We start from the raw sequence: 57,671 nt of genomic DNA, 5'->3' as shown, positions 1-57,671 counted from the left end.
ATGTCGCAATTGCTGATAGTAAAATAAATCCACTTCCTATGACATTTCCTGTAGTAGTATTTGCTCCATTCATCATTAACAGATAGATGACACCAAGTACGGACAAACTTACTGATACAAGTTGACCCCGAGTAGCTTTTTCCTTTAACAATAAACCTGCCAATGCTAATGTAAAAATAGGAATTGTCGCTTGAATAATTCCCGCCTCTGATGAGGAAATTTTAGCAAGTCCAAGCACTTGAAACGTAAAAAAAGCAATTGGATACAAGATGGCTAACGGTAATATTTTTAGTAGGTCCTGCATGTTCATTATTAGCTTATTTTTTGTCATTACCATGATTATAACAATACCGATGAATGCAAAAGTAAAACGATGTGCAAGTATATCAATAGGACTTGCTACAGTCAACGTAACTTTCACAAACATAAATGAGAGCCCAATGACAAATGCATAAATTATTGCTGCTATATAGGCATTTCTATTTTCTGACATAGGATCGTACTCCTTCTTTAAACATTCCGGCCGGTATAGTTATCGTATTAAATAGAGAACTTATTGACGATATAAAAAAAACACATCTGTACCGATACAGATGTGCTGGAGGTTATGTATGCTTAAATACGAATGGATTTATTCTCAGCTCCTGACTCAGATCCAAACAGGCTCACTTCAAGCAGGGGCAAAACTCCCCTCGATTCGCCAGTTATCACAGCAATTTTCCTGTAGTAAGAGTACGATTTTAGCATCTTTAAAAAAACTGGAGGATCAGCATCTTATCTATTCAATGCTTAAAAGTGGCTACTATGTTGTTGATCATCAACTGCCCATACAACCAAAAATGAAAAATTACATAGATTTTGCTACATCTTCGCCCAATTGGCATGCATTCCCTTATCAAGATTTTCAGCATTGTATTAATAAGGCCATCGACACATACCAAGCAGATTTATTTAGATATGGGACACCAAAAGGCCTACCGTCATTAATAGCGGAAGCAAAAAAACTATTAACAAGCTATCAACTGTTTACAAAGGAAGAAAATATTTTCATTACTTCAGGTGTCCAACAATCTCTATCCTTGCTAAGTATAATGCCCTTTCCAAATGGTCGCTCAACGATCTTAGTGGAACAACCTAGCTATCATTTGTATATGGATTATTTAAAAACCTATGAACTTCCGGCAATGGGCATCAAAAGAACAACGGATGGCATTGATTTAGATGAACTAGAAAACATTTTTAGTAAACACGACATAAAGTTTTTTTATACGATGCCACGTCTGCACAACCCTCTAGGAACTTCCTATAGTAAAAAAGAAAAGGATTCAATACGAAAACTTGCCTATAAATATAATGTGTATATAGTTGAAGATGATTATTTAGCGGATTTTGAGCAAAATACAAAAATAGATCCCCTATTTACGGAGGATACACAGGATCGGGTTATTTATTTAAAAAGCTTTTCTAAAATTATGTTTCCTGGCTTACGTATCGGACTTGCCGTATTACCAAATGTTTTGATTAATACCTTTCAACAGTATAAAAATACCACTGATATTGATAGCTCCATGATCTCCCAAGCTGCATTAGAGCTCTACTTGAAAAGTGGTATGTTTGAACGTTATCAGAAGAAAGTCAGTGAAGCTTATGCAAGCCGAGCAAATCAACTTCAACAATCTATAGCAACTCATCTGGCAGACTATCAATCCTCTAAGGAAATCTGTATGCATAGCCATATCATTCTACCGAGACAGGTGAATACTTCTAAGATTATTGATCATTTGGCACAACAAAATATTTTGTTAGATCCTATTAAACGCAATTATTTAGATGCATTTTATCGGGAACGTATTATCAAACTAAATGTATCGAATATAGACGAATCCAAGATTGATGTTGGCATAAGGGAAATTGCGCTAGCCCTTCATAACACAAGCAATTATTTCTAAAGCACATTATTCATGAAACCTTATTGTAGCTCATATAATTAGACATCATAAATTGGTTCAACAAGGAGGATTCAATGCAATCTGAGAAATTGCGACTAAGGAAGATTCAACGTCTTGCATATGAAATTATGGATGAGATGCACAAAGAAAAGCATCGCACAGAGATGCACAAATTAATTCCGATTATTGATAACTTGTCGCGGGCAATTGGGGATTTAACAGATTCTGTTGGTAAATACTCACTGGATTATGTAGAAGAAAAAGTAAAAAATGCCCATGCTCTTTTATTTAACAAAGAAAAGGTAGATATTTATTAATAAAGACAGGGAAAAAGGGTAACCATATACATGGCTACCCTTTTGGCATTAATGCGTTTCAGGTTCGAATGTTTTACAGTCTGTTTCCTCGCTGTTGGAAGCATGTTGTCCCTTTTGGCTGACAACATAAATTTTTTCAGCTGTGCATTTGTTACCAGAATCCCAAAATGTGCAGTTATTGACTTCACAAAGAATTTCTTGTGCCATCGTCTCACACCTCCTCCTTGTTATCTTTAACAAATTAGAGGTAATCAATACGTTATTCAAAAAAGTCATCTCGCACTTTTGTCAGTGCTGTCTGATTCACTCCATACTGAAGTCTAGATTAGTAGGATGATTTGATAAATGTTCCTGCGTAAGCATATTTGTTGAGGGTACCTTGTTGTCAACTTCTTCAAAACGGAAGCCATCTGCCCAGACTTTACCCGAACCAATTAGTAACACACCAAAATAAATGGAATTACCTTCTTCAGGTACGTCTAAGACAATAGAATAATGATTCCATTCAGTAGAACCTGTCACAGGGCGTTGATCCATATTATCAAATTGAATCGTATCTCCTGTACCATTGTCAATACTCATCCATGCACCACACTTTGTTGCATCTGCCGTCTTTAAGTAGCATGACATTTTCAAGCGTTTCCCTTTATAGTCAGCTGCCTGAAAACCCTGCATCATTGTAGCAAATTGACCATGATTTGCTGAGGCAGTTGTGGAATACAATACTCCTGAACGCTTCCCTGAATGAAATACCTTGTCATCTGTATGAAATTTATACAATTCAGGATTAGCACCACTCAACACCCAACCTTTAACCTGTTCAACTGTTTCCATGTAATGTTCCTCCTCCATCATATTTAATGATTGCATTACTTTTCGATACTTCCCTGGTGGTAAAGCATAAACTTCTTTAAAGGCTCTTGTAAAAGCCTCTTGTGATTGAAACTGAAGTGTAACAGCAATCGTTAATATCGATACATTAGAGTACATCAAATAACTCGCTGCCATAGCTAGCCGACGTATACGAATATATTCACCAATCGTAATTCCCGTTTCTTGCTTAAAAATTCGGCTTAGATGGTACTTCGAATAGCCAGCAGTATTAGGAAGACATTCAAAAGAAATTTCCTCCATCAATTGCTCCTCGATATAGGCAATAGTTCTTTGTGTCGCTTGACTATACTCCATGTTACTCACCTCATCTTTATCATAATGGAGAAGGAAACAGATTTTTTGATGGAGGTTGCTAAATTTAGCTTAATCAATTATTTTTGTTGGTGTTGCTTCTTGCACAACGATGAGACCATCATAAGCTTCCTTAGGTGTCATTTTAATGGTGTACAGCATTTGTGTCAGCTTATACCACGGACGAAAATCATCGCCGATATTGCCCATTCTTTGCTTTTTGGAAAGAATATTCGCCAGCTCCTTCGATTGTTTGGCAGCTTCAAAATCCACATAAAAGATGTTATTATCAATGTCACTAAAGGCATCCACTAAAGCATTGTGATGCTTAATCGTATATTCCTTTCGTGCTCCAGACCCATTTTGTGCCTGGAATGTATTTTTCACAAAGTCTGTGCCAATCGCAAAATATTGATCTTTATATATCTCACTTAAATAATGCCCCATCGATTGATAGCCTGCCATCGTAGCAGAAGTTTTCTCAATATGACCATTATGAGCAGACATTAATACTTTATCATGACCTTGTGTTGCTTCATATTCAACAATCCATTGTAAATTTTCAGCTAAATATTCGTCCCGTAAATTCATATAATTACCATCATTTAAAAATAATTGCGTACGCTGCTTCATAATTTGCGCATATTGAACAGCAAATGCGAATTCATCCTTTGAAGATTTTTGCTCATACATCGCTTTGTTTGATTGTAAATCGTTGATTATTGTATCAATCGTTTTATCAAGCTCAAGTAGCTGACTATCCGATAAATCTCTCATCGTTTTGTTGGAAACATGCTCTAGCTTAGTCGTGAATTTTCGTGCATTGTCAGCATGTACCTTGGCGTAAAAATCAAGTAACCCCTTTTTGCTGTAATCATAGCGTTGCATATCATTTCCATAAAAATAAATTTTCTCTTGATCATCAACTGTCTGATTATAGTCATGCATCCACTGCACAAACTCTACCATTTGTTCAGTTTTGTAGATGCCATAGTCTAACGCTTTTATAGCTTCCTCCGCCGTTCCGACACCGTTTTCGATAAATTGATTTATCTGTTGGGCCCCACCAAAATCTCCTTCTAAAACGAAAACATGGACATTTTCATTTTTTATCATCGCTTCAAATACATCTTTTTTTAATGTTTGAAATTCGATATTGCCATGTGTTGCTTCCCCAAAACCAATAATTTTTACATCATCAGGAATGTTGATATCTTTAATTTCATTCGTATATTGTGCGGCATCTTTTACGGCCTCTCTCTGTCCACATCCTACTAAAGCTACTAATAGCATCGATGCAGTTAAAAAACGTAAGCTACGTTTCAGCATTCTCATTCTCCTTTTAGCTTAAATAGATTTTCGCTGGAAATAGTAATATCCTCCGAGGAAAAATACGATGAATCCGCCACCTACTACGGTTAACAATTGCTCCCACGGTACAAAGAATACATCGTCTGTATTGCCCCCTATATACATCATCGAAAAGGGTTGTGCCCAAGGATAATACGGACCAATTCTTTCAGAATTCACTGCTAAAATTGATGGTAAAGTAAATATGACATTAACAGCAAATGGAGCAGCAAAGCTTTTAAACATAATGGACATCCACAATTGCAAGGCTACTAATGGCAGTGTCGCTACCCAGCCTCCTACTATGCTTTTCCAAACAATCTCCATAGGAAAAGAATCTGTATAGCCTTTTACCATCCCAACAGCAAAGACCGAGCCTAAATACATATCTGCATTGCTAAAACAAGCAGCATAATCAATATGTATTTAGCTACAAATACTTTCCCTCTTGTTACTGGTAATGCTAAAAGTTGCTTCCATCCACCAGACTGATGTTCATACCTACAAATAAGACTGGTAAAAACACCAGAAATAAGAGGTAAAAATAATAGAGCATATGTTAAATTCATCGAAAATAACGATATATACCACTCATTGATTTCAATCCCCTGCATGTTGTCCTCTAAATTAGCGGATAGTCCTATAAAAAGTCCAATAATGGGTCCTGCTAAAATAATTGGTACCATTTTTGATTTACGTAACTTAAACCACTCAGCTTGAAGTAAAGTAATCATTATTTCACGTCCCTTCTTGCAAAATCAACCATGCCGATAATATAGAGTAAGATACCAATTCCTACGCCTAATAAGACATTGATCACCGGCTCATTCCATTGGTTCATCAATGATGGCCATTTCCATATCATCCAATCTGGAAGAACATAGGAAGAATAGGAAAAAATCACCCCAAAAATGCCTACAGTTATAGGAATCCCTTGATTATGACTTACACTCGCTATCCACAATTGAAGTGCCAAGATAGGTAATGCTGCAAAAGCAGGGAAATAACTATATTTGGCTAGCTCCATGTAAGGTACCGTGTCACCTAATTCTAAAAACAGCCCGTAGCTCAGCGTAAAAAACATTAATAACGTTGAGGCGAAGAATAGTAAGATAGCTAACAACGTAAATTTAGACAAATACACGGTTAATTTCGAAACAGGTAATGCAATGAGCTGCTTCCAAGCATTGGTCTCATTTTCAATGCTTGCTATGAATGACGTAAGAATGGCAATACCCAAGACTATGGCAAGCGGTGTAAATGAATGCACATTTAATAAGAAATAGCCCCAATCATCCTCACTTTGCTGTAAGAGATAATCCTTTCTTACTCCATAATTGACCATTTGCAGAGCAACCACCCCTAAAGGGCCAATAAGCGTTAGAAGCCATAATCCTTTACGTTTGATTTTTAAGAAGTCAGCAGTTAATAGCTTTCCCATCATATCTCCTGTTCTCCCATCGTCATTTGGAGGAATATATCCTCCAATGAACGTTTCTCTTCCTCGACTCGGAATACCGATATACCTTCCTGAACAAGAACTTGGACAATATGAGCAACCTTTTCATCCGAGCACTCTTCTAAGAAAATCACACCACCCTGATAATCTGCCTTAATACCATTTGCTAATAAGAAGCGCCATCCTTTTTCACCATTGTTTACTTTAAAGGTAACCTTTGGTTGGGCAAATCGACGCATAGCCTCAATAGAATCTTGGAAAATTAATTTCCCTTTCGAAACAATCCCAACTTGTGTTGCCATTTGATCAATCTCTGATAATAAATGGCTGGAGATTATAATGGTCATGCCATATTCCTCTGGTAATCTTTTAATTAAATTACGAATCTCTATAATGCCTGAAGGATCTAGGCCATTCGTTGGTTCATCTAAAATAAGTAATTCAGGACTATGTAGTAAAGAAGCAGCAATACCAAGACGTTGCTTCATTCCTAAAGAGAAACCTTTGACCTTTTTATGGGCAGCTTCCTTCAAACGGACAATTTCCAAAACTTCATCGATTCGAGTTTTCGGTACACCTAGTATTTTTCTTAGTGCCTCTAGATTCTCATATGCTGTTAAATGTGGATAATAAGAAGGGTTTTCCACCAACGAACCAATCTTAGCTAAAATTTGGATACGTTCCTTCGTAATATTCTTTTCAAAGACTTTAATTGTTCCAGAAGATGGCTTCATTAAACCTAGAAGCATTCGAATTGTAGTCGTTTTACCTGCCCCATTCGGACCTAAAAATCCATATATTTCACCTTTGCGTATTTGCAAGTTCAAATTTGATACAGCTTGCTCTTTTCCAAAGCGTTTTGATAAGTTTTGTGTTTGTACGATATATTCCAATGTCCTCACCTCTTTAACTATCTTAAAAAGGGAAGTTTAAAAAAAGGTATGGGCTAAGTTTAAATTTTGTTTAAAAAATCATTTCTATCATAAAAAAAATCTGCGAAGCATTTATTTCTCAAGCTTCGCAGATTTTTTTATGATAATTTTAGTACCAGAGTGATCGGAATGGATATCCCATTCAAGATGCATGCCCTTTATCATGACATCAACAATTGACAAGCCGATTCCGGCTCCCTTTGCATTCGACTCATTTTTCATCCCTTGACCATGATCCTCAACAATAAATGCTGTATAACACGCCGTCGATTCGGTTTTCACACTTATATATTTACCACTATTCGCGTGGCGCAGTACGTTTTGGAAAATATTATCAAATACTCTCCCTAACCATAATGGATCAACACGCCATTCAACAGGTTCAAATGACTGTAGCTCAATATCGATTGTAAAACCTTCTCGCTCGAAAACTGGATACCATGTCGTTAGATGTTCCCTTACAAATCGGATAACATTGATGTCTTTCGGTTCAAACTTATATTTACTTGCCATAAGCAATGTGTAGGACATCAAATTTTCAATTAAAGCATCAATATTCACTATGGATGTGTCCATAGCCTTTAATGCTTGCTTCCCTTCCTCAGATAACGCTTCTTTGCTAATTGTATAGGATTGAGCTCTTACCTTCGTTAAAGGTGTCCGTAAATCATGTGATAAATTAGCAATCAGTTCACGTCTTAGCTGTTCTTCCTTCTGTTGACGTTGTTTACTGTCTCGCAGTTCACAAACCATTCTGTTAAAACTATGCTCCAATTGCCCAATCTCATCTCGTTTTTTCACCTGAATTTCAATAGGTAGACCATCTACATCACGTATTTCCATCGCCTCTTGCAGATGTAATAGTCTTTTTCGAATTCCCTTGAAAAATAGAAGCGAAACTACAATAAAAAATAAAATAACTGCAATAACACCAAAAAATAAAAAGTTACCATAGTTATCATAGACCTTTATAAGTGGAGGATTAAATGCTACCCTTGGAATCTCTAATACAATAAAGCCATTTGATATATCATCACCTAAGAAGGCAATAACAGTAAATGGATCATCTCCATAACGTTCTTTTATAAATTGAGTTGTATAGGCTGGTGTCCACTTTGCTGGTAACTGATCCTTCACATTCCATGTAGTCAGTAAGTTCCCCTCTTCACTTACCCAAAACATAGAAGCCGTAGGAAATTGCTCTTGCCACTTTTGAAATAACTGCGTAATCGCATCATCTGTTGCATTGGTCATATTTTTAGCCTGTGCATGCCATTGCTCTTCAATATCACTTTCTACAAGTACTCCACTTGAAAAATCTCCTGTCCCTGTCTTTGTAATGCCTAATACGAAAATAGCAACACCCAGATAGGAGATTTGCACAATAGATATGGCTAATATAATAATGAGCATATATTTCGCTAATAATGATCGAAAAAATTTCATTGTTTCACCCTATAGCCAATGCCTCTGATTGTTTCAATAATCATAGGCTTTGCAGGATTGATTTCTATTTTTTCTCTTAAGTAACGAATATGCACCATGAGTGTTTTATCACCTTCTATATAGCTCTCACCCCAAACACCCTCATAGAGTTGTTCCTTCGTTAAAATTTGATTTAAATGACGAATAAAATACTGTAATAAATAAAATTGTTTTCCTGTCAAAAGAATTTCTTCTTCATCAATCGTATTGATTATTTGCATATCTTTCGTATCAATTTTAAGGTGCTGCAATGTCAGTACATCATCACTTTTTTGATATCTTCTTAATAATACTTCCAGTCTTGCTACGAGCTCATCAGGGTGAAATGGCTTTGTTAGGTAATCATCAGCAAAATGCAGCCCTTCAATTTTATCTTCAACAGCTGTTCGTGCTGATAACATTAGAATTGGCAGGTCTTTATTTTCCCGTTTAATTCTTTTACCTAAGGAGAAACCGTCCAATCCAGGTAGCATCACATCCAATATAGCAATATCTTTTGAGTTAATATGTTGCTCAAGCCCCTCCCCTGATTCCAGCCATGTCACGTCATAACCTCGTTCAGTTAATTCCTTGCTTACCCATTGTCCGATTTCTTTTTCATCTTCTATGTACAATATACGAATCAATGTTCAACCTCCTTGATACATTTAACTAAAATTAGAAATTTATAATTTCCATACATGGTTATTATAGGGGAACTGTTATTTATTTTCTTAGGAAATTCAAAAACGTTGATTTATTGAAAAAAGCAACTAATAAAAGTTGCTCTTTTATAGTATACGTTGCTACTTTATCAACTGCTTCAAATTCATTTAGAAAGGTGTAGGGAATCGGTATTACAAGGCAAGCCCCAAAGCATGCAAGAATCATATACTCCTAAGTTGAATTATTTTTTCATCGACGTTGCTCGCTTCACATTTAGGTGCTTGAAAAAAGAAACTTTACTTCTTTTTTCTTTGATAAATATGCTAACATGGCCCTAACTATATTAAAAATATTAGAGAAATATAATTTACTTAGGTTTTACCTATAATAGAGGGGTGTTTATGTTTGGATATAAGACAACTACGCTATTTTATAGCAATTGTGGAGGAAAAAAAGATTTCTGCTGCGGCTGAAAGGTTACATATTTCTCAACCACCGTTAAGTCAGCATTTAAAAACGATGGAGGAAGAACTCGGTTCAAAGTTGGTAGAAAGGAGCGGCAAGTATTTTGAAGTAACTGAAGCGGGAAAGACATTATACAAATATGCGTTGCAGGTTGCACAATTAATGGAAGAGGCAGAAGCAGAGGTTAAGGATATTGGATTAGGCCTTCATGGTCGATTGACATTGGGCATTAATACATTTTCAGTAATTGAGCTACCTCAATTACTACAACAATTTCAACAATATTATCCAAAGGTGACTTATAAAATTCAACAAAACGAATCTTCTTATCTATGTAAATTAGTAAGAGACCGTATTGTAGAACTTGCCATCATTCGCTTACCTTTAGAATTAGATGATTTCTCTGTTCTTCATATGTACACTGAACCATTTTACTTTATACAATCCAAAAAATTCGACTTCTTAGAACACGATGTATCTTTAGTTGACATACAAAATTGGCCAATCCTTTTACCAAGCACTGAAGGCTTAGGCGTACATTATTCGATATTAGAAGCATTTTCTCGCTTCCAGTTGCAGTCCCACATTGTTGGAGAATGCTCAGATACGGCACTGTTAATGAACTTGATTGCTGCTGGCTTTAGCTCCTCTATCGTACCTGAAACTATTTTAAAGCAATATGGAGATTTACCACTTCATACATACAAAATTCCATCAGCAGAATTATCCACCTCAGTCGGACTCGTATGGCTGAAGAATCATTATTTATCTAAAGCCGCTCAAAACTTTGTGGATTTAATGAGGAAGTATTATTGTTAACGATTAATAAAAAAGAGAACAAATTAGAAACGTTAGTTTGCTCTCTTTTTGAACAGTTATTGAATAATCAGCATATCATTCTCATCAAACTGCCACATGTCGCCATAGGCAACTTCCCAATAGTAGCCATTTGGATCTTGAAAATATCCACTATAGCCACCCCAAAATACAGTTACGGGCTCCTTAATAATTTCTGCACCCGCCTTTTTTGCTAATGCAAAGACTCGATCTACTTCTTCTTTTGATTTACCATTATAGGCAAGCGTGATTCCACCAAAGCCTTGGCTAATTTCTGGTGGATTAGATTCATTAATATCTTTGACTAAACGTTCAATTGGAAATAACGATATTTTTGTTCCTCCATTATTAAAGAACATGACATCGGGATTCGTCTCCTCTCCGTATACCACCACTTCAAAACCCAGTCCCTCTCGATAAAAATTTAGAGATTCCACCATATCTTTAACACCTAATGTAATTAAATTTAAACGATTCATCTTCAAAATCCCCTTTTTAAAGTATTACTACTTTAATTCTCTACCGAACGTATATTTCCTTTTATTACCGCAAGAAAAATATTTGTTTAATTGTCTCCAAAGCCTTTTGTAGACTACTCGATATTTTTTACTAGTAGTTAAGACCCATCAGGTGTGACTTTTTTATTTAATCGTTCATCATCAGTAAATATTTTTATTCCTCTAATCATTGCCAGCTCACAAAAGTTACCTCTACGTTTCTATGACACAAAAAAGTACGTACTTTTTTTGAGAGTTTATTAGCAGCATAATGAGTAAGCAATCCAATAATCACAAAACATGGAGGACTAAAAATGATTACTCATTTACAAGATACAATCACTTTAAATAATGGCCTACAAATGCCTGGTATGGGTTTAGGGGTTTTTCAAGTAGAAAATGACGCTACTGCAGAAATGGTTAAAAATGCTATCGAGGTTGGCTATCGAAGCATCGATACTGCTGCTATTTATGGCAATGAAGCAGGTGTAGGAGAAGGTATTAAACAAGCTCTAGCATCTACTGGCTTACGTCGTGAAGATTTATTTATCACATCTAAAGTATGGAACGATGGTTTAAGCTATGATGAAACAATTGCAGCTTATGAAGAGAGCCTAAAAAATTTAGGATTAGATTATTTAGACCTTTATCTAATTCATTGGCCTGGTAAAGATAAATATGCTGAATCGTGGAAAGCACTTGAAGACTTATATGAACAAGGCAAGATCAAAGCAATCGGTGTATGTAACTTTACTGTGGCACACTTGGATAACTTATTATCATTTGCTCATATTAAACCTGTTGTGAACCAAGTGGAATTCCACCCACGCTTACAACAAGTGGAGCTTCGTTCATTCTGTGACAAGCACCAAATTCAACTTGAAGCATGGGCACCTTTAATGCAAGGTGGACTTCTTGAAGATGAAACAATTTCAAAAATCGCAACAAAATACGGAAAATCAAATGCTCAGGTTATTTTACGCTGGGATGTACAAAATGGAGTGATTACAATTCCAAAATCAGTACGTAGAGAGCGTATGATGCAAAACGCTGATATCTTTGACTTTACTTTAACAGACGAAGAAATGGCATTAATCAATGAGATGAATCGTGAACAACGTGTTGGACCAAATCCAGATGAATTTGACTTTGCTCTATAAGCATTAAAAAGAGGAAAGAGACTGTCTTGTATATGACAGTCTCTTTCTCCCCTCATTATGATGTTTGCTGCATGGCAATATCATCATCACGTTGTTTTAACAGTACATCTTCACCTTTATCCTGTAATAATTCAACATGTTTTTCACCCCACGTACAAAGCATGTTCAGAATTGGTTCCATTCCTTGTCCATAGGCTGTTAATGAATATTCAACTTTTGGTGGTACTTGATTGAAGACCTTTCGATTGATTAACCCAGCCTGCTCCAGTTCCCTTAATTGGTTTGTGAGCATTTTTTGTGAAATACCTGGGATCAATCGTCGAAATTCGTTTGTTCGAATTTTACCATGGTGGTTTAAATGACAAAGAATAACTGGTTTCCATTTACCACCAATAACTTCTAGTGTAGCTTCAACACCAATATTATAAACTTTTTGCATCGTAAACCTCCTGTAATATCCAAAAGTAACTAAAAGTACTCTACATATCTTTTTGGTATGTATGAATATTACTACACATAATAAAAAAAATCAAAGGAGATAGTAGTAAAATGTCAAAATCAAAAAAGCCAAATGCTAAACTTACCTTACTAGCACTTGCTATCAGTGCATTTGGTATAGGGTCCACTGAATTTATCAGTGTGGGACTTTTACCATTAATTACAGATGACTTTGGTATTTCTCTTAGCACAGCTGGCTTAACCGTTTCTATATATGCACTAGGGGTAACTGTTGGGGCTCCCTTACTAACAGCTTTAACATCCCGCCTTAGTCGAAAAACCGTATTATTGCTTGTCATGTCCATTTTTATAGTGGGTAACCTAGCAGTCGCTTTAGCTCCTAATTTCGCATTACTATTAATCGGACGTATTATTTCAGCATTAGCACATGGTGTGTTTATGTCCATCGCTTCTGTTATAGCAGCAGATGTAGTGGAACCAAATAAACGAGCAAGTGCTATCGCCTTTATGTTTACTGGCTTAACATTAGCTACTGTAACAGGTGTCCCACTCGGTACATTTATTGGACAAGTAACAGATTGGCGTATGTCATTCATTTTTATTGTTGTCATTGGAATTGTCGGTTTAATTAGTAATGCATTTTTAGTACCTAGCCAATTATCGAAAGGCAATCCCATCTCTATTCGTGATATTGGCAAAGTATTAGGCAATATTCGAATGATCTTAATACTATTCATTACCGCAATTGGATACGGCGGTGCTTTTGTTGTCTACACATATGTTTCACCTATTTTAGAGCAATATATGGGGTATTCCCCACATACAGTCGTCATTATTCTAGTTGTCTATGGTATTTGTGTAGCTATCGGTAATACTCTTGGAGGTCATTTTGCTAATCATAATCCGCTACGTTCCATCTTTATTATTTTTGTTGGACTTGCATTGGCATTGCTTGGCATTGGCTTTACTCTTGAATCACCTATTATGGGATTAATAATGGTGCTGACAATGGGATTGTTCATGTTTATGAATGTCCCAGGATTGCAGCTATATGCTGTTCTACTATCTGAAAAATATATACCATCAGCAATTTCAATGGCCTCAGCATTGAATATTTCTGCTTTCAATATTGGCATATTTTTAGGCTCATATATCGGAGGCTTTATTATTCGCCACCAATCGTTGGCGCATACGCCTATATACGGATTCCTGATGGTTATGCTAGCTGCAATTGTTACACTTTTATGGTTACTTTTCGATAACAAAAAACAATAACTCTCTGAATTTCATTTTGTATAAAAAAGTAGTAGAGAATGTGTATTGTTTGTTGATATGTAGTATCCTATAATTTACTTGAACCAAACGAGAATGATTATCATTCTAATTTAAGGGAATACCCTTACTGTTTTAGTAAATCTATAGGAGTGAATAAAATGCGTAGAGGTCGATATTTTTCATTTGTAGTTTTCTTTGCACTTATATTCGTATTAGGTGCCTGTGGCTCAAATGAAGTAAAAGAGGATACAGCTACAGAAGAACAATCATCTAAAGATACAAGAATTGTAGAAGACGAGTTTGGAAAAGTAGAAATTCCTACAAATCCACAGCGTGTAGCTGCTATCTATTTGGAAGACTATTTAACTGCTTTGGATGTAAAACCCGTTGTGCAATGGTATCACCCATCTTGGGGAAAACAGGACTATTTAGGATTAGATGTTCCTGAGTTCGACATTACTGGTAGCATGGAAACATTATTACAAGCCAAGCCTGATTTAATCATTGTAGATGGTGCCGCGGACAAGGCAAAGTATGATGAATACTCAAAGGTAGCGCCTACTTACCGCTTGAAAGAAGATATTCTACAAGATCCACGTGAAATTGCGAAAACAATAGCTGATGTTTTAAATATTTCCGATAAAGCAAAAGAAATGGTTGATCAATATGAGCAACGTGTTTCCGATTTAAAAGCAAAACTAGATGAATCAATCGAAGACGAAACAGTTGCTGTTGTACGACTAAATGTAGCAGATAATACATTAGCGTTATTTGGTATTAAAAATCGCTACTCTGGCTATATTTACACAGAGACAGGCTTAACACCACATCCATTAGCCCGTGATATGACAGAGTTTCACGAGGTTTTATCAGAAGAGGCTATCACGGAATTAGATGCGGATCATATCATCCTTTTCCCTTCAAACGGAACATGGGAGTCTAAAGAAAACCAAGAAGCCATTAAATGGTTAGATAGTACACTATGGAAAACACTCCCTGCTGTAAAAAATGGGCATGTTTATATTGCTGATCGCACATATTGGCAATCTGGCGCAATCACAGCCAACTTGCTAAAGTATGATGATTTAGAGAAATGGTTCGTCAAATAATTTTCCAAAGAAAGCTCTTAATGAGGGCTTTCTTTGTGTTGTTCTGCCAATTCAAAAAAAGGGGTGAATTATTAATGGGTAACTTAACACATGTTTATACGTTACAAAATATCTCTTATTCAATTCAACCGTCAAAAAAGTTATTGATTAGTAGTGATTTCTATACACTTTTTATCGTAATGAATGGTAGCGGAAAGCTAGCCATAGATCATGACACCATTCATTTTAGTGAAGAAAAGTGCATATTGATTCCGCCAAATAACACGGTTAGTATCCACATTCAAAGTGAACACCTTTGTTTTTATCAGTTACAATTCAACATTGTCAATCTCAGCAATAGTCAAAATTCATATAGTCATTTTACAAGTATCAGCGAACGACATCTTCTCCCCTTTTCACAATGTCATAGACTGCTAGAAGTCATCTATCAAAACCGGTTAGCGGAGGATGAACACACGATTTTTGAACAGCATGTGCACTTTCAAGAGCTGATGTTATTACTCTTACATCAAACCATACCCAAGCAGATGAAAAAAAATGATCGCCAATCTGTTGAGCAGTCCGTTAACCATTTACAAAAACATTTTGAAAAAGAGTGGACGGTTGAGCAGCTAGCACAGCTAGCTGACGTACCAAGATGGAATTACACGCGCATTTTTAAAGATATTACGGGACAAATTCCTCTTCACTATTTAACTAAACTTCGTATTGAAAAAGCTAAGCATTTATTAATGACAACAAATGATCGAGTATTTGAAATTAGCCAGTCTGTCGGATTTAATAATGAGTATTATTTCAATCGTCGCTTTAAGGAACATGTCGGCATCTCTCCAGGACAATATCGAAGAAATCAAAGCAGCCATATACGTGTATTTGCACCATTCTTAGAAGATTTCTTTGTTGCGCTTGGGATTACGCCAATTGCTCAATTCAGTCATTCAAAATGGGGGAAACAAGACTATTTAGGTCTACAGAAAGTGCCAGATATCGATGTACAAAATAGAGAAATGGATCGACTCTTTTACTATAAGCCAACTTTAATTATGTTAGATTCTGGTGTAGAGCGTTGGGAATCCTTTCAGCACTTAGATGAAGTAGCCCCCGTCTGCCATCTTTCACACCCTGGAGAGAATTGGCAATCTACTTTATTTAAAATTGCAGATCTAACAGGAAAAACCTCCTTGATGCAAGACGTAATCCTACAATATGAAGATAAAGTACAACAAGCAAAAGGAATTCTTAGCAAATCTGTTTATGGGCAAAGTGTAGCATTTCTCCGTATTTCAGCCATTGGCATTACTCTATATGCGGGTCCTGAATGTGGCTATACGGGCCCCATTTTATATCGTGACTTAGGTTTAATGCCACATTCACTAGTATGGAGTATTCCGCACAATCAACGTAAAGCACAACTGACATTTGCTCAATTGTTGCAATTAGATGCTGATCATTTATTTATTACCTTTGATAAACAACATTCCATTTATGAAAATGAGGAACGTGCTATTTTAAAAACTCCTACTTGGAAAAACCTAGCTGCCGTTAAAAGCAACTGTGTCTATGAAGTAGACTTTTTAACATGGATGAATTATGGCATTTTATCACATAGTAAAAAAATTGATGATGTCTTAAATGTACTTGGCTAAAAGGAAGCTTACTTTAGCTTCCTTTTTCAATGATTAGGACAAACATTGCACTGCTAATAACACCGAAAGCCGTTTTGCTACATAAGATAGGATATCAGTTATAGGATAGGAGGAATGACCTTGTATTACAATCCTTATCCGTATTTTGTGCATCCCTATCATTATCCAACATCGCCTATCGCTAATCATTTTGCCATTAGACCCTTTTCGCAACATCTAGCAATGCCGACCAATAATCCTTTTCCACCTGTCGATACACACAAATTAAAAGCTTCAGCATCACGGATAAAGGCAATGATGCAGCAAGCCCAATTACTTACGGATAAAATAGATAGCTCCCAACAATTCGCACATGATTTAATGAATGCTGCTCAACTTTCAAATAAAACAGAGGTTGAAAAATTAATCACATCAACAGGCATTACGATGAAATTTGAAACAAACTATACACCAGACAGTTTTAGAATACGTCTTATTGATAATGATTGTTGTGGAGTCACCTTAAATTTGAATTGGTGAAAATTCCTAGTGAACTTGTAAACTATAAAAAACTATGCTAAAGTGTTTGTATTGTTATTTCTGAAAATTCTTATATTACTTTTCTTATCAAGAGAGACGGAGGGATTGGCCCGATGAAGTCTCAGCAACCAGCTAACAGTATGGTGCTAATTCCAATTGGCAAAATGATCAGCCTTGAAGATGAGAAGAAGAACTACCGTTGTTGCAGCAGGAGTCCTCTTCTATTAGGGGACTCCTTTTTATTTACAACTATTTTTACAGAAAGCAGGGAAATCGATGTCTAATGAACTTTTACAAGCATTGCAATTATTAAAATCGAAACAGTGGGTTGACTTAACACATACATTCGGCCCTAATTCACCACATTTTTTTATGTTTGAGGACGCTAAATTTGAAACGTTATTTTCTCATAAGGACGGTTTCTTCGCTCAACAATTCACGTTCCCTGGTCAATATGGCACACATATCGACCCACCCATTCATTTTGTGCGAGATACTCGCTACTTAGAAGAATTAGAACTAAAAGAGCTTGTTCTTCCCCTTGTTGTTATTGATAAATCACAAGAGGCTGCGAGCAACCATGATTTTTCATTAAGTGTTGAAGATATTCTTGATTTTGAGGACAAGCATGGAGAAATTGAAGCAGGAACATTTGTAGCATTACGCACAGATTGGAGTAAGCGCTGGCCAGATAAAGAGGCTTTCAGTAATAAGGATGCAGATGGACATAACCATATCCCTGGCTGGGGTTTAGAAGCTTTACAGTTTTTACTAAAAGAACGCAAGGTAAGCGCAATTGGTCATGAAACTTTCGATACGGACTCTGCTGCTGATTTTCGTAAAAATGGCAAGCTAGATGGCGAATATTTTGTACTTGACCAAGACACCTATCAAATTGAGCTAATGACGAATTTGGACAAGCTACCTGCGAAAGGCGCTATCATCTTCAATATCGTACCTAAGCCAGAAAAAGCATCTGGCTTCCCTGTGCGCTCATTTGCTATTTTGCCATAACTTAAAAGTCGGTATAGCGTATACCGACTTTTATGTTTGTCCATTTCTTTTTTTGAATAGAAAGTAAACAATGAGCATCCCTACAATAAATAAAAGGATAAGATAGATACTATAATGAGTCAGATAGTATCCAACAAATCGCCATTTCTCTCCAAGCATCTTTCCTAATGATATAAATGTGAACGTCCAGATAAATGCCCCTGTATAGGCAAAAAGCGCAAACTTTCTATAAGGATAATTATTAATAGCCGCAATATACGCTGTCAAATGACGTACCCCGGGGATAAAATAGCCAATTAATAATAGGGTAGGTCCTATTTTTGTAAACATCTTTTTCGTAAAGTCAATTTTTTGCTCTGTAATATGAATTTTAGGCCCATATTTCTGCAATAACGGTAAGCCAAAACGATAACCAATATAGTAACTTAAGGTAATGCCTCCAACCGCACCAATCATTGCACTGACTAAAGCAGGAATATGTTCAAGACTTTCTCGGTAAACACTATAGCCTACATAAGTTAGAAACACCTCATCAGGAAGTGGCACCCCTACAATACCTCCAATTAGAATCACGATAATTCCAAAGTATCCGTAATGTTCAATTAGAGACTGCACGTGATGTGCCATAAATCATCCCACCTAAAATTTATTAAAATCTACCTGCTATATATAGTGTAGCCTCAGCGCTCTAAATGACTTGAAGCTGACGTAAAGCAAAATTGATACCGCCATCCGTAGATGTCTTTGTAACAAAATTCGCAACACTTTTTAGAGCTTTACTACCATTTCCCATGGCAATTCCTACTCCTACATATTCCAACATGTCAATATCATTATCCCCATCCCCAAAGGCAATCGCATTCTTAGGGTCAATATTGAAATGATCAAGCACCGCTTTAATAGCTATAGACTTCGAAACATCCTGCTGTAATACATTCACAATATAAGGATGCCAACGCTGTAAAAATATATTCGAAACTTGGCTAGTATATCTTTTTTCAGCCAGCTCATCCGCATATAGACACATGAGAAAAACCTCTTCATCTACAATTTTTTCATTTATATGTGGAAAATCCCGTAAAGATAAAGTTTCTTGCATCGCTCTTAAAGCTACTGGACTTTGTATGCTATTCATGGATAGCTGCTCTGTAAAAAATGTTAGGCTATGCTGCTGTTCCTGTGCAAACGCCTGTACATTGTGGACAATTTCTTTGGCAATCGGAGTTTTATGTATGACAAGATCCTTATGTTTCACATAGGCCCCATTTGCAGTAATAAAGGTTTCAATCCCCAGCGCTTTTAACTCATAGCACATAGATAAGGGTCTTCCAGTAGCCGCTACAAGATGGATTCCTTTTTCTTGCAATAGCTGAATAGCTTGTTTTGTACTTTCTTCCACACAGCCATCCTCGTAATTAATCAATGTGCCGTCTACATCAAAAAACACGATATTATACTTCATTTTGAGCACTCCTTCATAGTCATTTAGAACCAATTTATAATTTTTCTCCCATGAAATATGTGAAAGTATTTTGACAAACTTTAAGCAAACTATATAACTTCCTTTTGCACCACCGATAAAAACTATTACAAGCGTATTTATAATAATATTTAACTAAAAATTCCTTGAATATTTTTATTTAATAATTCTAAAGGAGTATACCAAAGAACACAAAATTGTTAAAATAAAAGATAATATCTTAAATACATTGAACGATAAAATTTTACGTATAAATAGAACAAAAGAAATAAAATTTTAGTGCACGCAAAGGAGTTGATTCTTATGGCATTTAACATTTACTACTATGAAAGTAGTGTGGATTGTAAATTTTGCAAAAAGCAGTTTACAACATATAAAGTTCGCCCTAATCGATATAAAATTATCGAAGAACAGACGGATTTCATGCCTGTTTACGATGGCCTAAACCCTTTGCTATATGAAGTTGCCGTATGTCCACATTGTGGTTATGCCTACCATAAATCTATGACACGGACATATGGACCTTTCATGCTACTCATTGATGAACTATACATTAAAGAGCTCCAGAAACCTATGGATATCTGTCAGGAACGTACAATTGATGATGCCATTATCAGTTTTAAGCTCGCCTATTTAGTATCCCGTGCATCAATGGAAGAATCTCTTTTAATGGCGAATTTCGCTTTAAAAATTGCGTGGCTCTATCGATTAAAAAAGGACGAAGAATCCGAAAAGCGTTATCTTTTTGCAGCTAGAGACTTTTATAGTAAATCCTTTGCCTCTAATCAAGAAGGTGGGGAGAGAATTCAGTTTTTACATGCTGAATTAAGCCTTCGACTTGGTGATATTCCTGAAGCAAAAAAAGGATTTTCACGCTTAATCGCTGATCGAAATGTTTCGCCAAAATATCGCAAGCTTGCACGCAATCGTTGGGAAAATTATAAATATGACGAACAACCCATAACAATTAATGAAATCATTAATTAATGGGACGAGGAGATGATTAATTATGTTGCTATTTCAAAAGAAAATTGATGTGAGAGAAGAGGATATATTTTCAGAGCTACATCATTTTTTATTAAGAAAAAATAATCGCTACCTAACAAACGAAGAAGTTGTCGCTCTAACAGGCGTATCATCTGAGCTGCTTTACAAATGGGTAAAAGCAGGAAAATTAAAAAACTCCATTTTCCCTAATTTAGGGGCTCCATGCGAACGTTGTGGACAGATTACGCAAGCTAAAATTTGCGTGAGCTGCTCTTCCTCCATTGTTGGGACATTAAAACAAGAAGAAAAGGATCGTGCATGGTTTAACCAAATTCAACGTAACCATGTAAGAGCAAGTACGTATCACTATAAATAGCATTCCAACATCTCCATCAATTGGAGGTGTTTTTCTTTTTTACATACTAAATTTAAACTAATTTTAAACAAATTCTTCCTAAACTTTAAACTTGCCTTTCTATAATTAGTATCAATATAAAGTGAAGGGCTGATAATTAATGAGGAAAGCTAGGAAACATAAGGTTTTATTAAGTTTTGCACTGGCAAGTTTAATGACAGTAAGTGGAGTAGTAAATGTCTCTGCTGCTGTCCCTGTAAATGAGCAGATTATTAAAAACGATTCTGCTGTCAAACAAGCTAGGACTTCTAATGAAACATTACTTGATTGGAAAAAATGGGCGAATGACCATGCATACAGCCTGTCATCCATCCAGCCTGAAACGTTTGACGGACAAAAAATTCCCGCTAACAAATTTGACGATTTAGAGATGCTAAAACCTTTATTACATGATAAACGTATTGTCTTTTTAGGGGAAAGCTCTCATGGAGTGGCGCAATTCAATCTAGCGAAAACACGTTTAATACAATTTTTACATCAAGATATGGGCTATAATGTCCTTGCCTTTGAAAGTGGTATGGGTAATGTGATGAATGCTCAAGGACAAATTGATAAACAAGCAGCTCTACAAACAATGAAGGATGCCATTTTCGGCGTTTGGTGGACAAAAGAAACTTTGCCTCTGTTTGACTATGCAAAATCGACTCAAGCAACAGAGCAACCTCTTGTACTTACTGGCTTCGATATTCAACAACAAGGAGCATTTACGAACGGAGATTGGCTGCAAAACCCTAAGTTGGCTCAGCAATTCAATGAAGCTGAGAAGCAACTTGCTGAATGGAGCTCGGGAAAAGATTTGAAGGGCTATCAAAAAGTAAAAGCTACTATAATTGATGTATATAAACAGGTAAAATCACAAATACAATTCAAAGAAAAAGAGCTACAGGCAGCTTATCCAAAAGAGCCTCATATTGTAAAACTAATGGATCGCACTCTAGCAGATCGTATTCGACTAGCAGACGAATATATAGAGTTAACAATTCAGTCCAATATCGACATTGAACAAAATAATATAGAATCATTTTTGCAAACTATGGAATGGCGAGATCAAGCGATGATGGAGAACTTACTTTGGTTAGCTGAAGAGGTGTACCCTACAGAAAAGTTTATTGTATGGGCTCATAACGATCATATTCGTAAAGCACAATCGGATGTAATGGGATCTCCTTACCCAGTTAAATTAATGGGGGAACGTTTACCTGATATCTATAAGAAATATAGCTATGTATTAGGTCTATACATGACTAGTGGAGAGACAGCTAATAATATGGGAGAACCTATGCCTGTTTTACCTCCTGTCAAAGGATCTATTGAAGATATTCTGTCTTCAACAAATAAACCTTACACATTCATCGATTTACGCAATCGACAAAATGAACGAGGCAACTCATGGATGTTTGAACCACGCTTATCCTATAGTTGGGGAATGATACAGGAAAGTCTTGTTCCGCGCGACCAATACGATGGTATACTTTTAATAGATCAGGTGAATAAACCAACTTATATCAAATAATCTCTCTTATTAAACAATAGCAAACTAGATTTCCTAGTTTGCTATTATTTTAAGTATCCATCGATATAGTATCCCATTCTTCGTCTTGATATCCAATCATCCAAAATAAGCCTCTCCGTCTTTCCATCACAACACTTTCATTTAATGCTAAAGGAGCTTCTTGTCCATTGATGCGGCTATCTACACAAGCCCAATGTAATCTGTAAATTTTATCCGCCTCATCCACTATATCTTCCTTACTGCGCAGTACCGTTTGACCATAAAATTGCTCAAATGTCTCGCAACGAGAAACTACTTGAATTGCATATTCACAATCACATACATCGTCAGGGAAATTTAGCTCTTCCACAAGTCCCAATGCCCAAATAAGTGTCCAATAGGCTTCATATTGCCATGATATATTGACCGCTTCTTGAGCACCAGGATGCTGAGCCTCAAGAAAGAATTTTTCATGCTCCGTTAAAAATTCATGCACCTCATATGTGTGTAGCATATTGGTAAAGAACTCTCTAGACTCCTCAATATCACCCTTCTGTGCTACATCACAAGCGAATTGAATAACAATCAACAGGGCAACCGCTCTTCTTGCAATATCCTCTTGGCTTTTAAATTGAAGATTTTCTACTGGTGGTAGCTGAGGAAGCGATGCCGCATAAGGTATGTTCTTCTCTTTTAAAAAGGCTATCGTTCTAATTTTTCGTGCCTCTCCCTGTGCTGATGTGACCTCTAGTGCATGTATCTTTCTTGTACAAGCATGTGGTTGAAAATCAGATGGACCTGATTCTCCATTAGGATAAACAATAACCATACCGTTCTGATCCAGCAAAGTACCATCTGATAGGAAACCAATCCCTCCTACGCTTGCTAGTAATTTTATAAATTGCTGCATATGGTCTTCTGTCATCTCTTTGTTCATTTCGATTGCAACGACAGTATTGAGCACTGATATTTGAATCATTATGCGTTCTTTTAGCTGTTCATCTTTAAATGGAATTTTATCGTAAAAGCCCATCATCCCAGGTATATTTTTTACAAAATAATCAGGGTGCGTATCTTCAGTTAAAATATTTATGGAGCATCTATATTTATTAAATAAACCTCTTGATTTTAATAAATATTCGTTATCATCTTTTTCAATAATGAATCTTTTTGCCAATACATCGGATAGTTTATCCTGAATATCATCTGTATCATTTTTGGAAGCAAATATCGTAAAATGGTTCAATCTACTCTCCCCTTAGTCGCATATAGCATTTTAATAACCAATTTTCCAAACAACTAAGCGCTTGGCTAAACAGCTGTTTGTTTTTCTGTAGCACCTCATGTTCAACCCAATATGCCAGCAAAGGACGCCATTTTTCTTCGTCTATCATAGTTGTAGGTGTAATTCCTCGCTGCATCATCTGACAAATAGCTCGGATGGATGTTAGCCTCTCTACTTCGTTGCCATTTAACCACTCATATAACGTCTCTGCACTTGGCTGTGACTCAGCCAAAAGTGTATCCCACCCATCAATAGGAAACGTGACATAGGATCTCATCCAGTCTATAATATTCGGATGATGAAATTGGCGTAGACGATATAGAGCCGTATAGGCATCAATTCTATCTTTTTCGATATCCATTAAGATGAAAGATTGTCCTTCATCAACTGGCAAACAATGTGCTGTTACATAATCACGCAGCCAATCAGGTACGTCACTCTGTCCTTGCCAAAGTTCTCTCGCCCAATTTCCCGCCTCACTCGGACATATCTTGACTAAAATTTCACTCCACGCCTTTTGTTCTGATGGAGATTGAGCTCGCTCTAACTTATGTCGAAGTGCCTGATACACCTGTACGCCATCAAAATGCAAAAATGCCTCCTGCACGCTTGTTTTTTTCACCCCATGCATGGAAACATAATGAAGTAAAGATGCTAAGCTGGATTGAGCCTGCTGTAAATTAGAGCTTAAATATTGTTCTAGCCAAGTTAGCCATAATTGTGAGCTAGCCAATTCAATATCCAATCCATTTTCACTACAAAATTGACGATGCTGTCCGCAATCTACGCCAATACAGCCTAAAGCCGTCATATTATCAACGTACGAATGAAAGCTGGCAGCAAGCAAATCAAGCTCATCTTCTTCATGGCTCCAATACCAAACCGTTTCGTCGTCAAGCTTAAGGAGAAGGGCATCTCCATTACCGGCCGTGAAAAATTGTAAATATTGCTGTTCATACGATTCATCATTCTCTCCAAAGTAAGGAAAGTCTAGAGCTTTTAGGCTCCAGCCAAATTCACCAGAAGGCGTATCTAACAATTCAGTGGGAAGTATCGCCTCATCTGGTAATGACCAATAAATACTTACTTGCTTTGAGCAATTTTGCAACAGTTGACGAAACCCATTAGGGATTTGTACACCAAGTCTTTCCTCAACCTGCTGTAACTCTTGCTCGGTAGCGACTGGCCGCATTTCAATCGGATGTACACAAGCTCCCTGCTGCTTCAATCGCTCTACTAAATGATTCCAACGCTCAATCCACATTGTCTCTAACCTCCATATAAGGCTATGTGATGTCATACTTCTTATTTATCGTCAGGAAATCATTTACTGATTAGGATAACTTTAAACAGAATGACAAAATGCTATTATTTTACTGCCATCTAAACCTTCGTATATGATAAATGACTCAGCTATATTCATTCTTTTCTATTACGTCTTAATGAATTATTTTACTTTCTTTACTTCCATCATAATTTTGGTTACATACTCTTCTTCTCGATTTTTCATTACGGCATCATAAATGTATTCCTCGTATACATACTGACCTAGCTCATAACCCTTTTCATGCATGACATTAAATAGCCGTGTGTATGTCTCACCAAGTTTTGAGGAGGGGCCTACATGATAACCAATCACAAATTCACCCTCTATCGCCTTAAAATAAGGATGCCCTTCTCTTGGATGAGGCTGCTCAATATACAAATAACTATAGTTATCGTAATTCCCAGCTAACACTTGCTCTCTTCTTGTTATCCCTCCAATGGGATACCCCGTATCTAATTGAGAGCGATCCAATTCCTCAATAAAGTCAGATACAGCCTTCACAAACTGCTCTTCTGTAGAATTCTCAATATTTTTACTCAAATATAATGTATCTTCAGGAAAATACTCAATCGTGATGTCCTTAAAATTTAGATGCAGTGCTTCCTCTGTCATTTTGATTTTGACATCAATAATATTCTCAATCATTTCTAGTTCTCTACGCTTTTTCGCAACATGCTCTTTTTGTTGGTGCATCAATTCTAAAAAATTTTCAGGTGATTTCTCTGCCATATAATGCTGAATATCCTTTAAGGACATCCCCACTGCCTTTAATAATTCAATAACACCGAAAAAATCATATTGAGCAAGTGAATAATACCTATAGTCCTTACTATCTTTCATGATGGGAGATAATAAACCAATTTGATCATAATAAATAAGTGTCTGTTTATTCACCTTACATAATTTAGCAAATTCACCAGTTGTAAAATACTTTACATTTTTATTAAGCATTTTTTGAGTTTCCTCCCTTGACTATATAGTTACTATATACTTTAGATTGTACCTATTCAAAATAAAAATAGAAAGGTTTTGACATTATGTTCACGGAGATTCGTGACATTACAGCTTTTAACAAGAAAGAAATTTTAGCATTACGCATCGCTGACAATCAGCAACATTTTATTGAATCTACAGAACAATGCTTAGCAGAGGCGGAAATGGATCGACGCTTTACGCCTTTAGGTCTGTATAAAGATAACACCGCTATAGGCTTCGCTATGTACGGCTTATTCCCTCATGATGATTACAGTCAACGAGTATGGCTTGATCGCTATCTAATTGCAGAACAATACCAAGGACAAGGTTTGGGAAAACATTTTTTACAGCAACTTATTCAATATTTAACAGTAAAGTTCAACTGTCTTCAGATATATTTAAGTGTTTATGACAATAACGCTGTAGCTATCCAGCTGTATAAGCAATTTGGTTTTATATTTAATGGTGAGCTAGATGATAAAGGGGAAAAAGTGATGGTTTTGGAGGTGCATGGTTATGACAACCATTAATCCAATTGAAACAAAGCCACTGAAACCATTATTTTTATCATACTTATTCCCTGCAATGATCGGGATGCTTTTAATGTCCGTCAATATATTGGTAGATGGCATTTTCGTTAGTCATGGCGTGGGACCTACAGCTTTAGCTGGAGTTAATATAGCTGTTCCTATTTTCTCTATTTTGCTTTCTATTTCTCTATGGATTGGCATGGGAGGAGCTACTCTTTTCTCGATTTCTCTAGGAGAGGGCAATAAGCAACGTGCCCATCAACTATTTACATTGGCGTTTTCTACAATGCTAGTGGTTGTGATAACGATTATTGGATTTCTCGCGTTAAATCTAAAGGACATTTCTTATATATTCGGAGCGAGCGATGATACGTATCCGTATGTGCAGGAGTATTTACATGTAATTTTGCTCTTTGGGATATTTTACACAATTGAAAATTTATTAAGTATTTTTATTCGGAATGACGGCAACCCAAAATTGGCTATGCTGGGCTTAATTACAACATCGGCTTTGAATATACTCTTAAATTATGTTTTCATCTTCGTACTAGATTATGGCGTGACTGGCTGTGCCTTAGCGACAGCAATAGCTACAATTATAGGTACGTCTGTGCTATGTCTTCATTTTTTCCGTCCTCAATCTGAATTAAAATTTGTCACTTCATTTTTAAATCTATCAGATTTGAAAAAAATTTTTGCTATAGGTTTACCTAGCTTTATTGTTGAAGCTTCCGTTGCAGTTATCGTTATTTTGTATAACGTTACATTTTTACATTATTTGGGTGCGAATGGCGTTACTGCCTATGCAATGGTCAATTATATCCATACTGTCTTGCTGACTATTTTCCTTGGAGTCGGTATGGCTCTACAACCGTTAGTTAGCTATCACCACGGGGCAAGATTACTTGAAAGATTAACTGCTTTATTGAAAATCGGTTTAGCTACCGCATTTATTTTAGGATTAACAACTGCTCTTATAGCTCTTCTTTTCCCTTCTCAATTAATGGCGTTATTTGGAGATAGCTCATTTGAAATTCGCAGTATGGCAGCACAGGGCTTTGTACATTTTGCCATTGGCTATGTATTTTTAGGGATCAACATGGTGTTCGCAGAATTCTTTCAATCCATTGAAAAAATTCGTATTGCTACAACAATTATGTTACTACGTAGTATTATCTTATTTATCCCTACTCTCATCATACTACCCAAGATACTTGGCTCGCAGGCTATTTGGTGGACCTTCCCAGTAGCAGAAGGAATTACAGCATTGCTTATTTACTTGTTCATTAGGAAAAATCCAAGAACCCTTTCATCTCCTGACCATGCTTAAATGAAAGGGGACCTCATCAAGGTCCCCTTTTAATATGTTTGCCTAACAAAATTGCATTTTTAGCGTACCTCTTCCTTCTTCTACTATTACTTCCCCAACTGCTCCATTCACTAGAATTAATTGAGGGGGGACATGTCCAATATCTACTTCATAGAAAACTGGTATTCCCATCTCGTCAAAAATATCCCTTAATGCATCCACCAATGTAAAGTCCCCTAGATTTTCATATAGTCCTGCTCGCCCGATTAGAACACCATTACATTTATTGAACCAACCATTATACTTTAATTGCCACAAAGCTCGGTAGATTTTTGCTGCATCCATACCAACACTTTCTAAATACCATATTGTTCCTTCCTCAGAGCAATATTCGTTAATAAATGATTGAACGTAATCGAAGGGCGTACCTATAAGAATTTGCAATGTATTTAAACAGCCACCTATCAACCTACCTGTCATACGATTACTACGCTCTTGGTTTAGAACTTTCCATTCGGTTTCACTGTCAAAATAAAATCCTGTAGCAGGATTTTTATAAACTTGCTCCCAGCTCGATTGAAAATAGTGAGAAGAGCTTTGAGTTATTGAATGACCAGTCTTACATGTAATTACGTCTATCCATTTAGAAGAAAGTTCATCCCATTGAGGTGCAGATAATTCAGTAAAATTCACCCCATGTGCGGATGCGTACCCCGTCATGGTTGTGTATACAAAAGATAAAGTACTAATATCTGAATACCCTAATATCCATTTGGGTCCCGCTTTTTTTAATTCGTCCCAATCGATTAAAGGTAATAACTCCATTAGAAAACTGCCTCCCCACGGTGGCATGACGACATCTATTCGCTCATCTAATAAATAGTCCATAAGTTCAGAGACTCGCTTTTCTTTTGTTGTACTTCTACCTTTAAGCTGCGTCCAGGTAGTATTTCCAATAATAACTTTCATTCCTCTTTGTATTGATTGTTTTTCAGCTTCTGTTATTAATAGATGAAGATGCTGTTCGACTCCACTAGAGGGTGCTGTCACGCCAATCGTAAGAGGCGTTTTTAAAGTAGGATATTGTATTTTCATTTACCATCTCTCCTTTATGCCTGCAAAAAATAATTGTTTTACAACAACAAGACGATTTTGGGTCTCTTAATTAGTTTTGCTATATCAGATTTAGAATGCATTTTAACTAAAAATACAGCTATGAAAGTTTCAACACTATTTCTGTCCTTCACACACAGAAATTTTTACCAATTATACTTGTGTTCAGAAAAAAAACCAACACAAAAATCTGTGCTGGTTAAATTTCTACTTTTGAATTTTCATATACTCATCACGCAACAGACTCATAATGATTTCATCAGAAAATGTATTATTCATAAACAAGGCCTGCCTCAAAACACCTTCTTTTTTAAAGCCGACCTTTTCATAGGATTTAATTGCTCTACTATTGTGTGAATATACCTGTAATTCTAAGCGATTCAGATTTAGCTTCTCAAATGTAAATCTTTGAGCAAGCCTAACTGCTTCTGAACCCATACCTCTGCCACAATTCTCTATATTATGTAAAGCTATACGGAACACTGCCTTTTTATTATCTAAATCAACTTCCATAATCGCCAAATCACCAATTACCTGATCATTATCGACTAAACAAATAGCAAAATCATAGCGAGAAGAATCTGCTTTAAAGCGTTTGATCGCCTCTTTGATTTGTTCCTTTGTTAAAATATTCCGCGTTCCTGTCATATACATGATTTCTTCATTTTGAAAGCATCTTATAATACTATCACTGTCATCTTCTCGTATTTCTCTTAAATAGACCTGTTGACCTTTTATCAATATAAACACCTCTTGTGCATTAAATAAGGAATCATCATGCATGTAGATGATTCCTTTGTTTGGAACTATTCCATTTGTTTTTCAGTGTGTACCTTCACCGATTTCTTCGCAGGGTCTTCCGAGGAGGTCACACCTAGAATATCAAGCAGGAACATAAATAGTGGAATACCTATGATTAGTCCCCATACACCAAGGAAATGCTCAGAAAAGAGAATGACCATAAATGTATAGAAAATCGGTAAATCTGTTTTGGCAGACATAAGCTTTGGATTTAAGAAGTAAGCTTCAATGGCATGTAAAACCATGACAATAACTAAAATATAGACGATGTACATCAAGCCACCAATGCTATATGCGATAATACTTAATGGTATTAATGAGATGATAACTCCTGCGACTGGAACTAAGCCTAAAATAAAGAGCATAATCCCAAGTGCAATCAAATGTGGGAAGCCCATAATAGAAAGGGCAATGACGGATAACACACAGTTAACAGCAGCAATAATAAATTGTGCTTCAATTACTTTACCAAATGAGCGGATGAATATTCTTGAGAAATAATGAAGCTCATCGTAAAGCGGCCCAATTTTACTATCCTTAAACTTAGCTGTAAACTCAATAATACGATTCTTTTCTAACAAGATGAATAAACTCAAAATTAGAGAAATCAATATTTGCATAATGATTTTACCAATATTCGTAATATTTTTAAGAGTTAAATCCACACCTTGCTCTAAATATTTCCCGAGCTCTATTTTCTCAAAAGTCGGTGCTAAGTATCTCGCAATCTCATTGTCATCTGGATCAAGATTAAAACTTGCAATGAGGTCGAAAAGCTGTGTGATCTGCTGGGTCACAATTGGTAAATATTTGTAAATAACAGCTACAATACCCGCAACAAGTAAAAGGTATAATGTTACCGTCACAGCTTTTTCATTCATCGGCGTATATTTTCTTATGCTTTTCGTTGTCTTCGTAGTAAGCTGGTTCATCAAATAAGTAATAATAAACGTAAGTAAAATTAGATTGATCATACTACGCATTAAGTATAATGCAAGAGCAATCCCGACTAGAATAATAAAACGCTTAAATCCATTACTCCGAAAGAAATTATTCATTTATTCACTCCTTCTACAAAACGGCCTCGCTGCCTCTGCTACCTAGGGCTACACTATAAAATTGATTTATAACAATACGCATCATTCTTATGTAAAAATTTCCCTCTCATTTAATGAGTATAGCCATCTACCTTCAAAATAAGACGAAATGTATGTTTCTTTTAGAAGTGTCTGTATAAAACCTAAGGCGGGGTTGAAGTGAATTGTATGTCTTGTCAAATTAAAAAGTCGATACTCTTATCCTTTGTGAAAGCTTTACCAGCGTATTAGCCAAAATTCTATAAATCTATTATAACCCTTTAAACCAGCATATCCAATTTGTATGTTCTTTTATAATGGTATTTGTATAGAACTTTTATCAACTATTACTTTATGCTATTTTGATTAGAGATATAAATTAAACAGAGACAAGGACTGATTCTATGAAAATTGCGAGAAACCCTCAGAACATTCATCCACCCGTTGCTCCTTATGTTCATCAAATTGAGGTGACGGGACCTCAGAGATGGTTAACATTATCAGGACAAATTGGCATGATAGCTGATGGATCTATACCTGAAGATGCAATAGCTCAATTGAAGATAGCACTTGAAAATATTAAAAGAAATCTAGATAGTGCCGATATGGAGGTTCAAGATATTACAAAGCTCGTCTTTTATTTAGTGGGGGATATGGATGCTATTCAACGTAAGGAAATTATCAGTGATTTCTTGGGGGAACATCTTCCATGCACAACATTAATGTATGTCGTTGCACTCGCTACGCCAGCTTTAAAGGTTGAGATTGACGCATGGGCTTGTAAGGAATTATAAATTCATCCTATGTTTTATAAACTAAATTTGTGCATTTTTTCTTAATTTTTCAATACCCCTTTAGCAACGCTAAAGGGGTATTGCCTTATTATTTAAGTAATGTCAGCGTCGTTGCAATGGCATTATCAACAAACGAGCGTTGTGGCTGCGATTTCAGCATAACTGTTAACCCTATTAACGCAACAATTAATGCTTGCGCTAAAGACTTTGAATCCGTGTTCGCCTCTAGTTCTCCTGATTGAATTCCCCGTTCAATTGTCTCCTGAAAAATTACTGATAGATAGAGTTGATGCTCTCTTGTCAAAATCTCGAACTTCTCATCATGTGGAGCTAATTCAACCATTGTATTGATACAAAAACAGCCATTACTAAGATCTTTTGTATATTCAGCAGTAATCACATCTTCAAAAAATATAGAAAACGCCTGTTTTACAGAGGCATAACTTTGAAGTTTAGTCCGTATTTCGGATGCGCGAGTTGTCGTATATCTACGAAGTGCCGCTTCAAATAGTTCCTTTTTATCCCCAAACGTTGAATAAATACTAGGACGCTGAATCCCCATTCTAGTAGTAAGATCACTTAAAGAAGTTGCTTCATACCCCTTCTCCCAAAATAATTGCATTGCTGCCTCTAACACTTTTGCCTCATCAAATTCCCGAGTTCTTGCCATTATAGATACACCCCCATTAGGAAAAAATAGTAAGTTAATCATTAAATTTTACGATACTAAACAGTATGTAATTATTTTATATCTGGCTTTTTTTATTGTCAATTTCATTTCATCAATCGAAATAAAAAGAAAATATATACCAAATAAATATTGACAAATCCAATGTGGTTAAGATATATTTACCAATAATTATTTTGTACCGAACGGTATGTTATAATTACAATTCAATTAGAAAGGGAGGTTACAATGTGAACAATGCAAATGATGATGCAATTCATATAAATCAATCATCTTCTATATCCCAAGCTGTAACATTATTATTCGCTACAGCCTGCGGAATGTCTGTCGCCAATATTTATTTTGCTCAGCCGCTGCTAGATGAATTATCGAATGATTTTGCTATTGATCAATCAATTATTGGTTTGATTATTACTGTCACACAAATTTTCTATGGGCTAGGCTTACTTCTTCTAGTTCCACTTGGAGATTTACTAAACCAACGACGCTTGATTATTGGACAAATGCTATTGTCCTCTGTTGCTTTGCTTCTAGTCGGTACTGCCTCCTATGTTGTAGTGCTATTTGCGGGTATGGCCTTAGTTGGTCTACTTGCAGTCGTGACTCAAACCCTTGTTGCGTTCGCTGCAACTATGGCTTCCTCTACAGAACGTGGTCGTGTCGTAGGCATTGTTACAAGTGGCATTGTCATTGGCATACTACTTGCTCGTACCTTTGCTGGGTTAGTAACAGATCTTGCAGGGTGGCGTTCTGTCTATCTAGCCTCCGCCGCGTTCATGCTTCTAATGAGTGGTATGTTTTTAAAAGTTTTACCAAGGGGCGAACGTGAAGTAAAATCAATCACCTATTCTCAGCTAATTCAATCCGTGTTTACGCTGTTTATTCAAGAGCGAACATTACGTATCCGCTCTATTCTAGCCCTGCTAATTTTCGCTGATTTTAGTATTTTGTGGACGCCCCTTGTTCTGCCACTTAGTTCACCACCATTTTCTCTATCACACACTGTAATTGGCGCTTTTGGTCTTGTAGGTGTGGCAGGGGCATTAGCTGCTGCACAAGCGGGTAAACTTGCTGACCAAGGCTATGGACAAAGAACGACAGCTATTGCTTTAACGCTTTTACTTATCTCCTGGATATTTATTAATTATTTAGATAAGTCATTCTTGGCATTAATTATTGGCATTGTGTTACTTGACTTGGCAGTACAGGCAGTGCATGTCACAAACCAGACGATGATTCTCCCATTACGTATAGAAGCACGAAGTCGACTGACCGCAGGCTATATGGTGTTCTATTCTATTGGTAGTGCTAGCGGTTCAATCGCATCGACTCAGATGTATGCACATTTTGGTTGGGGAGGGGTTTGCTTACTCGGAGCCTCTATTAGTACAATTGCTCTTCTTTTTTGGGCAATAACTAAACGATTTACTAAATAAAATTAGACTTGGAGAGATAACAAATGGAAATAGGAATTACTTCTTTCGTAGAAACAAAACCAGATGTTCACAGTGGTGAAATAATTAGTCATGCACAGCGTTTACGTGAAGTAGTAGAAGAAATCATTCTTGCAGATCAAGTAGGATTGGATGTCTTTGGCATTGGTGAGCATCATCGTGAAGACTATGCCGCCTCTTCTCCAGCAATGGTGCTATCTGCTGCTGCTTCTCAAACGAAAAACATTCGACTCACAAGTGCTGTAACTGTCCTTTCTTCGGCAGATCCTGTGCGTGTTTTTCAGGATTTTGCCACATTGGATGGACTATCAAATGGACGTGCAGAGATCATGGCAGGTCGTGGTTCTTTTATCGAATCCTTCCCCTTATTTGGCTACGATTTACATGATTATGATGAATTATTTGAGGAACATTTAGACTTACTACTTAGCATTCGTCAGTCTGAGAAAGTAGTTTGGGAAGGTAGACATCGTCCAGCAATCAATCATTTAGGTGTGTATCCTAGACCTGTTCAAAAATCTCTCCCAATCTGGGTGGCTAGTGGAGGAAATCAACAATCTGCTATGCGTGCGGGCCTTTTAGGATTACCCCTTATGCTAGCAATAATTGGTGGCAGCCCAATGCAATTTGCACCGATTGTACAGCTATATAAAAAGGCAGCACTTCATGCAGGTCATGATTTATCAAAACTTCAGGTAGGTTCTCATTCAATAGGTTTCGTTGGACCGAATACGGAATGGGCAGCAGACACATTTTTCCCATCAACAATGACTGGTATGAATAAATTAGGCAAGGAAAGAGGCTGGCCTTATTATGACCGTTCTAGTTATGATGCTGCAAGAAGCTTTGAAGGAGCATTATATGTTGGTGATCCAGATACAGTTGCTGAAAAAATTATTCATCTTCGTAAGCATGTAGGAATTACACGGTTTATGCTATACGTTCCTTTAAGTACCATGCCGCATGATCAAGTCATGCAAGCTATAGAACTACTTGGAACAGAAGTTGCTCCCCGTGTACGTGATGAAGTCGCTAAATGGGAAGCTGAAATGGCTCTAGAAGGAAAGCCATTTCTTTAAGATTCATTATTCAACAGGAGGAGTATATATGACCATCATTAACCGAATTTTACCAGAATTAAGGCAGGCTTACTCAGAATTTCCTGGCTTTCGATTGGAGGAAGATTTAACTTGGAGTCGAGGTCTCTTGTCCAATCCACCTTCAAAAAAATCAGAAGATGTACTTACGACCAACTGTATGATTCCTAGAGGTGATGGGGACGAAATGCTAGTTAAAATCTATGAACCAGCTAAACGGGAACAGGATAAACTTCCAGCTATGCTTTGGATTCACGGAGGTGGCTTTGTCATGGGGCACCCTGATATGGATGATGTTTTATGTGAACGCTTTGTTGAGACAGCTAACTGCGTTGTCGTATCCATTGATTACCGACTAGCGCCTGAACATCCCTACCCAGCGGCTATTGAAGATTGTTATGCTGGATTAGTTTGGATGACTAATGAGCACCAATCACTTGGTATCGATGTCAAACGGGTGGCAATTGCTGGAGCAAGCGGTGGAGGAGGATTAACAGCAGCACTTGCATTAATGGCTCGTGATAAAGGAGGACCATCAATTATATTCCAGATGCCACTGTATCCGATGCTTGATAACCGAAATGTAACACCTTCCAGCTATGAGATTATTGATGATCATGCAACATGGAGTAGAACAAATAATTTAACTGCTTGGCATTTGTACTTAGGAGAGGAGAAGGACATCAATGCCCGTTCTCCGTATGCGGTCCCTGCAAGAGCTGAAAATTTAACAGGATTACCGCCAGCCTATATATGTATTGGCCAACTTGATTTATTTCGTGATGAAACCATTGATTATGTAACACGTCTTGCGCAGGCAGGAGTGGACGTTGAATTCCACCTCTACCCTGGCAGTTACCATTGCTTTGAGGTCTTTGTGCCTGAAGTAAAAGTAAGTCAACAGGCTATTCAGAACTATTTAGATGCCATGGCACGTGCACTCAATTTTTGATTAGCACTTCGCCTTCTAATAATAAAAAATGCGAAAATGTTGGCTATCAACATTTTCGCATTAATTGAAAATCTATTGTGGACGTTCTATCTCATAAATCCCGCCAACTTTAGCTTAGCTTGATCCTGCAAACCCGCTTAATCAAGCTCACGCACTTTAATCGGGATTAATGTTCTTTCTAGTTGTTCACGATGTTGCTCGTATTGAGGTGGCAACATTAATTGGCTACCCATTGTCTCTGGTGTCTCGTCATGAGCAAATCCAGGAGGATCTGTAGCGATTTCAAATAAGATTTCGCCAGGTTCACGGAAATAAATCGCATTAAAATAATTACGATCTTTTACTTCTGTTACATGTTGTCCATGATTCATCACATACTCTTGCCATTCTAAATGATCTGTATTATCTTGGGCTCTCCACGCAATATGATGCACAGTTCCTACACCCATTTGGCCACGTTGACCTGCAACTGTTTTTAAATCCACTGTATTGCCGATCTCTGCACTAGAAGTAAAACGCGTATAGTCACCTTCCGTCGCTACCTTTTCAAGACCCATTACTTCTGTTAAAACTTTGGCAGTTTCTTCAGGGTGACTTGAGAATAGTGTAGCTCCACCAAATCCTTTGATAGCAACCTCAGGTGTTACTTCACCAAATGACCATTCGTTGTGCCCGCCTTTCGCACGTGCCACGAGTTCAATATGCAAACCATGTGGATCATCGAATTGAATGACTTGCTCACCAAAACGTTCAGCTTTTTGGAAAGGAATCGAGTATTTCGCTAAGCGATTAACCCAAAATGGCAGTGCTCCTTCTGGTACAACATACGTTGTAACCCCAACCTGACCATCACCAATACGTCCTTGATAAGCATTAGGCCAAGGGAAGAAGGTAATGATTGTTCCTGGTTTCCCACCTTTGTCACCGAAATATAAATGATATGTGCCCGGATCATCAAAGTTTACTGTTTGTTTTACTAAACGTAAGCCTAATACTCCCGCATAAAAATCAATATTCTCTTGCGGATGTCCTACGATCGCTGTGATATGGTGTATACCTGCTGTATGTTTTTTCATGTTAACAAGCCCTTTCATGACTATATTTCTCACCTATACTATGCCCTATTTATACCTACCTCAATCTGTAAAAGCTTAGCGAATTGTATACAACGCTTTAGACCATGGGATCAATTGATCTAACATTTGGTTTACTGAATCTATTTGTACTTCTTTTGGTTTAAATTCTGTGCCATTTTCAAAATCTGTGAATAATGATAGTGCTGGATGAACACGCACATCTGCGATTAAAAGCTCACCCATAATCCCACGTAAATGTTCTGCTGCACGAGCACCGCCAACAGAACCATAAGATACGATTCCAGCTGCTTTGTTATTCCATTCAACACGTAAGTAGTCTAGTGCATTTTTTAATGCCCCTGTAATAGAGTGATTGTATTCTTGTACGATGAATACAAAACCATCTTGTTTAGCAATAATTTCTGACCAACCTTGTGCTCCTGAAGCATCCTGTCCTGGCTCACCTAATAATGGTAATTTATAATCAGCAATATCAATCACTGTATAATTGGCATCTCCACGTTGATCTGCAATTTCCTTTACCCACTGTGCTACTTGAGGGCTTACACGCCCCTCACGAGTTGATCCAATAATAATACCGATATTTAATTCTGCCATTGTTTGTTCCTCCTCTTTTTTTGAGCTAAAAAATTTATTAAAAAACCCCATTATTATACCTCCTAACGAAGCTAAAGGTTCGAATTCATTTATCTTGAATTTATATATCTTGAATTCGAGATAATAATAACACGATATTTTTATAAACGTCAACAACTTTGTTTTGAAAATTAAAAAGGCAGAGATAATTAATTCTCTGCCTTCCCTAAAAGCTTATAAACTTGTGTTTTTAGATAACGATATTGACTATCATTAGTATCTTGAAAAGCCTCTACCCTATTTGAATCAATATCTTGGTAGTCGATTAGATATGGAAATTGTTCCTCGGAGAAATCCTTTCTTTCTCCATTAATAATATTATAAAAGTGCCAGCCTTCCTCAAGAAATGTCTTCCTAATTTCTCCGCCAAGAATATCCTGCACAACTAATGAAGTGACGCCACATTGTCCTTTTGCAGGGTTGTCCACACTCCATTTAGAACTTGATTGAATGGACCATGATTTTCTTAAGGCTTTTAATACGTCTTTTTCCATGCAAAAACTCCTTTCAAACACTTTAAATGGAACTTCATCCATTCTTATTGGTGTCGACTTCCCTACTACCCAATCATATTTAATAGCACCATAGACAATACTATCTGTCACAGTACCATCTTATTTTCCCAAGCATTTATTTTGCACTAATAAATGAACTAAATCATCAATTTCTTCTACAAATAATTTGATTTCCATACATATCTCCCTTCATCTATACGTCCTCACATATATCTGAAAAAATAAAGTTAGTTTTCGTATGTGCATATGGTTGTAATGCATCAATAAACTGCTCTACATCAGGAAAAGATTGAAAATGCCCCTTTAATAAAAAACATGACTCACCTGAAATGCGATAGCAGAAGTCTATATTTGTATAAACCTTCAGATGTTCTTTAAAGTCTGCATAGCGGTTATTTTTGATTGTCGCTTCAACAATAGCGTCAATTGGATAACCCAATGCTTTTTTATTAATATCCAATGTATACCTCTTAATAACGTTCTGTTCCTCTAATTGCCGTATTCTTTCGCGAACTGCTGGTGCAGATAAGTGAACCCTTCTCCCTAGTTCGCTCATAGAAATTCGACTATCTTCTTTTAATTCTTTAAGTATCATTTCGTTAATGAAATCCATTTTGTAAATACCCCTTCTTTTTGAAGGAAAACAATCATATTTCCCTTCGAATTGATATGTTAACTTCGTTATGAACATTTTACACTAATTAATAGAAGGAGGAATGATTGATGACACTTATTCAATTATATGACAAGGGCTTAACACCCTTTCAACAATTATTAGGCTACAACAAGGGAATTCAGCTGCACTGGCAGCAGTTGGGGGAGGTACTCGAAAAAGACGGGCATCTATCCGCTTCATTAAAAGAAGAGGTTCGAAAAACTTTAGCTCAAAAAAATGGCTGTCAGTATTGTCAGGCAAAAGGCAAGCCTGATCCCCAGAACTATGATGAGAAAACGGCAGTATGCACAGGTTTTGCGGAAGCATTCTTAGCTGCTAAGGGGCACACCGCCCCCAACGTCACGGCTGTATTAAAGGACTATTTAACAGAAGCCGAGATTAGCGAGCTACTAGCATTTATTTGCTTCACGACAGCACAGCAATATTTTGGCGCACTCATGCAATTAAAATAATAAGGAGCTAGGGGGCGAAACCCTAGTTCCTATTCCAGCTGCTATCCTTTTAATTCCATTTTATTAGCTATATCTATAATAAATTTCTTACTAAGCTCTTCTTTCATATTATTTTCAGCATCCACCATCACTTGTTCAATGAGACAGCCTTGATGATGGAAGGAATGATCGTGTTCAGAGGAACAGCTAAATAATGAGGTTTGTCCTTCAATTGCATATATCACATCTAAAAACGATATTTCATGGGGGCGCTTAGAAATTCGATAACCACCGTTGACACCTGGGTTTGACTCAATTAAGCCTGCCTTCACAAGCTTAGTTAATATTTTGGAAAGATAGGTTGGAGATAATTTTTGCATTTCTGCTAAAGACTCTACACTCATTGATTTCCCTTTAGGATTGAGTGTTAAAAACACCATTGTATGTAAAGCATAATTTGTTGCTTTTGAATACTTCATCATTCATCACCCTTCATTCAGGACCTTTATTATCTGCAATTAAAACACATTCTATCATAATTCAAGAAAAAAGCATGTTTTGTATGAAAACACGCTTTTATGATCCCTAGTCATGCTGTCCATAACCCGCTTCTCCAGCAAGAGCATCAGCCTTTGTTACTTGTACAGTCCCAAATGGATGATTTGGTGGCGCATAAATCGTGTAAAGCTTTAGTGGTTTATCCCCTGTATTCGTAACATTATGCCATGTTCCTGCTGGTACCATAATAGCCGTATCTTCTGCGACATGTCTCTGATAGTTTAAATAATCTCTAGTTGGCCCCATTTGAGTTAATCCATGCCCCTCCTCAATACAAATGAATTGGTCCACATGTGGGTGTACTTCTAAACCAATATCTTCTCCGACATTAAGACTCATCACCGTTACTTGTAAGTTTGACCCTGTCCACAATGCTGTACGATAATTTTTATTGCGCTTTGTAGCCTCTTCAATGTCGATAACAAATGGTGTTGGTCCAAAATCATTCTGGACATTACTTCTTGGCGCTCGTTCTGCCTGATTTGGATAGGCCCAATAAACAGGTTGATAACCGTAATGATACGATTGATAATTACCGTAATAAGGGTGGTACATTTATCTCAATCCTCTCATGCATGATAACGCTATAGTATGCAGCTGAATGAAAGAAGGTACTCACATGTAGTGTGACTTAATTGAGTAATCTTTATATAGAGACTGGAGGTAGATACAGTGTATGCTAGATTAACAGAAAAACTTGCAGGCACTCCTGCGATTAAATAGTTTTCTGGACACGGTGTTGAAGATGATTGGATTGTAGAAGTTGAAGCAGAGTTAGGATTCGAATTACCACCATCCTATTGCTGGTGGTTAAAAAATTATGATAATGGGCAGCTGAATGATGGATCTATTCTCTCGATCGGTCAACCAGCATACAGAGCCATTAATGATCATGGTATTCTCTCTATCCATCCTCTTAACTACTTAATGAATGACATGATCTATGAATATGCCTCTTCTTTCTCAGAATTTCTTGAAAAACTGATTGATGAGCGTAGTCAATAGTATGAGTTGCCTTATCTATGGGCAACTCACAACTCGGAAAATTCCTCTTTCAAGCGCTTACGAAATTTATCATCTGTAAGAAATTTCAATTGAAAACTATTCATACTATTTGAGAGCTTAATCTGCTCCATTGTATTTAAGTTGTTAGCAAAAAAGGCTATCTCTGTTTGATTTCCATCTTTATCTTCCGCATAGGCTGCTAGTGTTAACACAAATGCCGTCGACCCTCCCTTTTGACCAGCATGTTTTAACCATGCTTGATTTCTAGGATTCTGCATCAATTGCTCCAACACGGGATCTAAATATTTATGTACTTCTGCGCTAAAGAAATTTTTACCATTCAATTTTTCTAAAATAGAGATGTAATCACTTGTTGTGGCCCTTATTAAACGATCAGACCATATCTTTTGAAAATCCATATTGAGCATTTTTTGAGCTTTTGTTTTCTCCTCAATTGTTAAAGGATGTTCTATCCAATTCGAATGAATAGCCAATGCACGCTCACGATATTCAACCATATCCATTTTTCGCAAAGCAGTTAATGTTGCTTTTTTCGTTAAATTTTTTTCCTCCATCAAGTGAATGGGAATATAAAGTGCACTTACAATTGGATACAAAGGTTCATGATCCTCTACATTTAACTGTGTAAGCACATCATTAATTATTTGAAAGTCTAATACATGCATTAAATATTCCGTATTTGCATTAGAGCTATAGGCAATCATGCCATTTGCTACTTCACTTAAAGGTACACTATCTGCACCCTGAAGGTTTAACTGCGCCAACCATGCTTTATGTGCGCCACCATCTGTTTTAGGAATGTAAAATGCCTCTAACTCCTTTAGATTTACTTGCTCTTTAGGATTAATACGGCCATCCGCTGCTTGTTGCGCATAGGCGATGGCTACGATTATTTTAACTGTACTTGCTAACGGTAGCTGTTCCTTGGTGTTTAGCTCCACCCAATGTTGTTGATTATATTGAATGGCTACGGAAATATTTTTATCCTCTTTATGTTCCTTGATAAATTGCACGATATATTCAGGATCGTTCTTCTTGATTTCTTTTTGAAACTTCCAAAAAATAATGCTACATACAAAACCTATACAAACCAAAACACCGCCAATCATCCAATACAACTTTTTCATATTCATCCCTCCATCATTCAGCTGCTTCTAACAACCATTGCTGTAATACTTTAGACGACTGGTTATTTAATCGTAATGCTATTTCTGTTTTTATTTCTGGAGGCATCACTTCAACAAGTATGCATACAGAATCCCTTGCTTGATTCACCTCGAATAACCCTTCTTAGCACAAACTATTTCAGCTCCAATTGCTCGATGTTATCGATCGTTGACATACCTCTCCTCCTTAATGAATTAGAGAAGCTCGTAAATTGCTAACCCCATTTTCTAAATATCCTTTGAGGCATGTTAATGTATAGACCCAACCCTCTTTTTGGCCCATCATTTTTGTCACAATTTCTGGGTCATGTGCATTTAACCCAGATTCTACAACAGTAATAATTGTTTCACTTTGTGATTCTTCAAAAGAGACGGTAACCATTGTCACTTCACCATGCTCTTCTCCCCAAACAAACACAATTTTTTTATTCATCTCCATTTCAAGCACAGTGATCACACCCTCTGCACCATACTCCTCATATTTAAGCGTGATTCTTTTACCTTCTGCCCATCTTTCGGAACTGCTAGAAAACCAATAATGACCGATTTCAGTAGGGGAAATAATGGCTTCAAATACTTTATGGGCTGGTTGATTGATTTTTAGTTTCGTCGTCACATCCGTATTTATCATCATTCATCATCCTTTTTCATATTGTCTATCTACACCTTCGCCGAAATTTTCCATTAACCTTCCTTACTAATAAAAATTCACTAAAAAAGGTGCGATTCTCCTAATGGAATCGCACCTTTTCACTTAAAGTATTTTTTTATTATGAACAGTAAACTGAATATCTGCTACATTGTCGATAAAATTTTTATCATGTGTGACAAAGATTATTGTTCCCTCATAAGCAGCTATAAATTGTTCAAGGGCTTCGAGTGCTTGAATATCTAAGAAATTAGTTGGTTCATCCAACAGCAAAATATTATAATTTCCTAAAAATAGCTGACAAAGCTGAAGGCGTATGGCCTCACCACCACTAAGTGTGGTAATTTTCTTTTGTAAATCAGTGCCAGCAAACTGCATGGAATGAAGTACGCTTCGTAATAAACTTTCATCATATTCAGAGCGATTCTTTAAAAATTGTAGCACTGTTTCCTCACCAGCAAATTGGTAGCTCATCTGATGAAAATAACCTATTTTAGCCTTTGGAGAAATAGTTATACCCTCACCATTATTGGCTATATGTTTTAGTAATGTACTTTTACCACTACCATTGTTACCCTTAAGCGCAATTTTTTTACCTAACGGGATTTGGAAGCTCACCTCGTGTAATAGTACCTTATCTTGAGCATGTAAAGTGAATCGATCTGCCATAATGGGGTACTTATTATGCAATGCCAAGGCTTTTGATTGTCGAAAAACAATTTTTCTTTCTTCCTGAACCGCTTCTGCTTTATGAAGCTTCCCTATCCGATGTTCGATAGCTTTTGCTGCACGCTGTACGGCTTTTTGACTTGTGCCTTTGGACTTTGTCATAAACATACGATTAGGTTTAGCGTTAGCCTCTCTTTTAGACATATTGCCTACCTGAGCAATTTTTTCAGCTTTTTTCATTTTTTCATCTACAGCTTTTTCAAGCCTGCTCTTTTCTTTCAAGTATTGTTCATGAGCCTGATTTTGTTGATCTTGCTCTAATTGCTTTTGCATGGCATACTCGCTGTAATTCCCTGAGTAGATCGTTACCTTACCACCATCTACCTCCCATATCGTTGTAACCAGCTCATCTAGTACAGCACGATCATGGCTAATGAGTATGAGGGCCCCATAATAATAACGTAATTCATCTAATAAAAATGAGATGCCGAGTTGATCCAAATGTGTTGTCGGCTCATCAATAAGCAAAGCTTCCTCATAAGAAGTAAATAATTGTGCTAGCTTTAATCTTGTTTGCTCTCCACCACTTAATCCTTCAGAATACGTAGGTACTGCTAATTTCCCTAATAACTGTGGATCTGCCTCTATTAACGTTGGTGCCTCCATCTGTTCAAAGTATCCGAAATGAACATGCCTTTTCAATTTCCCACTTATTGGTTGTATCTTGCCAGCAAGTAACTTCATCAACGTACTTTTACCTGCACCATTTTTACCAACGATTCCTATTCGGTCAAATTGATGCACAGCTAATTTTTCAATATTTAATAGTTCTTTATCTAAATAAGTAACGACTACATTCTCTAACTCAAAGCAAACCTTTTCCATTTTGCTACCTCCCGAAATTGATCATTCCGTACCGATAGCGATGGTATCGATACGAGCTTTTAATCAAAGCTCGTATTAAAAGAATAATAGACTATACATTTCACTTTCCTCCCTACATTCAATAAAAAAACACAGACAACTTTGCCTGTGATGTAAAGTAAAAGAGATTTATTGTAAGACAAACGTCTCTTTTTTCTCATGATTATGAAGATGATTAAAAAAGGACAGACTATCCCATTTACTCTGTTTTCACAAAACAGCGTTTGGCCCTATTCAGTTACTGGTTCAATATTGGGAAACGTAGTCTCATAGCATGTGTCATTTTTTAATAACCCTCCTAGCAGTGTTACGACTATTATAAATTCTGGCTATAATATGTCAAGTTTCCAAAGTTCTCTCTAAAGACACACTAATTACTGTCGATATATCACAAATGAACATTCCAAAAAGTATATCATTTGCTGAAAACCTGATATAGTATGGAATTTAAGAAAAATAAAATTTGATTTGGTGGTGTTATGTGAATGAAGAAATATGTTATCGATATTTTAATGATTATGCTTGGATCACTGCTTTTTGCCCTAGCAGTTAACTTATTTGTTATTCCTAATGATTTAGGTGAAGGTGGCGTAACAGGCTTAACGATTATTGCTTATTATCTGTTCGGATGGTCGCCAAGTATTGTCAGCTTTGTTATGAACGCAGCTTTACTTATCGTTGGTTATAAATTTTTAAATAGACAAACAACAATTTATACAATCATTGCGGTCTCATTCCACTCTTTATTTTTACATTTAACAGAAACGTGGTCTATTTCTTCAGATGAGATTATCGTCAATACAATTTTTGGTGGCGTATTTGCAGGAGTCGGTATTGGCTTAATTATAAGAGTTGGTGGTACAACAGCAGGTTCTACAATTTTAGCGAGAATCACTAACAAATATCTTGGATGGAGTATTAGCTATGGACTTTTATTCTTCGATTTAATTGTTGCTTTTTCATCTTATTTTATCATTGGTGCGGAGGCATTAATGCTAACAATTGTTATGCTGTATGTTGGTACAAAGGTAATGGAGTTTGTTATTGAAGGGGTTAACCCTAAAAAGGCAGTTACCATTATCTCTAAAAAACCTGAAGACATTGCTGGACAGGTAACTGCTTATATGAATCGTGGGGTAACTGTGCTATCAGGTCATGGTTATTATACAAAGGAACAAAAGGAAATCCTGTATATTGTTATTAGTAAGCAAGAAGTTGTAAAGCTCAAAAAAATTGTCAAAGAAGTCGACAAGGACGCCTTTATTGCCATTCATGATGTAAGGGACGTTTTCGGAGAAGGCTTTATTGAATTAGCAAAATCATAAAACAATCAAAACACCTTTTGTAGGTAACAACAAAAGGTGTTTTATGTTGTTGAAAAAGATTTCACTAGCAGAAAAAGAACTTTTGGCAAAGCGAAGGGTTGATTTCCGTTCCGCCAGCGTCACTCAAATCACCATGTGCAAAAGTGTCTTTTCCTTATCTTTCATCCTAACAGTAAAGATCGAATAACCAATTAGAAGTAGCTTGGAACGGATGTTCATTTTCTCCTTTCACAAAAATTCTATTGGTGGTTTTGTTTTTCGATTTACCTATTTCTATCAATCTGTAAAGAGCTTTGGATAATGCTGTCTAATAGTGCTGAATAGCTGATCCCCGCAGCAAGGGCACTTTTTGGTAGTAGGCTATTTTGCGTCATGCCAGGCAACGTATTAACCTCCAACACATAAGGAACGCCATCCTTCATTAACATATCTACTCTTGCGTAGACACTGCATCTTAAAGCCTTGTAACTGATCATCGCAGCCTTTGCCACTCGGTCATGAATTGCAAGTGGTAGTTCCACAGGCTCCTCCACGGTAGAAGCATCGTCATATTTTGCCTGATAGTCAAAAAATACTGCTGTATGTTTGATTGACAGGACTGGCAATAGCTGTTCATTGAGTATTGGGCATGTAATTTCGTCACCAATCAAATACTGCTCAATAATGATTTCGTTATCCCACTTAAATACTTCTGCAACCGCAGCCAATAAGGCACTCCGATCATGGACAATTTGAACACCCACACTAGAGCCGCCAGCATTTGGTTTAACTACAAGTGGATAACCCATAAGCTCTATATCCTGCAAGGGCAACTCCTCTTCCTTTATGAGATGCACCCAATCTGGAGTTGCGACACCTTCATATCGAAGGATTTTTTTTGCCATATTTTTATCCATGCACAAACTACTTGCTAGAAGACCGCTTCCTGTATAAGGAATACCCAACGTTTCTAGTACCCCCTGAATCGTACCATCTTCCCCGAACTTACCGTGAAGTGCTAACAAAGCCACATCAATATCACCTACCTTGTCAATTACCTCTTTGTTGTTATCTAATGTGATTGCCACAACTTCGTATTTTTGCTTATCTAATTGAGTGACCATTTCCTTACCTGTCATGATGGAAACCTGCTTTTCAGAGGAAGTACCACCCATAATTACGCCAACCTTCATTTTTTCAACTCCTCATAACGTTTTCAATGTATCACCAATAATTTGAATACCTCGAACAATATCGTCATCTGCTAAACGGGAAAAACCTAAACGAAATGTATTACTACCTCTTCCATTTGTATAAAATACATCACCTGGATAAAATACAACGCCCTTGTCATAGCATTTCTCAAGCAACAATCGTGCATCTACGTCCTCTTTTAGTTCTATAAAAAGGTGAAGCCCCCCATCCCCTGTTATCCTGCTATAGGGAATGTATTGGATACAAGCTTGACGGGCAAGCTCATATTTTTTCTTGTAAACAAATCTTGCTTTCTTTAAATATTTTTCAAAGTAACCATCCTGTAAATATTGATATAACACTGCCTGATCCAGTGTTGATGTATGAATTGTTCGAGCTCTTTTCATACTTTCCAAGCTATCAATTAACTCCCTATCTGCTAAAATCCAGCCAACACGTAAGCCTGGGAAAAGAATTTTAGAAAAGCTACCAATATAGACAATGTTATTACCTATACCGCTAAAAGCGATTAGTGGTGCCAAATGTGAGCTTGAATACCTTAATTCCTCATTAAAACCATCTTCTATAATGGGTATTTGATATTTGGAAAAAAGCTGAAAAATAGCACTCCTTTTCTCGGAGGAAGTGACAATTCCTGTTGGATTATGATAGGACGGGATAAGATAGGCAAAATCAAAGTCCTTATCTGCTAATGTTTTTTCCACCTGTTCCATGTCAATCCCGTCATCTTGCATATCGATGCCATGTACGTCTAACCCATGCAAACGGAAAAGCTTCAATGCTGCATGATGTGTAGGATTTTCACATAGTACACGCCCTGATTTTTTAGCTAAAGAGGACAATAAAATATCTAGACCTTCTGTAAAACCATTTGTAATTAAAATATCTTTATTAGAAATGTCCACACCTTTCATCTCCATATAGCTAAGAAGGTGGTCAATTAAGGGCTTATAGCCCTTGGCATAGCCATAGTTTAAGACAATATCTCCTTCAATGGACATCCTTATGAGAAATGCCCTTTTGAAATTTTCAACATCAAAAAGCTTTTCTTCTGGAGCTATACTAGTAAATGAAATCATGCCTTTTTTCCAGTGTATATCTTGTCGTATTAAATCAATTTCATCAGCTAACAAAGTTGTTTCATTCAGCCTTTGTTTCCAATCTATTTCAATAGAAGAAGTTTTCAATGTAGTAACCTTTCCGATAAAATGCCCTTTTCCTTTCACTGCATAGATGATGCCATCTAGCTCTAATTCGGCATATGCGTTCAGCACCGTGTTTCTACTGACCGCTAATAACTTACTAAGTTCACGGGTAGATGGAAGCTTTTGATGTTCCAACAGATGCCCCTTGACAATCATGTCTTGAACATAATCCTTCAATTGTACATAAACTGGCCGTTCATCCATAAGCTTAAAATCACTAAACACTTCCTAACCCCCTTGCTTCATTTTTGCATAAACCCTGATAACCAAAAAGGTCCACACATTATGTAATTTCCTGTTAGAGTGGTTGCTCTTCTTTCTATCATATTTCAATATGGTCATAAGCATAAAAAGAAAACTCCTCTTTTGAGAAATATATCAGCAAAAAAGGAGTTTTATTATTATTTTAAAATATCATTCAGACCGTTTTCCTTTTTATCAGGACATACTAAAGACACCACAACTCCAACAATTAAGCAAATAAAGAATGTCGCTGCCTTGGCTGACACTACAGCCTCCATAGGTGACAGGGACCATACAATCGCACTAATAAAACCGACAATAATTGTAGCAATAACCCCAATGCCTGAAACACGTTTCCAGAAAAAGATTAAAAGGATCACAACCGAAAATGTATTGCCAATCCCTGCCCATGCAAAGGATACTAAGCTATAAATTACAGAACCTGATTTGAGTGAAATGATAATACCCACAATCCCACTAATAACAGCCACTAGACGCGAAAGGTGAACTAATTTTTTGCTAGAAATATTCCAACGTAATGTTTTATGAATTATATCCTCACTTATCGATGTTGTGATGACTAACAATTGAGACGAAGCCGTTGACATAATAGCTGCTAAAATACCAGCCACAATAATTCCTGCAACCCAAGGTGGTAAAATTTCAAATACCATATGTGGCAATATCATTTCAGGATCTTCAATAGAACCTTGCTTATACAAAGTGGACGCGAAAATCGCAGATAAAAAGGCACCCACATAGACAATTAATGTCCAAATAATCGCCATATTACGGCCAGTAATTCGCTCTTTTTCAGTCGTAATAGCCATAAAGCGAGAGCTCAATTGAGGTTGCCCCCCAAGCCAGCCAAAGAACCAGGATAGATTTGTAAATAGCATCGCCCCTAAGGCAAGTCCATTTAAGCCTCCAACCCAACTATCCGCACCATTGCCCATTTGAGCTAGCTCTGTTGAAATGCTTAAACCTTGATGTTGAATTTCCATATAAGCTGCAATTGGTACAATAACAAACGAGATCAGCATTAAAAAACTTTGGATTGTATCTGTCCAAACAACGGACATAAATCCTCCCATACATGAATAGGCAACTATTATTGCTCCAATAATAATTGTTCCCCAAGTGATGTTGAGTCCTGAGAATGAATAAATCGTTTTACCCATCCCGGAAAATTGAGCTGCTAAATAGCAAACAAAGAATAACACCATTACTGCAGAAGCTAACCAACGAATTATATCTGCGTGCTTTGGAAATTTAACAGCAATATAATCTGTTAGGCTATTCACCTTATATTTTTGTTGCTCTGTCATAAAGCGCTTTGATAAAAATAGCCATGATGCAACAACCCCTAAAAGCATGCCAGATAAAATCCAAATGCCTGACAGCCCAGCCACATAAATAAAGCCAATTGCCCCTAAAAACATATAGGCGGATTCACCCGTTGCACGTTCAGAAAAGGCTAACGCCCAGCCCGGTAGTTTATTTCCCCCTAGAAAGTAATCATTATGTGATAAATCTTTTTTACTGAAGTATATCCCTACTCCTAGCATAGCGAGTAAATAGATAAATATTTCAACATAAACAATTGTATGCATATACCCAAAGTCCTCCATCTGATTAATCTAAACAATCCCAATTGGTTTTATCAGATAATAGTTCGGGTTTTTTTAATTGTCAATAACTAATTTTGTAAAAAGGAGGCAAAGTATTTCGATATTTCTACAAACTTTAAAGCTCCTGGAGAAAGATGAATACTGTGTTTGTGTGCAATTCCAACCTGTCTAATATATGCTTGATAAAATTTTTTTCTAATCAGGTTACTTGGTGCATGTAGTAAAAGCGAATTCGGCACAACAGAAATGCCTAAATTTTCATTGACCATTGTCAAAATGACTTGGTCAACTGATAATTCATAGACTACATTGGGATGGATTTTATGTTTAGCTAAGATCCTTGATACATCTCGATCAATCGTACGTTTAGGCATAATCCAGCGTTCATCCTGCAATTGCTCTAGAGAGAGCATCTCTTCCTTCGCCAATGGATGCTCCTGTGCCATAATGCAAACAAGCTCATCATTAAAAATCGCATCGAATACAAGATGTTTAGAATTTGGTTGCACTAAAAAACCGATATCGACAACGCCATTATGAAGCCATTCTTCGATTTGATCATAATCTCCCTCCATCAAACGTATTTGTAGGTCTGGATGATGCTGTTCGAAATACGCTAAAACCTTTGGTAATAAGACCAGAGAAACACTTGGTAGAATACCAACCGATAACGTCCCCCCAATGAGATTTTTTAAATTTGCTACAGAGGTTTCAAGCTGCTGTTGTTGCTGCAATATTTTTGAGATGTGTTCGTAAACAATTTTCCCCTCACTCGTTAAAACAATATTATTGCGGTTTCGAATAATTAGAGAAAGCCCTAATTCTGCCTCTAAATTACTAATCGTATGACTGATTGAAGACTGTGTGAGATTGAGCTTTAAGCCTGTTTCTGTAAAATTTCCTGTATCGATAAGTGTATGGAAAGCAATATATTGTGCTAATGTAGCCATGCTATTCTGCTCCTTTTATGATTTTTTTTCATAGTTGATTGTGTAAATATTCATTTGATTTAAATTATTTGCCACCTCTATAATAAAAATAAAATCCAAGTAAATCAATATGATTTGTTGATGAGGGGGCTTATAAAATGGCAGAGGAAAGATTAATGATGAAGGCTTTATCTATGGACATAATTACCGCAAAAATGTTTACAGAATTACATCTCTCCATTACAGAGCAGTACGGAGAGCATGGTCGGAGATTAGTACAAAAAGGCTTAGAGGCGTTTGGTTTAAAGGATGCTGAAGCCATGGCGAAAAAAGCAACAGCAGAAGGGGAAAATCATACTTTCTTTGAATACTTACCCCAAATCGTTGTAGGTGAAGAGAAGTTTGCTGATTTAACACCGTTTGCTCGATTTTCTAAAATGTTTGCACAGATTGCCAAGCCAGTTGTAGATGAATATGGAGAAGCTGGTGAACAAGTGATTATGCGGGCAGTAGAACGTTTTGGTCATAAGCGAGGCCAAGGTATTGCTCAACGTGCTCGCACAAACGGTCTAGAAAATTCCGTGGAGCATTATTTAACTAACTATGATATGGGTCGCAGTGATTTGTTTGAAATCGATACAGTTTATAAGGAAAATGAGGTTGAACAAACGTTTACTCACTGCCCATTAGGTCAACAATGGGCAGATGATGATATGGGTAAATATGGAATTTTGTATTGTAAAGTCATCGACCCCTCTATTGCTAAAGGGTACAATAAAAGCCTAGAGGTGGTACATGATCAATTTGTTTTACGTGAAGGACAGTGCCACTTCCAATTCCAAATGAAAGAGTGATGTCATGATTAACGGAGTTAGGCTCGTACAGCATCTTCAAGACTTAAGTCAAATTGGTCGTAATGAAAAGACAGGTGGCATTAACCGCTTCTCGTTCACACCAGAAGAAAAGCAGGCAATTGAGTTAGTTACAACTTATATGGAACAAGCAGGTATGAATGTCACAATCGATGCAGTTGGAAACCTTATTGGTACATATGGTGAAGGAAATGAAACCATTATGCTAGGTTCTCACATCGATACAGTACCAGAGGGTGGCAAATATGATGGAGCATTAGGGGTGCTAGCAGCTATTGAAGTGGTACATACTATGCATGAGCAACAGTTGATACCCTCTAAAAAAATTCAAGTTGTCGCTTTTAAGGATGAGGAAGGAACAAGATTTGGCTTTGGGCTCCTTGGCAGTAGTGCAATGGCTGGTCTTTTAACAGAGGAGCAATTACAGCATACAGATGAAGCTGGCATTTCCATCGAAGAAGCCATGAAAGATTTCCATTTATCACCTTATCCTTTAACACAAGTGCATCGTAATGACATAAAAGCTTATTTAGAAATGCATATCGAGCAAGGAAAAGTGTTAGAAAATGAAGACCTACCAGTCGGTGTTGTCACAGGTATTGCAGCCCCATTATGGTTAGAGGTAACCGTAACGGGTGTCAGTGAACATGCTGGTGCAACCCCTATGCCGATTCGTCAGGATGCTCTAACTGCAGCAAGTGAAATGATTTTAGCTATTGAGCAACTATTAACCAATACAACAGATTCCGTTGCAACGGTTGGTAAGCTAACGGTCTCCCCAAATGGGACAAACGTTATACCAGGTAAAGTTACGTTCTCGATTGATCTTCGTGATATTGACGAAAATAAAGTAAGTGCATTAGAGCAAGAAATAATGCAACAGCTTCAACAAATTGCTGAACGAAGACATGTCTCATTGGCTTCTAAAGTATTACAGCGCATTAAGCCTGCAAAAACCGATGCCTTACTACAACAGCAACTTACTACAAGTATTGAAAAGCAAGGTATACGTCCTTATTCTCTCATAAGTGGTGCTGGGCATGATGCAATGAATATAGCTGAAATTGCCCCGATTGGGATGCTATTCGTCCGTTCAAAGGATGGTATTAGTCACAATCCTTTAGAATACAGTTCAGATGAGGATATTATTGTAGCAACTAATATTTTTTATGATACAGTTGTTGAACTTGCTAAATAGACTACTATATAGAAGAAAGCCATTCTCTAATTTTTTTTAGAATGGCTTTTTTAATTTTTTCCATAACCTTCATTTTTAGCTTGAGTAATCACCTTTTGAATGAAAGGCTCTTTTTTCAGGGTATATGTTGGGCGAATTATATTGAAAAAGATAGCCCAATTTGGATTATAGTCAGACAATACCACTTCAATTTTTTTCATGTGTCATTCACCTCACTTTTTTGAAATAAGCCAACTATAAATAAAGCGTATTTACCTTAAAATAATAAATCTATTTCGTTTTTAAATTTCCCTTTATATAAGAAAATCTCTCTATTTTTGATTGAACTGGTTTCATTTTAGCATAAGGAATATTATCTCTTTTAATATGATATAGTGTAATTATGGTTAATTTTCCAAAATAATTGAAAGGGGCTATAAAATGGAAGAGATTTTAACAATTACGAATTTAACGAAGAGTTATGGAAACAAGGAAATTTTGAAAGGGATTGACCTTCACGCAGCTAGAGGTGAAATCATCGGTTATATCGGCCCCAATGGCGCGGGTAAAAGTACAACTGTAAAACTTATTCTAGGGCTAGAAGGTGATTTTGGTGGCGAAATTAAGCTCTTTGGGAAAAGCATAGGACAAGACCAAATTGATTATAAACGGCGAATTGGTTACGTCCCTGAAATCGCTGATGTTTATGATAACTTAACAGGCTATGAGTATTTAACCTTCATCGGCCAGCTATATGGATTAGAGCTAGAGGAGGCGGCTGACAAATCCAAATCACTAATGGAACTGTTTGGAGTTGGTGAAGCATACCATTCTAGAATTTCTTCCTATTCTAAAGGCATGCGTCAAAAACTACTAATTATTGCAAGCCTTATACATAATCCAGACCTGCTATTTTTAGATGAACCAATCAATGGCCTAGACGCAAACAGTGTCATGATTTTTAAAGAAATCTTAACGCAACTAGCTGCCAATGGAAAGACTATATTTTACTCATCACACATTATGGATGTCGTTGAAAAAATCAGTAGCCGCATCATTTTGCTGTATGATGGAAAAATTGCAGCGGACGGAACATTTGCCCAATTACAAGCAGATAATACTGAAGGAACATTAGAAAGAATTTTTAACCAGTTAACAGGATTTCATGAACATCAGGAAATCGGAGAAAAATTTGTGTCCGTCGTTCGTGGGGGACAATTATGACAGATTTCAAAACGCTACGATTGCTTGATAAGTTCCGATGGCTTTTTATAAAAATGGGCATTGATTATGACATGATGAGAAAAATCCTCCATATAAAATTAACAATGGATGAACGGAAAGTACCTACCCTATTCAATCAAAACAAAAAGAAAGACAATCAAAAGTATGGCTACATTAAGTCTCTATGGATTTATATGTTATTCGGGCTTATACTCATCCCGCTTATGGGATTTGGTCAAAATTTTCTATTTCAGATGAGTATCGCCTTTGCAATGATCATCTTTTTGATTATGACTTCATTGATTTCTGACTTTTCTTCTGTGCTTTTAGATGTACGAGATAAAAGCATACTTTCAACTAAGCCTATTTCAGCTAAAACAATTAATGCAGCAAAATTTATGCATATTTTTATTTATTTATCCTATTTAACATTGGCCCTAACAGCCATCCCTCTAATAGTCAGCCTTTTTACTCAAGGTATTGTGTTTTTTATTTTAACAGGTCTTGAGATTCTATTAATGAATTTATTTATAGTTGCCATCACAGCCATTTTATATATTGCCATTTTACGCTTCTTCGATGGTGAAAAGCTGAAGGATATGATTAATTATGTACAAATCGCTTTATCTCTAATGCTGATGATTGGCTACCAAGTTCTTATTCGATCCTTTGAATTCGTCAATTTAGATATGGTAGTATCGTTTCATTGGTGGAACCTCTTCTTAATACCGATGTGGTTCGCTGCCCCTTATGAACTCATACTGCATGGTGATACATCCTTATTGACAGTCATTTATACCATCTTAGCAGTGATTGTACCTATTATTTCGATTTGGATCTATATTAAACTCATACCAACCTTTGAACGCAATCTCCAAAAACTGCTAAGTACAAGTAAGTCTAAAAAGGAAAAGAACAATCGACTAAAGTCGTTTTTATTAACCATTGTGTGTAGAACACACGAGGAACGAGCTTTCTATCGCTTCGCAGCTCTGATGATGAAGCAAGAGCGAGAGTTTAAGCTAAAGGTCTACCCATCTTTAGGCTTTTCATTTATTATTCCCTTTATTTTCATGTTTACTTTTAGCAGAGGGGAAGAAGTCGATTATGCTAGTAGTATGAGCTATTTAAATATCTATTTTAGTATGATGATTATACCATCCGCTGTCCTTATGCTTGGTCACTCTGCTAAATATAAGGCTGCATGGATTTATAAAACGCTACCGCTTAAAGATTATACAGATTTACAAAAAGGTAGCTTAAAGGCATTTTTAATTAAATTGTATACTCCGTTATTTTTAGTACTAAGTATAGTCTTTAGCTATATTTATGGTATTCGAATTATCCCTGATTTACTAGCTGTTTTGGTAACAAGTTGGTTATATACCATCCTTTGTTTCGTCATGATGACAAACAAATTACCCTTTACCAAACCCTATGATGAAGTTAATGATGCGCAAGGCTGGAAGATTCTTTTGTTATTGCTCCCTTTAGGTTTACTTGTAGGGCTGCACTATATAATAGCTAGTCAGATAACATACGGCTCTACTATATATTTCATTGTGCTTTTCTTCATCAACATCTTGATATGGAAACTGGTTTTTAAATCGAAAAAATAACCAAAAAACGGCTCAAATCCTATAATAGAGTGGGATCAGCCGTTTTTTTCATGCTATGGTGTTTAAAAGATAAATGCAACGATTTCTTCCTCACCGCTTTTCATATCTTTTATTTTATACATATTTTGATTGACCTCGTTATCTCCTAATACAATAACCTTTGGTGTGTTTTCACGATTGGCTTTTTCCATCGCCTTTTTCACTTTTTTCCCACTTAGCTCAACTTCTATCTTATATTTTTCTCGCCGTAATGCAGTTGCTAGCTTTAGTGCCTCTTTTTCTGTTCCCAGAGGAATAATATAAATATCCACGCTAGGAGCGTTTTGCTCTATTTTTCCCGAAAGCTCTAGTGCTGTATAGATGACATCTAAACCAAATGAAATACCAACAGTAGCATAGGTTTGATTTGTCTCTAAAAGGCCACCAATAGCATTGTCATAGCGTCCCCCACTACCAATACTTGAGCGAATTGTTCCATCTGCTAAAAAAATTTCATAAATTGTTCCTGTGTAAATTTCAAGTCCCCTCGCTAAAAATGGATTGAAAATACATTGGTCACTTATTTCAAGTGCCTCTAAATAAGAAGTTAGTTCCATTAATTCCTGTAAACCTTGTTGTAAAAAGACATTCTCAGTCGCGAATCCTTCAAAATACGCCATACTTATTTGTGGACGTTCATCTAAAAAGTGCTTTATTTTATGAATACTATTATCTGATAACCCCAATGCCTTCAATTCTGCGAGCATTGTTTTCTCGTCTATTTTTTCAATCTTATCTAATGTTAAAATAACTCGATTCATTTGTTCCTGTTCAACCTCAAATAATTGCAGTAAACCAACTAAAAGCTTGCGATTATTATATTGGAGATTAATTTTAAGTTTAAGCTGATCAAAGGCATCTATCGCCATCATCATTAGCTCCGCCTCAGCAGCCTGTGATTCTACCCCAACAATATCTACATCACATTGTGTAAATTCGCGAAAACGACCAGCCTTGATGGGGCCATCTCGAAACACTTTGCCAATCTCATATCGTTTAAATGGCATAGCAATCGCTGGATTCATCGCTACAACTTTTGCAAATGGAATTGTTAAATCATAGCGTAACGCTAAATCTCGCTCACCTCGATCTGTTAATGTATACATCTCCTCTAAAATCTCAGCACCACCAGCATATTTAGAAGCCATCAACTCTGTATAGTTAAGAATAGGTGTTTCTAACGGCTTGCAGCCATAGGCTATAAATGTATCTTCTAACGTACGTCGTATCACACGACGAGTAGCCTCTTGCTCTGGTAAATAATCTTGTGTTCCTCGAACATTCTGATAGTCCATTTTTTTCATCATAATCTCCTCCTCATTTTTTGAGCAATAAAAAAACCGTATAGCGATAAAGCTTCAAATCAGCTTTATTTATACGATTACATGAGAAATAGTCTTCCTATTCAATATTAATAAGTTAATAAGGATAGCAAGACTAGTGATGATGATGATGTTTTGTTGTGAATGATTGGACAAGAGTAATGACCATGTTTATTCCCCCTTTTATATTAAGGGTTACTATAAGACACACCCAATAGAATGTCAAATTTTTTCTAAAATTCACACAGTATTTTTTTCATTTTTTCTAGAGTAGCTAACATTTCAGCTAACTCTTCAGTTGTTAAGTGAGCATGGTACTTTTCTGTAATCTGTTGATTAAAGGCTTCGACTTCCTGTTTATATAATAGACCCTTCTCGCCTAATTCGACAGAAAAGGCACGCTTATCCTCCTCATGCTGCCTTTTCATTATATAGCCATCCTGTTCAAGCTTGGTTAATTGCTGAC

General features: G+C 36.7%; 62 protein-coding genes, 1 pseudogene and 1 riboswitch (2 of these 64 cut by a window edge). Of the genes and pseudogenes, 25 read left to right on the top strand and 38 right to left on the bottom strand.

Annotation, left to right across the window (positions count from 1 at the left end; all coding sequences use genetic code 11):
* On the bottom strand, window positions 1-493 hold the 5' portion of the coding sequence (locus tag AC1RFD_RS18770) for a DMT family transporter (protein ID WP_054549672.1). It extends 425 nt beyond the left edge of the window; only the first 493 of its 918 coding nucleotides appear in the window; its start codon is at window positions 491-493; its stop codon lies off the left edge, out of view.
* A gap of 118 nt (window positions 494-611) precedes the next feature.
* On the opposite strand from AC1RFD_RS18770, the gene AC1RFD_RS18765 reads away from it, so the two are divergent.
* Window positions 612-1,949 (top strand): aminotransferase-like domain-containing protein, encoded by a 1,338-nt coding sequence (locus tag AC1RFD_RS18765; protein ID WP_054549673.1) that lies wholly within the window; start codon window positions 612-614, stop codon window positions 1,947-1,949.
* 74 nt (window positions 1,950-2,023) lie between these two features.
* A complete protein-coding gene (locus tag AC1RFD_RS18760; RefSeq protein WP_004231701.1) occupies window positions 2,024-2,266 on the top strand; it encodes a hypothetical protein in 243 nt (80 codons plus the stop codon).
* A 48-nt stretch (window positions 2,267-2,314) separates the two neighbouring features.
* On the opposite strand, the gene AC1RFD_RS18755 is transcribed toward AC1RFD_RS18760, so the two are convergent.
* The 8 genes and pseudogenes from AC1RFD_RS18755 to AC1RFD_RS18720 form a co-directional block, all read right to left on the bottom strand.
* Window positions 2,315-2,473: a DUF1540 domain-containing protein gene (locus AC1RFD_RS18755; RefSeq protein WP_004231699.1), complete on the bottom strand. Its 159-nt coding sequence runs from the start codon at window positions 2,471-2,473 to the stop codon at window positions 2,315-2,317.
* A gap of 96 nt (window positions 2,474-2,569) precedes the next feature.
* A complete protein-coding gene (locus tag AC1RFD_RS18750; RefSeq protein WP_054549674.1) occupies window positions 2,570-3,454 on the bottom strand; it encodes a helix-turn-helix transcriptional regulator in 885 nt (294 codons plus the stop codon).
* Window positions 3,455-3,523: 69 nt separating this feature from the next.
* Window positions 3,524-4,780 (bottom strand): erythromycin esterase family protein, encoded by a 1,257-nt coding sequence (locus tag AC1RFD_RS18745; RefSeq protein WP_103118949.1) that lies wholly within the window; start codon window positions 4,778-4,780, stop codon window positions 3,524-3,526.
* Between the two features lie 18 nt (window positions 4,781-4,798).
* Window positions 4,799-5,535: pseudogene (locus AC1RFD_RS18740) on the bottom strand (ABC transporter permease).
* Window positions 5,535-6,245: an ABC transporter permease gene (locus AC1RFD_RS18735; protein ID WP_054549677.1), complete on the bottom strand. Its 711-nt coding sequence runs from the start codon at window positions 6,243-6,245 to the stop codon at window positions 5,535-5,537. Before AC1RFD_RS18735 ends, AC1RFD_RS18740 begins: the two are co-directional and overlap by 1 nt.
* On the bottom strand, window positions 6,242-7,153 hold the full coding sequence (locus AC1RFD_RS18730) for an ABC transporter ATP-binding protein (protein ID WP_103118950.1): 912 nt from the start codon (window positions 7,151-7,153) through the stop codon (window positions 6,242-6,244). Before AC1RFD_RS18730 ends, AC1RFD_RS18735 begins: the two co-directional genes overlap by 4 nt.
* Before the next feature lie 111 nt (window positions 7,154-7,264).
* Window positions 7,265-8,638: a sensor histidine kinase gene (locus AC1RFD_RS18725; protein WP_054549679.1), complete on the bottom strand. Its 1,374-nt coding sequence runs from the start codon at window positions 8,636-8,638 to the stop codon at window positions 7,265-7,267.
* A complete protein-coding gene (locus AC1RFD_RS18720) occupies window positions 8,635-9,303 on the bottom strand; it encodes a response regulator transcription factor (protein WP_115673124.1) in 669 nt (222 codons plus the stop codon). Before AC1RFD_RS18720 ends, AC1RFD_RS18725 begins: the two co-directional genes overlap by 4 nt.
* 424 nt (window positions 9,304-9,727) lie before the next feature.
* Here AC1RFD_RS18720 and AC1RFD_RS18715 point away from each other — a divergent pair, with 424 nt between their 5' ends.
* Window positions 9,728-10,606, top strand: a complete 879-nt coding sequence (locus AC1RFD_RS18715) for a LysR family transcriptional regulator (protein ID WP_054549680.1) — start codon at window positions 9,728-9,730, stop codon at window positions 10,604-10,606.
* A 56-nt stretch (window positions 10,607-10,662) separates the two neighbouring features.
* On the opposite strand, the gene AC1RFD_RS18710 is transcribed toward AC1RFD_RS18715, so the two are convergent.
* Window positions 10,663-11,103: a VOC family protein gene (locus tag AC1RFD_RS18710; RefSeq protein WP_048394038.1), complete on the bottom strand. Its 441-nt coding sequence runs from the start codon at window positions 11,101-11,103 to the stop codon at window positions 10,663-10,665.
* Between the two features lie 332 nt (window positions 11,104-11,435).
* Here AC1RFD_RS18710 and AC1RFD_RS18705 point away from each other — a divergent pair, with 332 nt between their 5' ends.
* Window positions 11,436-12,281, top strand: a complete 846-nt coding sequence (locus tag AC1RFD_RS18705; RefSeq protein WP_112116828.1) for an aldo/keto reductase — start codon at window positions 11,436-11,438, stop codon at window positions 12,279-12,281.
* Window positions 12,282-12,336: 55 nt separating this feature from the next.
* On the opposite strand, the gene AC1RFD_RS18700 is transcribed toward AC1RFD_RS18705, so the two are convergent.
* The gene (locus tag AC1RFD_RS18700) at window positions 12,337-12,720 is read right to left on the bottom strand and encodes a winged helix-turn-helix transcriptional regulator (protein ID WP_016992625.1); all 384 of its coding nucleotides are present in this window, start codon (window positions 12,718-12,720) and stop codon (window positions 12,337-12,339) included.
* A gap of 110 nt (window positions 12,721-12,830) precedes the next feature.
* Here AC1RFD_RS18700 and AC1RFD_RS18695 point away from each other — a divergent pair, with 110 nt between their 5' ends.
* From AC1RFD_RS18695 to AC1RFD_RS18675, 5 genes are all read left to right on the top strand, one after another.
* A complete protein-coding gene (locus tag AC1RFD_RS18695; RefSeq protein ID WP_054549682.1) occupies window positions 12,831-14,015 on the top strand; it encodes an MFS transporter in 1,185 nt (394 codons plus the stop codon).
* Between the two features lie 158 nt (window positions 14,016-14,173).
* Complete coding sequence (locus tag AC1RFD_RS18690) at window positions 14,174-15,124, top strand: ABC transporter substrate-binding protein (protein WP_066037947.1); 951 nt, start codon at window positions 14,174-14,176, stop codon at window positions 15,122-15,124.
* A 74-nt stretch (window positions 15,125-15,198) separates the two neighbouring features.
* Window positions 15,199-16,770 (top strand): AraC family transcriptional regulator, encoded by a 1,572-nt coding sequence (locus AC1RFD_RS18685; protein WP_066037946.1) that lies wholly within the window; start codon window positions 15,199-15,201, stop codon window positions 16,768-16,770.
* A gap of 120 nt (window positions 16,771-16,890) precedes the next feature.
* Window positions 16,891-17,289 (top strand): YuzC family spore coat inner layer protein, encoded by a 399-nt coding sequence (locus tag AC1RFD_RS18680; RefSeq protein WP_016993417.1) that lies wholly within the window; start codon window positions 16,891-16,893, stop codon window positions 17,287-17,289.
* A gap of 81 nt (window positions 17,290-17,370) precedes the next feature.
* Window positions 17,371-17,476: riboswitch (SAM riboswitch) on the top strand.
* Between the two features lie 89 nt (window positions 17,477-17,565).
* The gene (locus AC1RFD_RS18675) at window positions 17,566-18,303 is read left to right on the top strand and encodes a cyclase family protein (protein WP_048394025.1); all 738 of its coding nucleotides are present in this window, start codon (window positions 17,566-17,568) and stop codon (window positions 18,301-18,303) included.
* A 30-nt stretch (window positions 18,304-18,333) separates the two neighbouring features.
* Here the strand turns inward: AC1RFD_RS18675 and AC1RFD_RS18670 are convergent, their stop codons facing one another.
* Together AC1RFD_RS18670 and AC1RFD_RS18665 are read right to left on the bottom strand one after the other, a co-directional pair.
* Entirely contained in the window at window positions 18,334-18,930 is a 597-nt protein-coding gene (locus AC1RFD_RS18670; protein WP_066037945.1) for a DedA family protein, read from the bottom strand.
* A 61-nt stretch (window positions 18,931-18,991) separates the two neighbouring features.
* Complete coding sequence (locus AC1RFD_RS18665) at window positions 18,992-19,765, bottom strand: Cof-type HAD-IIB family hydrolase (RefSeq protein ID WP_054549687.1); 774 nt, start codon at window positions 19,763-19,765, stop codon at window positions 18,992-18,994.
* Between the two features lie 321 nt (window positions 19,766-20,086).
* Here AC1RFD_RS18665 and AC1RFD_RS18660 point away from each other — a divergent pair, with 321 nt between their 5' ends.
* The 3 genes from AC1RFD_RS18660 (at window position 20,087) to AC1RFD_RS18650 (ending at window position 22,698) form a co-directional block, all read left to right on the top strand.
* The gene (locus AC1RFD_RS18660; RefSeq protein ID WP_016993422.1) at window positions 20,087-20,770 is read left to right on the top strand and encodes a DUF2225 domain-containing protein; all 684 of its coding nucleotides are present in this window, start codon (window positions 20,087-20,089) and stop codon (window positions 20,768-20,770) included.
* A 22-nt stretch (window positions 20,771-20,792) separates the two neighbouring features.
* Window positions 20,793-21,146 carry a hypothetical protein gene (locus tag AC1RFD_RS18655; RefSeq protein ID WP_016993423.1) on the top strand — a complete coding sequence of 118 codons (354 nt, stop codon included), beginning with the start codon at window positions 20,793-20,795 and terminating at the stop codon, window positions 21,144-21,146.
* 139 nt (window positions 21,147-21,285) lie between these two features.
* The gene (locus tag AC1RFD_RS18650) at window positions 21,286-22,698 is read left to right on the top strand and encodes an erythromycin esterase family protein (protein ID WP_048394022.1); all 1,413 of its coding nucleotides are present in this window, start codon (window positions 21,286-21,288) and stop codon (window positions 22,696-22,698) included.
* A gap of 49 nt (window positions 22,699-22,747) precedes the next feature.
* Here AC1RFD_RS18650 and AC1RFD_RS18645 read toward each other — a convergent pair whose 3' ends face one another.
* The 3 genes from AC1RFD_RS18645 to AC1RFD_RS18635 form a co-directional block, all read right to left on the bottom strand.
* Entirely contained in the window at window positions 22,748-23,923 is a 1,176-nt protein-coding gene (locus AC1RFD_RS18645) for a DUF4272 domain-containing protein (RefSeq protein WP_492475177.1), read from the bottom strand.
* Between the two features lies 1 nt (window position 23,924).
* Window positions 23,925-25,226, bottom strand: coding sequence for an SMI1/KNR4 family protein (locus AC1RFD_RS18640; protein WP_288585473.1), 1,302 nt, complete (start codon window positions 25,224-25,226; stop codon window positions 23,925-23,927).
* Window positions 25,227-25,409: 183 nt separating this feature from the next.
* Window positions 25,410-26,240 carry a MerR family transcriptional regulator gene (locus AC1RFD_RS18635; RefSeq protein ID WP_009370580.1) on the bottom strand — a complete coding sequence of 277 codons (831 nt, stop codon included), beginning with the start codon at window positions 26,238-26,240 and terminating at the stop codon, window positions 25,410-25,412.
* Between the two features lie 86 nt (window positions 26,241-26,326).
* On the opposite strand from AC1RFD_RS18635, the gene AC1RFD_RS18630 reads away from it, so the two are divergent.
* Both AC1RFD_RS18630 and AC1RFD_RS18625 read left to right on the top strand, forming a co-directional pair.
* Window positions 26,327-26,794: a GNAT family N-acetyltransferase gene (locus AC1RFD_RS18630; RefSeq protein WP_048394017.1), complete on the top strand. Its 468-nt coding sequence runs from the start codon at window positions 26,327-26,329 to the stop codon at window positions 26,792-26,794.
* Entirely contained in the window at window positions 26,781-28,124 is a 1,344-nt protein-coding gene (locus AC1RFD_RS18625) for an MATE family efflux transporter (RefSeq protein WP_048394015.1), read from the top strand. The genes AC1RFD_RS18630 and AC1RFD_RS18625 overlap by 14 nt, the downstream gene beginning before the upstream one ends.
* A gap of 42 nt (window positions 28,125-28,166) precedes the next feature.
* Here AC1RFD_RS18625 and AC1RFD_RS18620 read toward each other — a convergent pair whose 3' ends face one another.
* The 3 genes from AC1RFD_RS18620 to AC1RFD_RS18610 form a co-directional block, all read right to left on the bottom strand.
* Window positions 28,167-29,198 (bottom strand): S66 family peptidase, encoded by a 1,032-nt coding sequence (locus AC1RFD_RS18620; RefSeq protein ID WP_492475176.1) that lies wholly within the window; start codon window positions 29,196-29,198, stop codon window positions 28,167-28,169.
* A 225-nt stretch (window positions 29,199-29,423) separates the two neighbouring features.
* Window positions 29,424-29,957, bottom strand: coding sequence for a GNAT family N-acetyltransferase (locus AC1RFD_RS18615; RefSeq protein WP_281217098.1), 534 nt, complete (start codon window positions 29,955-29,957; stop codon window positions 29,424-29,426).
* A gap of 65 nt (window positions 29,958-30,022) precedes the next feature.
* Window positions 30,023-31,075 carry an AI-2E family transporter gene (locus AC1RFD_RS18610; RefSeq protein ID WP_048394009.1) on the bottom strand — a complete coding sequence of 351 codons (1,053 nt, stop codon included), beginning with the start codon at window positions 31,073-31,075 and terminating at the stop codon, window positions 30,023-30,025.
* Window positions 31,076-31,497: 422 nt separating this feature from the next.
* Here AC1RFD_RS18610 and AC1RFD_RS18605 point away from each other — a divergent pair, with 422 nt between their 5' ends.
* Window positions 31,498-31,887, top strand: a complete 390-nt coding sequence (locus AC1RFD_RS18605; protein ID WP_054549691.1) for a RidA family protein — start codon at window positions 31,498-31,500, stop codon at window positions 31,885-31,887.
* 88 nt (window positions 31,888-31,975) lie between these two features.
* Here AC1RFD_RS18605 and AC1RFD_RS18600 read toward each other — a convergent pair whose 3' ends face one another.
* Window positions 31,976-32,557 (bottom strand): TetR/AcrR family transcriptional regulator, encoded by a 582-nt coding sequence (locus tag AC1RFD_RS18600; RefSeq protein ID WP_048394004.1) that lies wholly within the window; start codon window positions 32,555-32,557, stop codon window positions 31,976-31,978.
* A gap of 248 nt (window positions 32,558-32,805) precedes the next feature.
* Here AC1RFD_RS18600 and AC1RFD_RS18595 point away from each other — a divergent pair, with 248 nt between their 5' ends.
* From AC1RFD_RS18595 to AC1RFD_RS18585, 3 genes are read left to right on the top strand one after another with little or no spacing between them, the layout of a single operon-like run.
* Complete coding sequence (locus tag AC1RFD_RS18595) at window positions 32,806-34,011, top strand: MFS transporter (RefSeq protein WP_259950488.1); 1,206 nt, start codon at window positions 32,806-32,808, stop codon at window positions 34,009-34,011.
* A 23-nt stretch (window positions 34,012-34,034) separates the two neighbouring features.
* Window positions 34,035-35,108, top strand: a complete 1,074-nt coding sequence (locus AC1RFD_RS18590) for an LLM class flavin-dependent oxidoreductase (protein WP_048394002.1) — start codon at window positions 34,035-34,037, stop codon at window positions 35,106-35,108.
* Between the two features lie 28 nt (window positions 35,109-35,136).
* Window positions 35,137-36,078: an alpha/beta hydrolase gene (locus tag AC1RFD_RS18585; RefSeq protein ID WP_048394000.1), complete on the top strand. Its 942-nt coding sequence runs from the start codon at window positions 35,137-35,139 to the stop codon at window positions 36,076-36,078.
* Between the two features lie 137 nt (window positions 36,079-36,215).
* Here the strand turns inward: AC1RFD_RS18585 and AC1RFD_RS18580 are convergent, their stop codons facing one another.
* The 4 genes from AC1RFD_RS18580 to AC1RFD_RS18565 all read right to left on the bottom strand — a co-directional run bounded on the left by AC1RFD_RS18580 (window position 36,216) and on the right by AC1RFD_RS18565 (window position 38,939).
* Entirely contained in the window at window positions 36,216-37,154 is a 939-nt protein-coding gene (locus AC1RFD_RS18580; protein ID WP_416141218.1) for a ring-cleaving dioxygenase, read from the bottom strand.
* Between the two features lie 75 nt (window positions 37,155-37,229).
* Entirely contained in the window at window positions 37,230-37,823 is a 594-nt protein-coding gene (locus AC1RFD_RS18575) for an NADPH-dependent FMN reductase (protein ID WP_112116841.1), read from the bottom strand.
* Window positions 37,824-37,960: 137 nt separating this feature from the next.
* Window positions 37,961-38,305, bottom strand: a complete 345-nt coding sequence (locus tag AC1RFD_RS18570) for a YunG family protein (RefSeq protein ID WP_492475175.1) — start codon at window positions 38,303-38,305, stop codon at window positions 37,961-37,963.
* Between the two features lie 214 nt (window positions 38,306-38,519).
* A complete protein-coding gene (locus AC1RFD_RS18565; protein ID WP_054549696.1) occupies window positions 38,520-38,939 on the bottom strand; it encodes an Lrp/AsnC family transcriptional regulator in 420 nt (139 codons plus the stop codon).
* Window positions 38,940-39,049: 110 nt separating this feature from the next.
* On the opposite strand from AC1RFD_RS18565, the gene AC1RFD_RS18560 reads away from it, so the two are divergent.
* Window positions 39,050-39,454 (top strand): carboxymuconolactone decarboxylase family protein, encoded by a 405-nt coding sequence (locus AC1RFD_RS18560; RefSeq protein WP_048393996.1) that lies wholly within the window; start codon window positions 39,050-39,052, stop codon window positions 39,452-39,454.
* A gap of 41 nt (window positions 39,455-39,495) precedes the next feature.
* Here AC1RFD_RS18560 and AC1RFD_RS18555 read toward each other — a convergent pair whose 3' ends face one another.
* Together AC1RFD_RS18555 and AC1RFD_RS18550 are read right to left on the bottom strand one after the other, a co-directional pair.
* Window positions 39,496-39,915 carry an Rrf2 family transcriptional regulator gene (locus AC1RFD_RS18555; protein WP_054549697.1) on the bottom strand — a complete coding sequence of 140 codons (420 nt, stop codon included), beginning with the start codon at window positions 39,913-39,915 and terminating at the stop codon, window positions 39,496-39,498.
* Window positions 39,916-40,018: 103 nt separating this feature from the next.
* The gene (locus AC1RFD_RS18550) at window positions 40,019-40,546 is read right to left on the bottom strand and encodes a cupin domain-containing protein (RefSeq protein ID WP_048393994.1); all 528 of its coding nucleotides are present in this window, start codon (window positions 40,544-40,546) and stop codon (window positions 40,019-40,021) included.
* A gap of 198 nt (window positions 40,547-40,744) precedes the next feature.
* On the opposite strand from AC1RFD_RS18550, the gene AC1RFD_RS18545 reads away from it, so the two are divergent.
* Complete coding sequence (locus AC1RFD_RS18545) at window positions 40,745-40,996, top strand: SMI1/KNR4 family protein (RefSeq protein ID WP_233436351.1); 252 nt, start codon at window positions 40,745-40,747, stop codon at window positions 40,994-40,996.
* 26 nt (window positions 40,997-41,022) lie between these two features.
* Here the strand turns inward: AC1RFD_RS18545 and AC1RFD_RS18540 are convergent, their stop codons facing one another.
* From AC1RFD_RS18540 to AC1RFD_RS18520, 5 genes are all read right to left on the bottom strand, one after another.
* Window positions 41,023-42,144, bottom strand: coding sequence for a serine hydrolase (locus tag AC1RFD_RS18540; protein WP_103118968.1), 1,122 nt, complete (start codon window positions 42,142-42,144; stop codon window positions 41,023-41,025).
* 13 nt (window positions 42,145-42,157) lie between these two features.
* Window positions 42,158-42,292: a DUF4303 domain-containing protein gene (locus AC1RFD_RS18535; protein ID WP_167444820.1), complete on the bottom strand. Its 135-nt coding sequence runs from the start codon at window positions 42,290-42,292 to the stop codon at window positions 42,158-42,160.
* 78 nt (window positions 42,293-42,370) lie between these two features.
* A complete protein-coding gene (locus tag AC1RFD_RS18530) occupies window positions 42,371-42,814 on the bottom strand; it encodes an SRPBCC family protein (RefSeq protein ID WP_054549700.1) in 444 nt (147 codons plus the stop codon).
* 123 nt (window positions 42,815-42,937) lie between these two features.
* Window positions 42,938-44,386, bottom strand: coding sequence for an Msr family ABC-F type ribosomal protection protein (locus AC1RFD_RS18525; protein WP_288585506.1), 1,449 nt, complete (start codon window positions 44,384-44,386; stop codon window positions 42,938-42,940).
* 277 nt (window positions 44,387-44,663) lie between these two features.
* Window positions 44,664-44,708, bottom strand: coding sequence for an erythromycin resistance leader peptide (locus tag AC1RFD_RS18520; RefSeq protein ID WP_115364072.1), 45 nt, complete (start codon window positions 44,706-44,708; stop codon window positions 44,664-44,666).
* A gap of 202 nt (window positions 44,709-44,910) precedes the next feature.
* Here AC1RFD_RS18520 and AC1RFD_RS18515 point away from each other — a divergent pair, with 202 nt between their 5' ends.
* Entirely contained in the window at window positions 44,911-45,750 is an 840-nt protein-coding gene (locus AC1RFD_RS18515; protein ID WP_036079667.1) for a YitT family protein, read from the top strand.
* Window positions 45,751-46,013: 263 nt separating this feature from the next.
* Here AC1RFD_RS18515 and AC1RFD_RS18510 read toward each other — a convergent pair whose 3' ends face one another.
* The 4 genes from AC1RFD_RS18510 to AC1RFD_RS18495 all read right to left on the bottom strand — a co-directional run bounded on the left by AC1RFD_RS18510 (window position 46,014) and on the right by AC1RFD_RS18495 (window position 50,973).
* Complete coding sequence (locus AC1RFD_RS18510) at window positions 46,014-46,922, bottom strand: D-alanine--D-alanine ligase (RefSeq protein WP_048393986.1); 909 nt, start codon at window positions 46,920-46,922, stop codon at window positions 46,014-46,016.
* A 12-nt stretch (window positions 46,923-46,934) separates the two neighbouring features.
* Window positions 46,935-48,374: a MocR-like pyridoxine biosynthesis transcription factor PdxR gene (gene pdxR, locus AC1RFD_RS18505; RefSeq protein WP_066037936.1), complete on the bottom strand. Its 1,440-nt coding sequence runs from the start codon at window positions 48,372-48,374 to the stop codon at window positions 46,935-46,937.
* Between the two features lie 176 nt (window positions 48,375-48,550).
* Window positions 48,551-50,005 carry a sodium/proline symporter gene (locus AC1RFD_RS18500; protein WP_492475174.1) on the bottom strand — a complete coding sequence of 485 codons (1,455 nt, stop codon included), beginning with the start codon at window positions 50,003-50,005 and terminating at the stop codon, window positions 48,551-48,553.
* 86 nt (window positions 50,006-50,091) lie between these two features.
* Window positions 50,092-50,973 (bottom strand): LysR family transcriptional regulator, encoded by an 882-nt coding sequence (locus AC1RFD_RS18495; protein WP_054549705.1) that lies wholly within the window; start codon window positions 50,971-50,973, stop codon window positions 50,092-50,094.
* Between the two features lie 137 nt (window positions 50,974-51,110).
* On the opposite strand from AC1RFD_RS18495, the gene AC1RFD_RS18490 reads away from it, so the two are divergent.
* Window positions 51,111-51,806, top strand: a complete 696-nt coding sequence (locus tag AC1RFD_RS18490; RefSeq protein WP_048393979.1) for an L-2-amino-thiazoline-4-carboxylic acid hydrolase — start codon at window positions 51,111-51,113, stop codon at window positions 51,804-51,806.
* Window positions 51,807-51,810: 4 nt separating this feature from the next.
* Window positions 51,811-53,022: a Zn-dependent hydrolase gene (locus tag AC1RFD_RS18485; protein WP_054549706.1), complete on the top strand. Its 1,212-nt coding sequence runs from the start codon at window positions 51,811-51,813 to the stop codon at window positions 53,020-53,022.
* Between the two features lie 50 nt (window positions 53,023-53,072).
* Here AC1RFD_RS18485 and AC1RFD_RS18480 read toward each other — a convergent pair whose 3' ends face one another.
* Entirely contained in the window at window positions 53,073-53,222 is a 150-nt protein-coding gene (locus AC1RFD_RS18480; protein WP_155483378.1) for a hypothetical protein, read from the bottom strand.
* A gap of 220 nt (window positions 53,223-53,442) precedes the next feature.
* Here AC1RFD_RS18480 and AC1RFD_RS18475 point away from each other — a divergent pair, with 220 nt between their 5' ends.
* Window positions 53,443-54,225 carry an ABC transporter ATP-binding protein gene (locus AC1RFD_RS18475; protein ID WP_054549707.1) on the top strand — a complete coding sequence of 261 codons (783 nt, stop codon included), beginning with the start codon at window positions 53,443-53,445 and terminating at the stop codon, window positions 54,223-54,225.
* Entirely contained in the window at window positions 54,222-55,844 is a 1,623-nt protein-coding gene (locus AC1RFD_RS18470; protein ID WP_066037933.1) for a hypothetical protein, read from the top strand. The genes AC1RFD_RS18475 and AC1RFD_RS18470 overlap by 4 nt, the downstream gene beginning before the upstream one ends.
* 62 nt (window positions 55,845-55,906) lie before the next feature.
* Here AC1RFD_RS18470 and AC1RFD_RS18465 read toward each other — a convergent pair whose 3' ends face one another.
* Complete coding sequence (locus AC1RFD_RS18465; RefSeq protein ID WP_259950475.1) at window positions 55,907-57,187, bottom strand: histidine--tRNA ligase; 1,281 nt, start codon at window positions 57,185-57,187, stop codon at window positions 55,907-55,909.
* A gap of 251 nt (window positions 57,188-57,438) precedes the next feature.
* A protein-coding gene (locus tag AC1RFD_RS18460; protein ID WP_048393972.1) for a MarR family winged helix-turn-helix transcriptional regulator crosses the window boundary here: on the bottom strand, window positions 57,439-57,671 show its 3' portion. 199 nt of this gene lie beyond the right edge of the window; 233 of the gene's 432 nt are visible here — the last part of the coding sequence; the start codon falls outside the window, past its right edge; its stop codon occupies window positions 57,439-57,441.

Source organism: Lysinibacillus sp. GW823-FHT02G10, assembly GCF_058797135.1.
The sequence above is the reverse complement of the archived record's forward strand: the minus strand, read 5'-3'. Positions and strand labels throughout refer to the sequence as shown.

Coding starts and splice junctions, on each gene's coding strand:
- AC1RFD_RS18765 (WP_054549673.1), top strand. CDS start 612: ATGCTTAAATACGAATGGATTTATTCTCAGCTCCTGACTCAGATCCAA.
- AC1RFD_RS18760 (WP_004231701.1), top strand. CDS start 2,024: ATGCAATCTGAGAAATTGCGACTAAGGAAGATTCAACGTCTTGCATAT.
- AC1RFD_RS18755 (WP_004231699.1), bottom strand. CDS start 2,473: ATGGCACAAGAAATTCTTTGTGAAGTCAATAACTGCACATTTTGGGAT.
- AC1RFD_RS18750 (WP_054549674.1), bottom strand. CDS start 3,454: ATGGAGTATAGTCAAGCGACACAAAGAACTATTGCCTATATCGAGGAG.
- AC1RFD_RS18745 (WP_103118949.1), bottom strand. CDS start 4,780: ATGCTGAAACGTAGCTTACGTTTTTTAACTGCATCGATGCTATTAGTA.
- AC1RFD_RS18735 (WP_054549677.1), bottom strand. CDS start 6,245: ATGATGGGAAAGCTATTAACTGCTGACTTCTTAAAAATCAAACGTAAA.
- AC1RFD_RS18725 (WP_054549679.1), bottom strand. CDS start 8,638: ATGAAATTTTTTCGATCATTATTAGCGAAATATATGCTCATTATTATA.
- AC1RFD_RS18710 (WP_048394038.1), bottom strand. CDS start 11,103: ATGAATCGTTTAAATTTAATTACATTAGGTGTTAAAGATATGGTGGAA.
- AC1RFD_RS18705 (WP_112116828.1), top strand. CDS start 11,436: ATGATTACTCATTTACAAGATACAATCACTTTAAATAATGGCCTACAA.
- AC1RFD_RS18700 (WP_016992625.1), bottom strand. CDS start 12,720: ATGCAAAAAGTTTATAATATTGGTGTTGAAGCTACACTAGAAGTTATT.
- AC1RFD_RS18695 (WP_054549682.1), top strand. CDS start 12,831: ATGTCAAAATCAAAAAAGCCAAATGCTAAACTTACCTTACTAGCACTT.
- AC1RFD_RS18690 (WP_066037947.1), top strand. CDS start 14,174: ATGCGTAGAGGTCGATATTTTTCATTTGTAGTTTTCTTTGCACTTATA.
- AC1RFD_RS18685 (WP_066037946.1), top strand. CDS start 15,199: ATGGGTAACTTAACACATGTTTATACGTTACAAAATATCTCTTATTCA.
- AC1RFD_RS18675 (WP_048394025.1), top strand. CDS start 17,566: ATGTCTAATGAACTTTTACAAGCATTGCAATTATTAAAATCGAAACAG.
- AC1RFD_RS18670 (WP_066037945.1), bottom strand. CDS start 18,930: ATGGCACATCACGTGCAGTCTCTAATTGAACATTACGGATACTTTGGA.
- AC1RFD_RS18665 (WP_054549687.1), bottom strand. CDS start 19,765: ATGAAGTATAATATCGTGTTTTTTGATGTAGACGGCACATTGATTAAT.
- AC1RFD_RS18660 (WP_016993422.1), top strand. CDS start 20,087: ATGGCATTTAACATTTACTACTATGAAAGTAGTGTGGATTGTAAATTT.
- AC1RFD_RS18655 (WP_016993423.1), top strand. CDS start 20,793: ATGTTGCTATTTCAAAAGAAAATTGATGTGAGAGAAGAGGATATATTT.
- AC1RFD_RS18650 (WP_048394022.1), top strand. CDS start 21,286: ATGAGGAAAGCTAGGAAACATAAGGTTTTATTAAGTTTTGCACTGGCA.
- AC1RFD_RS18640 (WP_288585473.1), bottom strand. CDS start 25,226: ATGTGGATTGAGCGTTGGAATCATTTAGTAGAGCGATTGAAGCAGCAG.
- AC1RFD_RS18635 (WP_009370580.1), bottom strand. CDS start 26,240: ATGCTTAATAAAAATGTAAAGTATTTTACAACTGGTGAATTTGCTAAA.
- AC1RFD_RS18630 (WP_048394017.1), top strand. CDS start 26,327: ATGTTCACGGAGATTCGTGACATTACAGCTTTTAACAAGAAAGAAATT.
- AC1RFD_RS18625 (WP_048394015.1), top strand. CDS start 26,781: ATGACAACCATTAATCCAATTGAAACAAAGCCACTGAAACCATTATTT.
- AC1RFD_RS18620 (WP_492475176.1), bottom strand. CDS start 29,198: ATGAAAATACAATATCCTACTTTAAAAACGCCTCTTACGATTGGCGTG.
- AC1RFD_RS18610 (WP_048394009.1), bottom strand. CDS start 31,075: ATGAATAATTTCTTTCGGAGTAATGGATTTAAGCGTTTTATTATTCTA.
- AC1RFD_RS18605 (WP_054549691.1), top strand. CDS start 31,498: ATGAAAATTGCGAGAAACCCTCAGAACATTCATCCACCCGTTGCTCCT.
- AC1RFD_RS18600 (WP_048394004.1), bottom strand. CDS start 32,557: ATGGCAAGAACTCGGGAATTTGATGAGGCAAAAGTGTTAGAGGCAGCA.
- AC1RFD_RS18590 (WP_048394002.1), top strand. CDS start 34,035: ATGGAAATAGGAATTACTTCTTTCGTAGAAACAAAACCAGATGTTCAC.
- AC1RFD_RS18585 (WP_048394000.1), top strand. CDS start 35,137: ATGACCATCATTAACCGAATTTTACCAGAATTAAGGCAGGCTTACTCA.
- AC1RFD_RS18580 (WP_416141218.1), bottom strand. CDS start 37,154: ATGAAAAAACATACAGCAGGTATACACCATATCACAGCGATCGTAGGA.
- AC1RFD_RS18575 (WP_112116841.1), bottom strand. CDS start 37,823: ATGGGGTTTTTTAATAAATTTTTTAGCTCAAAAAAAGAGGAGGAACAA.
- AC1RFD_RS18570 (WP_492475175.1), bottom strand. CDS start 38,305: ATGGAAAAAGACGTATTAAAAGCCTTAAGAAAATCATGGTCCATTCAA.
- AC1RFD_RS18565 (WP_054549696.1), bottom strand. CDS start 38,939: ATGGATTTCATTAACGAAATGATACTTAAAGAATTAAAAGAAGATAGT.
- AC1RFD_RS18560 (WP_048393996.1), top strand. CDS start 39,050: ATGACACTTATTCAATTATATGACAAGGGCTTAACACCCTTTCAACAA.
- AC1RFD_RS18555 (WP_054549697.1), bottom strand. CDS start 39,915: ATGATGAAGTATTCAAAAGCAACAAATTATGCTTTACATACAATGGTG.
- AC1RFD_RS18550 (WP_048393994.1), bottom strand. CDS start 40,546: ATGTACCACCCTTATTACGGTAATTATCAATCGTATCATTACGGTTAT.
- AC1RFD_RS18540 (WP_103118968.1), bottom strand. CDS start 42,144: ATGAAAAAGTTGTATTGGATGATTGGCGGTGTTTTGGTTTGTATAGGT.
- AC1RFD_RS18530 (WP_054549700.1), bottom strand. CDS start 42,814: ATGATAAATACGGATGTGACGACGAAACTAAAAATCAATCAACCAGCC.
- AC1RFD_RS18525 (WP_288585506.1), bottom strand. CDS start 44,386: ATGGAAAAGGTTTGCTTTGAGTTAGAGAATGTAGTCGTTACTTATTTA.
- AC1RFD_RS18515 (WP_036079667.1), top strand. CDS start 44,911: ATGAAGAAATATGTTATCGATATTTTAATGATTATGCTTGGATCACTG.
- AC1RFD_RS18510 (WP_048393986.1), bottom strand. CDS start 46,922: ATGAAGGTTGGCGTAATTATGGGTGGTACTTCCTCTGAAAAGCAGGTT.
- AC1RFD_RS18500 (WP_492475174.1), bottom strand. CDS start 50,005: ATGCATACAATTGTTTATGTTGAAATATTTATCTATTTACTCGCTATG.
- AC1RFD_RS18495 (WP_054549705.1), bottom strand. CDS start 50,973: ATGGCTACATTAGCACAATATATTGCTTTCCATACACTTATCGATACA.
- AC1RFD_RS18490 (WP_048393979.1), top strand. CDS start 51,111: ATGGCAGAGGAAAGATTAATGATGAAGGCTTTATCTATGGACATAATT.
- AC1RFD_RS18485 (WP_054549706.1), top strand. CDS start 51,811: ATGATTAACGGAGTTAGGCTCGTACAGCATCTTCAAGACTTAAGTCAA.
- AC1RFD_RS18480 (WP_155483378.1), bottom strand. CDS start 53,222: ATGAAAAAAATTGAAGTGGTATTGTCTGACTATAATCCAAATTGGGCT.
- AC1RFD_RS18475 (WP_054549707.1), top strand. CDS start 53,443: ATGGAAGAGATTTTAACAATTACGAATTTAACGAAGAGTTATGGAAAC.
- AC1RFD_RS18470 (WP_066037933.1), top strand. CDS start 54,222: ATGACAGATTTCAAAACGCTACGATTGCTTGATAAGTTCCGATGGCTT.
- AC1RFD_RS18465 (WP_259950475.1), bottom strand. CDS start 57,187: ATGAAAAAAATGGACTATCAGAATGTTCGAGGAACACAAGATTATTTA.